The sequence below is a fragment of the Methylobacterium mesophilicum SR1.6/6 genome (genome assembly GCF_000364445.2).
GTDB lineage: Bacteria > Pseudomonadota > Alphaproteobacteria > Rhizobiales > Beijerinckiaceae > Methylobacterium > Methylobacterium mesophilicum_A.
The window spans coordinates 5,951,863-6,005,627 of the sequence record NZ_CP043538.1 but is presented as its reverse complement, the minus strand read 5'-3'; the positions used below and the strand labels follow the sequence as shown (position 1 = coordinate 6,005,627).

Genomic DNA, 53,765 nt, shown 5'->3' with positions numbered 1-53,765 from the left:
CGCGCCCGCACGGGCCGACGACCTCGACGCGATCCGCGCCGCCAGGACCCTGCGGATCGGCACCGAGGGCACCTACGCGCCCTTCACGTTTCACGACGCCTCCGGGCAGCTCGTCGGCTTCGACGTGGAGATCGGCCGCAAGGTCGCCGAGCAGCTCGGCGTCACCCCGCAATTCCTCGAGGGCAAGTGGGACGGCCTGATCGCCGGACTCGACGGCAAGCGCTACGACGTGGTGATCAACCAAGTGGGCATCACCAAGGAGCGCCAGGCGAAGTTCGACTTCTCCGAGCCCTACATCCGGGCGCGGGCCGTGCTGATCACCCGGGCCGACCGGGCCGACATCACGTCCTTCGCCGACCTGAAGGGCAAGAAGGCCGCCCAGAGCCTGACCAGCAACTTCGCGCGCCTCGCCGAGCAATCCGGGGCCGAACTCGTCGGCACGGACGGCTTCGACCAGTCGGTCCAGCTGGTCATCACCGGGCGGGCGGACGCGACCGTCAACGACAACCTGTCGTTTCTCGACTTCCACAAGAAGAAGCCGAATGCCCCCGTGAAGATCGCCGCGGAGCAGGCCGACGCGGACGCGTCAGGGATCATCCTGCGCAAGAACAACCCGGCGCTGAAGGCCGCCATCGACAGGGCGCTGGAGGCGATCAAGGCCGACGGCAGCTATGCGGCGATCGCCCAGAAATACTTCGGCAGCGACGTCTCGAAATAGCCCGGCTCGTTCCGAGGGGCCCCGGTCGCCCGAGGCGACCCTGGTCCGGGCCGCCGCCGATGGCGGAGCGCGACGCGCGCCCTCGCCCGTTCGGGCTCGCGTCGTCACACGTCTCAATCCAGCGCCAACATCCTGATTGGAAAACGCCGTTCCCCTCCCCCCATGGGAAGGAGCCCGGGGGTGGGGGTGGTGCAGGAGGCGCCGGAACGACCTATCCGGCACCACCCCCACCTCCAACGCCTCCCCACAAGGAGGAGGAGAGCGCGTCGCGGCCAGCACGATGTGAACATCGTAGCCTGCACGGGAGAGGCGGCCTGCGCCCCATCCTGCGCGGGGCGGAACTCGGTCCGGCCGCCGAACCCGTGTAGCCCGTAGACTCGATCGCCCGGAAGGAGACGCCGCCCCGTGCCGCACTGGCTCGACCTCATGCTCCAGTCGCTCGGGCCGCTGCTCGCGGCCGGCCTGCGCTTCACGGTACCCCTGACGCTCATCGCCTTCGCGCTGGGGTTGGCCCTCGGCCTCGCGACCGCCCTCGTGCGCCTGTTCGCACCCCGTCCGCTGGCGGCCCTGGCCCGGCTCTACGTCTGGATCTTCCGGGGCACCCCGCTCCTCGTGCAGCTCTTCGTGATCTTCTACGGCCTGCCGAGCGCCGGCATCCTGATCGACGCCTTCCCGGCCGCCGTGATCGGCTTCACGCTCAATGTCGGCGCCTACGCGTCGGAGATCGTCCGCGCCGCCATCGCGTCGATCCCGAAGGGCCAGTGGGAGGCCGCCTACGCGGTCGGCATGAACCCGGTTCAGGCCATGCGCCGCACGATCCTGCCGCAGGCGGCACGGGTGGCGGTGCCGTCGCTCTCCAACTCCTTCATCGCCCTCGTGAAGGACACCTCGCTGGCTGCCGCCATCACGGTTCCGGAGCTGTTCCAGGCGGCCCAGCGCATCGTCGCCGTCACCTACGAGCCCCTGATCCTCTACATCGAGGCTGCCCTGATCTACCTCGTCCTGTCCACGCTCCTGTCCTGGCTGCAGGCCCTCCTGGAGCAGCGCCTCGGGCGCTACGGCGGCTACCTGGAGGCGCGCGCGTGATCGCCCTGTCGGCCATCGAGAAGCGCTTCGGGGCCGTCCCCGTCCTGCGCGGCGTCGATCTCGGCATCCCGGAGGGACGCGTCACCGCCCTGATCGGCCCCTCGGGCTCGGGCAAGTCGACGCTCCTGCGCTGCGCGAACCTCCTCGAGATCCCACAGGCCGGAACGCTGACCCTCGGCGACATCCGCATCGCCTTCCGGTCCGACAGGCCGCCCGCCCGGCGGGCGGTGCTCGCCGTCCGCCGCCAGACCGGCATGGTGTTCCAGAACTTCCAGCTTTTCCCCCATCGCACCGTGCTGGAGAACGTCACGGAGGGGCTCGTCACCGTCGCCAAATGGCCGCCGCCCCGGGCGCGGGTCCGGGCCCTGGAGCTGCTGGATCGGGTCGGCCTCGCCCACCGGGCCGCGGACTGGCCCGCCAGCCTGTCGGGCGGCCAGCAGCAGCGCGTCGCGATCGCCCGCGCGCTCGCCCCCTCCCCGCGCCTGCTTCTGTGCGACGAGCCGACCTCGGCCCTCGATCCGGAACTCGCCGCCGAGGTGGTCGACGTGCTCGCCGGCCTCGCGGTCGGGGGCATGACCATGCTGATGGCGACGCACGACCTGCGGCTCGCGCGACGCGTCGCCGACACGGTGGTGTTCCTGGAGGGCGGCACGATCGTCGAGCAGGGACCGGCCGCAGACCTGTTCGCCCGGCCGGGCGATCCGCGGACCCGCCGGTTCGTGCGGACCCTGCTCGGCGCGGCGTCGGACGACATCTGAGCGGGCCTGCGCGTCAGCGCGGCAGGCAGCGCAGGCTGAGAAGGTCCTCGATCGTGAGCGCGGACCCGAAGACGAGTGGGCGCCAGGCGGGCACGGTGGCGAGGATCAGGCCGGCCGCCAGGACCAGCCAGGGCAGCGCCGGCCGGAGGGCGGTGCCGACGGCGCTCATGCCGGCATCCGCGCCACCGACGCCTCCTCCGCGCGGCCGACCTGCACGAGGCCCAGGCCCGCGGCCAGCATGGCCCCGCCCCAGATCAGGAAACCGACATCCCAGTAGAGCCACTGCGTCCGCGGCATCTGCTCGTTGACGTGGTGCACGCCGAGGATCTCGTGATCGATCACGCCCTCGACGAGGTTGAACAGGCCCCAGCCGATCAGGAGCGACCCGGCCAGGAGCTTGTTGGACCAGTAGAGGTGCGACCGGTGTGCCGTGCGCCAGAGGAGGAACAGTCCCAGGACGACGAAGACGTAGGTCGCGCTGTGGAAGATGCCGTCCCAGAGCGTGTTCAGCTCAAGATTCGCCATCGAGTCGATCGGGTACCAGCTGCTCAGCATGTGGTGCCATTGCAGCATCTGGTGAAGCACGATCCCGTCGAAGAAGCCGCCGAGCCCGAGCCCGAACAGGATGCCGGCGCTCAGCGGGAAGACGCGCCCTCGGGGTTCAGCCGCTGCCATGCGCAACTCCATCTCGGGGGATGGCCGGGGTGACCGGTGCTCGGGTCTCATCGGCGTCCATCCCCGTCATCGCGCGCAGCGAGGCGACCCGGCACAGCGCGCCGATGATGGGCGCGGGGATCGCCGGATCGCTTCGCTGCGCCCGCGGAGACGACGGCCTCACAAGGGGCAACCGCCCGCTGACCCGGCGGATCCGTCAGGATTCTCGCGGCGCCGCGGCCGGCGTCGAGACCAGCCGCAGGTAGACGGCGAGGCTCGCCAGGAAGACCGCGAGGCCGAGCCACGTCGCATAGGTCGCGAAATCCTTCCCGACGATCGCGATCGCCGAGCTGTGCCCCGCCAGGAGGTCGGTCCCGGCGAGCAGCACGCCGACGCAGCTCTCCCCGACGAGGAAACCGGAGGCGAGGAGCACGCCACGGCGGCGGGCGGCCCCGACCGCTTTGTCGGCCGTCCCGCCGTCGCTCTTGTGGTCCGTGCCGCCGAGCCGGGCACGCAGCCGGCGCTCGGCGATCCAGCCGAGCACGCCCCCGATGGCGATCGTCATCTCCACCGAGAGCGGCAGGTACATGCCGATGCCGACCGTCAGCGCTGGGAAGGTGAGCTTGCGCCGCTTCAGCCACGACTCCGCGGCCACCAGCACCACGCCGAGCCCGGCGCCGATCAGGACCATGCGCCAGGGCAGCTCGCTGTGGGTGATGCCGTTCGCGATCTGGGTCATCAGCGCGGCCTGGGGCGCCGGCATGGCGCTGCCCGGATCCTGCCCGTCGCGCGCCGGCGCGCCGACGAAGCCGTAGGCCTCGTAGAGCAGCGACAGGAGCGGGGCGATCACCACGGCGCCCACGGCCACGCCGATGATGAGCGCGACCTGCTGGTGCCAGGGCGTGGCGCCGAGGACCTGACCGGTCTTCAAATCCTGCAGGTTGTCGTTGGCGATCGACGACGTGGTGATGATGACGGCGGTCAGCAGCAGCGCCATGCCGGTGACGAACCGGTCGCCTTCCGGCCCGGCGGAATGCCCGAGGATGAACGGCAGGAGCAGCGCGGTCGCCATCGTGGTCAGGATCCCGATCCCCGAGATCGGGCTCGACGAGGAGCCGAGGAGACCCGCGAGGTAGCCGCAGGCCGCCGCCATCAGGAATCCGAACAGCACCGTGAGAAGGGTCGCGGCGACCGCCAGCACGATTGTCAGGTTGCCGAGTTCGGCCGGCTTCTCGAAGAACCCGAACAGGACGGCGAGCGGCACGCACAGGGCGAGCGTCGCGGCGGCGACCCAGAGGATCGGCAGGTCGCGCTCCTCGCGGGGCTGGTCCTCGCCGAGGCCGCCGCTTCCCGAGAGGGCCGCGCGGATGCTCCCGAGGATCGGGCGCGCCAGCGATCCGACCGTCCACAGCCCGCCCACCGCGATGATGCCGGCGCCCATCAGGCGCACCTGCCCGGACCAGACCGCCTCGGCGACCGCCTCCGCGGACGTCCCGGCCTCGGGCGCGAGGGCGGTGAGCAGCGGGACCGCGATCCCCCAGGCGATCACGACGCCGGTGAGCAGCGCGAGGCAGGCACCGATGCCCACGAGGTAGCCGACGCCGACAAGCGCCAGCGAGAAGCCGGTTCCGGTGCGGAAGACCGCACCGCCGAGGCTGACGGCGCCGTGCATGCCGTCGCCCAGGATCCGCAACCCGCTGGTGGCGAGCCCGATCGTTCCGGCGACCGCGGCGGCCCCGAGCAGGTCGCGCAGGCCCTGGCCACCCTCCTCCTCCTGGCCCGTCTTGAGCACCTCGGCGGCGGCGACGCCCTCCGGGTAGGGCAGGTCGCTGCCGGAAACGAGGGCACGGCGGAGCGGGATCGAGAAGGCGACGCCGAGCAGGCCGCCGAGCATGCAGACGGCCGTGGTCTGCCAGAACGGGAAGCCGTGCCAGTGTCCGATGAGAATCAGGCCCGGCAGCGCCAGGATGACGTTGCAGAGCGTGCCGGCGGCCGAGGCCTGCGTCTGCACGATGTTGTTCTCGAGGATGCCGGCGCCGCCCATCAGGCGGAACGCGCCCATGGAGATCATCGCGGCCGGAATCGACGATGAGAACGTCATCCCGGTCTTCAGGCCCATGTAGAGGTTGGCCGCCATGAACACGACCGTGATGGCCGCGCCGAGCGCGACACCCCGCAACGTCAGTTCCGCCTGACGGGCGTGGCCCGTCGGATGCGTCGTCGGGCTGCGGGCGTCCATCATCCACTCGGGTTACGGAGGCAAACGCCCCGAGGCGCGGAAACTTTCCCGACGCCCCAGCGCCCGATGACCCGGCAGCCGGCGCCCGCGCCCGGCCGGACCGCGCCCTGAGTCGATCTGTCCCGGGTCATGCCCTCGACGTGATGCAGTCGTCCGGCGTTACGGTGGGTTTGGCAGCAGACCATCCGCGTCGGGCCGGGCCCGGCGCGGCCTCTTCTCCGCCGGGATCCCCCGCCTTGTCCAAATGGTATCTCTACGGTCTCGCCCTGCTCGCCGGCATCGCCAACGCCGTCGAGCCGGGTCAGAACGCGACCCTCGCCAAGGTCACCGGGCAGCCGATGCTGGCCGGACTGTTCTGCTTCGCGCTGGCGATGGCCTGCATTTTCGGCGCCATGGCCATCCTCCGGTGGCGCGGCGCGGCGAGAGCCGGCGAAGCCACTCCGGTCCCCTGGTGGGCCTGGCCCGGCGGCATCCTGGGCGCCGGTGTCGTCCTGGCGCAGCTCTACGTCTCGGAAAAGGTCGGTGCCGCACCCTTCCTGGGCTGCGTCATCACGGCGGGCGTGATCGGCTCGATCGCCCTCGACCATTTCGGTCTCGTCGGCTTCGAGCGTCATCCCGCCAGCCGGTGGCGGGTCGTCGGGGGTGCCCTGATGATCGCGGGCGTCGCCCTCGTGGCGGTGTTCTGACCGGTCACGCCGCCGATTCCATACCCACCCATCGGGATGCGACCATGATCTTCCTCTACGGCGTCGCTCTGCTGGCGGGCCTCGCGAGCGCGGTCGAACCCGGACAGAACGCGGGCCTCGCCAAGTCCCTCGCGCGGCCGCTCCTGGCCGGCGTGGTGAGCCTCCTCGTCAGCATCGCGACCCTCGCGGTGATCATGATCGTGTCGGGACAGTTCGGCCTGCCGACCGCGGACCGCCTCGCAGAGGTGCCCTGGTGGGCGTGGCTGGGCGGCCTGATGTGTGCCGCCATCACGGCGGCGCAGCTCTACATCTCGAAGGCGATCGGAGCGGCCACGTTCCTCGGGCTGATCGTCACCGCCGGCGTCGTCACCTCGATCCTCCTCGACCATTTCGGCCTGGTGGGCTTCAAGGAACACCCGGCAGGCCTGTGGCGCGTCCTCGGTGGCGCCCTGATGATCGGCGGCGTCGGCCTCGTGGCACGCTTCTGAGGCCCGCCCGGGTGGAGACTGGTCGCCCCGCGCGCCGGCTTCCGGCCTCGGACGCCGGCGTTCCGAGCACCGCGAAGATCACCGGAGTGGTGCCGGACCTCTGCCGGACGGACGGCCCTGGCTCAGATCGTCCAGCCGCCGTCGATGGCGACGGCCTGACCGGTCGTGTAGGTCGCCCCGGCCAGGTAGACGGCGAGGTCGGCAATCTCCTCCGGCGTGCCCAGCCGCCCGATCGGCTGCCGGGCGATGAAGGCCGCGCGGGTCTGCTCGTAATCGCCCTGCGCCCGGATGCGCTCCTGCAGCGACGGGCTCTCCACGGTGCCCGGACAGATCGCGTTGCAGCGGACGTTGTCGGCGACGTAATCGGCCGCCACCGCCTTGGTCAGCCCGATCACCGCCGCCTTGGTGAGGCCGTAGGCGAAGCGGTTCGGCACGCCCTTCACCGAGGATGCCACCGAGGCCATGTTGATGATGGCGCCGTCCCGCCGCTCGATCATGCCGGGCAGCACGGCGCGGATCGTGCGGATCATCGCCTTGACGTTGAGGTCGAGGGCGAAGTCGAGATCGGCGTCGGGCATCTCCAGGATGGTCCCGCCGTGGACCACGCCGGCGCAGTTGAACAGCACGTCCACCGGTCCGATCCCCTCGACCAGGGCGGCGACCGCGCCGGCATCGCGCACATCGAGGATCGCGGTCCTGACGCCGTCGGCCCGCAGCTCGCCGAGCGCCGCCGCGTTGATGTCGGTGGCGTGGACCTGGGCTCCGGCGCGCGCGAAGGCGAGGGCGCTCGCGCGCCCGATGCCCTGCGCGGCCGCCGTGATCAGGACCGTCTTCCCGGATAGATCTGCCATGTCTCGCTCCCAGCGGGCTGTGTTTCGGTACGGAGACGGCCGCTCCAGTCGCGGTGGAACACCTCGTCCGGGGGCGCCCACCACTCGCCCGGCGACCGGGTCTCCAGAGGACGTTGGCACGGAACGGTGATCCGCCACCATGCGGCGTTGGTCGCGTCGGCCTCCATTCGGGCCATGACCTTGCTCACCGGCACCGCGCCCGTGTCGATGACTCCGGGCGGCCACCAGGGCAAGCGGCCACCAGGGCAAGCGGCCACATGGCGCCGGCCCGCATCCTGCGCTCTGCTGCCGGTACCGAGAAAGGATCACCTCATGGCCCATATCCTCGTCATCGGAGCCAGCCAGGGCATCGGCCTGGAGACGGTCAAGGCAGCCTCGGCCGCGGGCCATCGCGTGCGCGCCTTCGCCCGCTCGGCGAACGCGATCTCCGTGTCCGCGCCGAGCGTGGAGCGGTTTCCCGGTGATGCCTTGAACGCGCCCGACATCGCGGCCGCCCTCGACGGCGTGGATGTCGTGGTCCAGGCCCTGGGCGTTCCCGGCCGCGACCTGCTCGCCCCGGTCCGCCTGTTCTCCGACGCGACGAACCTCCTCGTTCCCGCCATGGAGAAGGCCGGGGTCCGGCGCCTGATCGCGGTCACGGGCTTCGGCGCGGGCGACAGCCGCGACGCCATCGGGCTGCTGCAGCGCCTGCCGTTCCGGCTGGTGTTCGGCCGCGCCTACGACGACAAGGACGCTCAGGAGATGCGCATCCGCCGGAGCAGCCTGGACTGGACGCTCGTCCGGCCCGGCGTGCTGACCGGAGGGGGAGCGACCGGCCGCTACCGCGTGCTCGACGTGCCGTCCGCGTGGCGCAACGGGCTGATCGCGCGGGCCGACGTGGCCCACTTCATCGTCCGGCAGATCGCGGACACGGATCAGATCCGCAAGGCGGTCGTGCTGATCAACCATGCCTTCCCGTTCTGACAGCCGCGGCGCCCGCGAGGGGAGGATCAGCGTGATGCCGGGATCCGATTCGATGCCAGACGCTCCGTGCGACCTGTGCCTGGCCAACGCCACCACCGCCGACGGCGGCACCATCGCCATCGACGTCGCGGCCGGGCGCGTGGCGGCACTGCGCGACGCCGACGCGCCCGCGCCGCCCGCGGGCTGCACCATCGACCTCGCCGGGGCCCTGGTGCTGCCGGGCCTGTCGGATGGGCATATCCACCTCGACAAGTGCATGCTCGGCCTGGACTGGCGGCCGCACCGGGCGCAGGGATCCGTCCGGGCGATCATCGAGGACGAGAAGGCCTTCCGCCGGGCCGCGCGCACACCCCTCGCCCGCCAGGGTGCCGAGGCGCTCCTCGACCGCATGATCCGCGGCGGAACCACGAGCCTGCGGACCCATGTCGACATCGACGACGTGACCGGGCTCGATCATCTCGCGCAGATCCTCGCGCTGCGCGCGCGCTGGTCGGACCGGATGCAGATCCAGATCGTCGCCTTCCCGCAGAGCGGAATCCTCCGCTGCCCGCCGGTGGCGGCGTACCTCGACGAAGCCCTGCGGATGGGGGCCGACCTCGTCGGCGGCCTCGATCCGGTGGGCATCGACGGGGATCGCGACGGGCCGCTCGACACCGTCTTCGCCCTGGCCGAGCGCCACGGGCGCGGGATCGACATCCACCTGCACGACGCGGGGGAGGCCGGCCTCGACGAGATCGACGCGATCGTGGCCCGCACGCGCGCCGCCGGGCTCGGCGGGCGGGTCACCGTCAGCCACGCCTTCGCCCTCGCGGACGCCGACGACCGGCGGCTCGGCCGGACCGCCGAGGCCCTGAACCGGGCGGGCGTCGCGATCCTCAGCAGCGTGCCGGGCGGGCGCCGCTGCCCACCGATCCCGCGTCTTCGGGACCTCGGCGTGGCGGTCTGCTTCGGCACCGACAACGTCCGCGATTGCTGGAACCCGTCCTCGGTCACCAGCATGGTCGCGCGGGCCCAGCTCGCCGCCTACCGGTTCGATCTCCGGAGCGACGCGGACCTGACGGCGCTCCTCGACCCGATCACCGCCGTGCCGGCGGAAGTCCTGGGGCTCGGCCCGGGCATTCTGGCGCCCGGCCTGCGGGCCGACCTCGTGGCCTTCGACGCCGCCTGCGCGCCGCAGGTGATCGTCGAGCGTCAGGAGCCGATCCTGGTCGTGGCTCAGGGCGTCGTCGCCGTCGACCGCCGCACCTTGGAGTCGCCGATCTCATCGGCGCGGTTCGGAACCGCGCCCCTGCCGCCTCATGGGCGGTGAGGCGCGCACGCGAAGGCCCGCTACTGCAAGCGCGCGGCGTTCGCGTCCGCACCCGGGCCGGCAAGTTCAATGCCGATCTCGAGCAACAGCAGATCGAGCAGCAGCTGCATTTTCGGCGTGCCGTGCCGCAGCAGGACGTCCCGCAACCCGAGGCAGCGATCCGCGACATCCGCGAGTGCGCTGGTGCCCGGGGGCAGCCGGTCCGTGATGTCGAGGAGGACGCCGTAGCCGGTGCGCGCGCCGTTGGGGCCTTCGACAACCTGCCCGCGGTCCAGCAGCGTCCGGACGCGCCCCTCCGGCGAGCGGACCCGATACGCCATCACGTTCGTTCCGCCGCGCCGCTCATGCTCATCGACCTGCGCCAGGACCCGCTCCCGGTCGTCCGGGTGCAGGCAGGCGAACGAGGTATCCAGATCCAAGACTTGACCGGCAAGATCGGCATTGCCGGTCAATAGCTCCGCCGAACCGTGATCCAGCACGACACCGTTGTCGGCGATCTGCCAGTACCACATGCCGACAACGCCGGCAGCGAACAGAGCCTGTCTCAGATGTAAACTGCTGTCGATCATCGTGCCGCCTGAAGGGCCGTCGTCCCCGATCCGTATATCTTGTGCTATCATAAGCCGGTACTGCAGCCCCAGTGCACGATTACCACGCTCCGCGGCGATGAGACTCCGTTCGCCGGGCGAGGCCGGACGCCTGCGGTTTACAGCGGCGGCCCGACGCATTGCCCGACAGACGTTTCGGCTTTGCCGAACCCGTCTTCGTGGTCCAATGTACGTCATCCGTCGCTCGAATCCTGCTCAGGACTGGATGAGCCAACGACCCGTCGAGAGTGAAGCCGTCCCGGTGTCCGCGGGGATCGACGGGCGCTCCCTTCCGGCGGCGGGTTCGACGTCGTGAAGAGGCTGATCCTCGCGGCGCTCGCGGGACCGACGGCGGCCCTGCTCGTCCCGGCCGCCGGCCGCGGACAGGATGCCCTCGGGCTGATCGGCCCGGACCTTCCGGGCTTCGAGGCCTCGGTGGAATCGGAGATGCGCGCCAAGGTCGCCGCCGCCTTCCCGGAGGCGTGGCTCGTCCGCTTCCGGAAGGTGCGGCCGATCCCGGCCGAGGCCGGCCAGGGGGTCGCGTATTGCGGGCAGGTCAGCGCGGCCGCTCCAGACCGGACCGAACAGAACTTCCACCTGTTCCTCTACGATCGGACCGACGGCGTCGAGACGGTCCGCATCCTCGGCGCCGAGTCGCTGAACGGATACCGCGTCGGCCGGAAGCTGATCGGAGCCTTGAGGCGTGTCGGCTGCCTGTAGCGGCAGGCCGGCGGGCGCGAAGGGCGGCCCGCGAGCCTTCTCCGGGACCTGTAACCGCGGGCGCAGATCCGGTCGTTCTCGACCCGGCGGGACCGTGCCATGCTGCCCGAAATGGAGGATGCCATGGACCGCCGCCCCACGATCGCCCACGCCCGCCTTTCCATCTGTCTCTGCACCTGCCTCTGGACCGCCGGCACCCTCCTCCTCGCCGGCGCGGCCACGGCCCAGGAGGTCAAGCGGACCGAACTCGGCCGCGCGCCGGTCTCCGGCGACGAAACCCGGGAGATCGTCATGCAGCTCGTCGAGATCCCGCCGGGCGCCACATCGCGGCGGCATTTCCACAACGGGGAGGAGGCCTACTACGTGCTCGAGGGCGCGCTGGCCCAGGTCCCGGGCCAGCAAGCCAAGGAGCGCCCGGCGGGCGAGCACGGCATCAACCGGCGCGGGGTGCCCCATGCCGGTTACACGGTCGCCGGCGACAGGACCCTGAAGATCCTGTCGGTCTACGTCGTCGACAAGGGCAAGCCGCTCCAGGAGGCCGCGGAGTGACCCGCCGCCCCCGCCGGGCCGCGGGCCATCCGGGCGCTCGGTTTGCCACATCCGTGGCGGAAACATGGCAGAAGCTTGACCATTCGGCCCGAATCGTATTATAGCTTGACCGTTGCGTTGCGGATACACCCCGGATTGTTCTGGAGGTTCGGATGTGCGCGCGGAAGACGTTCTACATCTTCGCCAAGGCTTCGGACGAACAGCAGTTCTGCGCTGTCCGTCAGGACCAGCCGATCCCGTCGATGATCGACGGCGTCCGGTGGACCTATGTGAGCTGCATCGACACGTCGCGGGACCGGCCTTTCGGCTTCGACATCGACCGGGCGCATGAGGCCATGCGCGAGGGCGGCATCTACTTCTATCGGCGCGAGCTGTTGTTCCGGCGCGCCAACTTCCTGCTCGAAGCCGCCTGACGGCACGGTGCCGCGCGCGGTGCAGGACCCGACAGGCTTGGGTCTCCATCCGGCTCCGGGAAGCGGATCCGGCGGCTCCGTGCCGCTGCGTCCCCGTTCGCCTCCGGCGGCGCGGGAGCGGCGACAGGTCCTCGGTCCGCGCGAAGCCTTCGCGGGGACAACGGCATTATCCCTGCGTGCGGCCCGTGGAACCGGGCCCCGGCTCAGGGGAGGACAGGCCGTGCCACGGAAGGCTCTCGCCGTGATCGTGCTGGCGACACTCGGACATGCTCCGTCTGCGGCCTGGGCATGGGGCATTCCTGGCTGCGCCAACCTGCCCGAATACAATCGCGCCCTGGGTGCCCTGCAGGGCATGACCAGCGCGTGCGACATGAGCATTGAGGAGGCGCGCCGGGTCATCGCCGCCCATGACGGCGTCGCGCCGGCACCGCCCGCCGCCACGCCAACACCGCCCGCCGCCATGCCAGCACCGCCCGCGCCGTCGCCTCGGCTTCACACGCCGCACCGCGGACAGCACCCGCACGGCGCGACACACCGCCGGAAGCGCCGGGCATCCTGAGCGGATCTTCATCGGCAGCCGCACGATGCACGGTCAGCCACCTCAGGATGCGGGGTTTGGATGGGATCCGTCCGAACACCGTCCTGCGGATCCTATCCTGGAGCTTGGACCAGCCGACCCGCCATCCGCGTGGATTCCTGGTCGGGTGCCGGCTTTCGTCGCGAGGTTGGCGGCCCCTTTTGCGAAACCTCCTCAGACGTCGTCGGTGGCCCCGACGACAAGGCCGGCGCGGGCCCGTGCCCAGTCCCGATCACGCTCGGCCTGCTTGGCCCGCTGCTCGGCCGCGTAGGCGTCCTGCTCCGCGCGCTCACGCCTGCGCCGACGCGCGTCAGCCGCCGCCGCCCGCTTGCGCCACGCCTCGGTCTGCGCCTTCTGGCGCTGGAGTTCCTCGACCGTGACGGGCTCGATCTCCGGCTTGGGCTCGGCCCAGGCGTAGGTCCGCCGCGGGGCCGGCCGGGACGCCGAGGACGCGACCCGCGGCGGCCGGATTGCGCGGGCCGCCGCGGCGAGCGTCAGGCCGGCGCCGGCGGCGATGCGGGCGGCGGCGGCGAGGCCGGCCTCACGCTCGCCCGCCGTGGCGCCGTGTTCGGCCAGAGCGAGACATTTCTCAAGCCGGGCTCGATCGACAGGTGTCATGGCCAGGGCTCATTACGCCGAGGTGGACCGCTCGTCTCGCCGAGCCACGTCCGGCCACGATATGCCGGAGCAGGTTTCGCGAGGGGCACCGGTTCCGCGACGAGCAACTGCGACCGATCCAGGATCTCAGCGGATGACGCGTTGGCTTGCCGATGCAAGTCTGCTCAAGCCTCCGGCCCCGCCTTGCCCGGGGTGCCCGACCCGCCCGCGTCGTTTCGCAATCCGCCCAGGACGAGGAGGATGTGCTCCAGCAGGGCCTTCGAGTGCCAGGCGGCACCCCGGCCGGTGTGATCGTCCGGCAGGCCGGAACTGGCGTCATAGGCCGCACGCAGCTCGGCGAGCTGGCGCATCCGCAGTTCGGGATCGCTGGAACCCACGGCCCATTCCCCCGGCTGGCGCTGGTCTGCGGTACGCCCCCGCAAACAAGCCTTCGACCATCCCGAGTCGGGGAGTTGGAAAACCGTGTCTGAACGGTCCCTGCGACCTTTAGCGCCGGGACGCCTGGACATACGCCGCAGGCTCCCCGACCGTATGGTCAAGGATGCGGTGCCGTTCTGGTCGGCCCCAACCATCAGACAGGGGATTCCACGCCCCAGGACCGCGCGTACGATCCTGCCCGACAGCTAGCCGATTCTAGGAAGGAAATCCAGCCCGTCGCGCGGCCCTGAGCTGCAGGTTCTGAAAGCCCGCATCGATCAGGATCGCCATTGCCGCAACGGTCAGGCCGCCCTGCAGGACGTAGGCTGTGTTTCCGGTGAGCAGGCCGGAGACGATGGCCTCGCCCAGCGTGCTGGCCGCCACGGTCGAGCCCAGGGTGGCGGTCGCGAGGCCGAAGACGGCCGAAACCCGGATCCCGGAGAGGATCATCGGAAGGGCGAGGGGCAACTCCACCGCGACGAGCCGCTGGCGATCAGTCATGCCGGTGCCGCGGGCTGCCTCCATCAGCGCCGGATCGAGGCCGCCGAGGCCGGTCAGCGCCGTCTCGAAGACGGGCAGCAGCCCATACAGGATGAGCGCGATCAGGGTCGGGACGGTGCCGAACCCTACGACCGGCACCGCCAGAGCCAGGACCGCCACCGGCGGGAAGGTCTGGCCGAGATTGGCCACCGCCCGGGCGAAGGGCAGGACGTCGCGCCCGGCGGGGCGGGTCGCCACGACGGCGAAGCCCACGCCGAGGAGGCTGGCCGCCGCGGTGGCGGCCGCGACCAGCAGGAGATGGTTGATCGCCAGCGTCAGGAGCGGCGTCTGCACGTAGATCGGCGGGGTGTCGCCGGGGGCGAAGGGCCGGAACAGACCCGCGAAGGCCTCCGGCGCGATCAGGAAGGCGCCGAGCAGGACGAGGAGCGCGAGCTTCAGGAGGACCGGCCCCCACCTCACGGCCCGGCACCCTGCGCTTCGAGGGCCGCGCGGGTGACCCGGCCCAGGACCACGCCGTCCCGACTGACCGGAAGGGCATCGCGCCGCGACCAGAGGCTCTCGGCCAGCGCCGCGCGCACCGAGGTCCCGGCCGGGATCGGCGCACCCGGTGCCGCGCCGGGCTCGACGAGAGCGTCCACCGCGCGCAGGCCCATGAGCTGGAACGCCCGGTCTCCGCCGCCGAGGAGCGCCCCGACGAACGGGGTCGCGGGCGCGCCGATCAGCGCCGCGGGGCTGGCCTCCTGCACGAGGCGCCCCGCATCCATGACGGCGATCCGGTCGCCGAGGCGCAGGGCCTCGTTCATGTCGTGGGTCACCAGCACGATGGTGGTGCGGAAGCGCCGCTGGAGCGCCAGCAGATCCTCCTGGGCCCGGCCGCGGATGATCGGGTCGAGGGCGCCGAAGGGCTCGTCCATCAGCAGGATCGGCGGTTCGGCCGCCAGCGCGCGGGCGACGCCGATCCGCTGCTGCTCGCCGCCCGAGAGCGCCCCCGGCAGGCGGTCCCGGTAGAGCGCCGGCTCAAGGCGGAACAGGCCCAGCAGTTCGTCCACCCGCGCGGCGATCCGCCCGCGGTCCCAGCCGAGCAGGCGCGGGACGGTGCCGATATTCTCCGCGACGGTGCGGTGTGGGAAGAGCCCGTGCCCCTGGATGGCGTAGCCGATCCCCCGCCGCAGGACGTGCGGCGGGACGGTCCGGACGTCGCGGCCGGCCACGCGGACGATGCCGGCGCTGGGCTCGACGAGGCGGTTGATCATCCGCAGCAGGGTCGTCTTGCCCGATCCCGAGGTGCCGACCACCGCCAGGATCGCGCCGGCCTCGACCCGGAGACTGACCTCCGCGACCACCGTGCGGGCGCCGAAGGTGCGGCTGACCTGCGCGAGCTCGATCACGGCCCCTCCCCCGCGGGCGGGCGAGATCGATGACGGCGTCGAGCAGGATCGCGGCCGCGCCCGCCATGGCGACCGTCGGGAGAGCCCCGAGCAGGACGAGGTCGCCCGCGTTCTGGCTGACGCCCTGGAAGACGAAAACGCCGAGCCCGCCGCCGCCGACGAGACCCGCGATCACCGCCAGGCCGATGTTCTGCACGAGCACGATTCGGATCCCGGTGAGGATCGCCGGGCGGGCGAGCGGCAGCTCCACCTGGAGGAGGCGTTGCCGCCCGGTCATGCCGACGCCCCGGGCCGCGTCGCTCACCGGCCCGGGCACGGCATCGAGGCCGGCCACGGTGGCGGCGGCCACCGGCAGGAGCGCGTAGGCGAACAGGGCCAGGAAGGCCGGCGCGAGGCCGATCCCCGCGATGCCGAGATCGCCCGCTCCCGGGATCGTCCGGCCGATCCAGGCCAGCGGGGCGATCAGCATCCCGAACAGCGCCATGGACGGGATGGTCTGCACGACGTTGAGGACCGCGAGCAGCGCGGTGCGCAGCGCCGGGACCGGCCGCGCCACGATGGCGGCGGGAATGCCGAACGCTGCGGCGGCTGCCACCGACGACAGGGCGAGGCCGGCATGGGTCCGGACCTCGCGGCCGAACGTGTCGGAGCGGCTCGCGTACTCCCGCAGGACCGAGAGCTGGTCCCAGAACCCGGAGCGCAGGGCGAGCCCCGCCAGGAGCGAAGCGGCCGCCAGCAGCGCGATCCGGATCACCGGCCCCGGCCGCTGGCGCGCCAGCCCGTCGCCCAGGGCGAGGCCGGCACACGCGAAGCCGAGCCACCAGCCCGCATCCGGCGAGACCCGGCCGTAGCGGTCGCCGGGCGCGGTCAGGTGATCGGCCGCCCAGCCGGCCGCGAGGCCAAGCATCAGGAGCGCGACGCCACCGGCCGCGGCGCGCAGGCGCGGGTCGATCCGCAGGGCGAGCAACGGTGCGGCGAACGCGAGGAGGATGCCGAAGGCGAGGGCCTGGCCGGACGGTAGGGCGGTCCACGGCATCAGGGACGTCCCCGCCGCGATCCGGTTCGGCCGGGCCGTCACGAAGGGCAGAACCAGGACGCTCAGGCCGATCACGACCGCGAAGACCGAGCCCAGCGGATCGAGGCCGGGCCGGAACAGGCCCAGCAGGGGTCCGCCCGGATCCGGGCGCTTCCACGTCACAGAGGTTCCGTCCATCCCCACGCTCCGATCACGGCCGCCCGCGCGGAGCGCGCCGTCCCCGTCCACACCTAGGGCACGAAGCCGTTGCGCCTGAGGAAATCCGCCGCGACGGAGGAGGCCGGCTCGCCGGCGAGCTGCACGCGGCCGTTGAGGTCCCGCAGCGTCGCCAGATCGAGCCTGCGGAAGATCGGGTCGAGAATGGTCGCGATCTCCGGATGCGCCCTGAGGATCGTCCCCCGGACCACCGGGGCGGGCTGGTAGACCGGCTGGACGCTCCGATCGTCGTCCATCACCACGAGCTTGGCGGCCGAGAGGCTGCCGTCGGTCCCGAACACCATGGCGGCGCTGGTCCCGGAGGTGCCGCGCGCCGCCGCCGCAATCGTGGCGGCGGTGTCCCCGCCCGCCAGGATGACGAGCTGATCCGGCCTGAGCGCGAAGCCGTAGGTCCTGCCGAAGGCCGGCAGGGCGGCCGGCGCGGCCACGAATTCCGAGGATGCCGCGAGCTTGATCGGCCCGCCACCGGCCACGTAGCGGCCGAGATCGGTCATGGTCTTCAGGCCGTTGGCCGCGGCGATGTCGGCGCGCACCGCGATTGCCCAGGTGTTGTTGGCCGAGGCCGGCGCCAGCCAGACGAGATCGTTGGCCTTCCGGTCCAGGGTTCTGGCGGTCTCGTAGGCCGCCGCCGGATCCCTCCAGACCGGCAGGGCCTGCTGGCCGAAGAAGAAGGCCGCGTTGCCGGTGTATTCCGGGTAGATGTCGATCTGGCCCTCGATCAGCGCCTGGCGCACGATCGCGGTGGCGCCGAGCTGGATCCTGTCGACCGTCGGAATGCCGTTCGCCCGCAAAGCCTGGAGGATGATGGACCCGAGGACGCCGCCCTCCGTGTCGATCTTGGAGGCGACCACGACGCCGCCTGCCCAGGCGCAGGGCACGGCGAGCCACAGCGCGACGAGGCCCGCGAGGATCCGCTTCACCATCGTCCCGGGATCTCCTGTGCGCGCGCAGGCCGCGGCCGCACGGATCGATAGCATGGTCGCCGTGTTGGCCGCTCCGGAGCCGTGACCGAACAGGCATCCGGCATCGGGGGATGGCGTCTCTCGGCCGAAGCGCCCCGCGACCCGCCTGACCTCGGGCCGGCGCCGGAAAGGACGGGGGCCGTGGTCCGAGCGCGATCTGTCGACGGCGGCCCGGCCTACCAGACATTCAAACAAATCGTCGAAATTCGATTAAAATCGATTAACCTTGATATTCATCAGAGATGAACGACAGCGATTGAAATGACATATGATGTAACATCAGTATTCATCTCGTTGGACGTGACGGATATGTCATATTCGATCCTCGTACGCGATCTCGCCGGAGCGGACGGAACGGCGCCGCAGCTCTTGGCCTACGACATCCCGGATTTCGCCGAGGCGGCGGCCCTCGTGTCGGGAATCGCCAGCTCCTACCGCGACCACGGATTCAACCCGGCGACCAGGGTCCATTGGTTCCGGTCCGCCGGCACCGTGCACGAGATCTACACCTGGCCCCAACCCTGAGGGCACCCGGCGGCGGTCGAGGCGCCGGGCGGGCATCAGGTGCCGCAGAACGTCCGGTAGCCGACACCGCCGCCCGCGGGCGCCTCTGCGTAGCGGGCGTGACCGGGCTGATCCGCGTAGGGACTCGACAGCACGGCCAGCATTTCCTCGAACGGCCCGAAGTCGCCGCGCTCGACGGCCGCCTCGATCATCGCCTCGACGCGGTGATTGCGCGGGATGAAGGCGGGGTTGACCGCCCGCATCGCGGCCGCCGTCGCGGCCGGGTCGGCTTGCGACAGCCGCGCGCGCCAGCGCCCGGCCCAGTCGTCGTACGCGGTGGGATCGACGAACAGGTCGCGCACCGCTCCGTCCGCCTCCGACCGCTCCGCGGCGGCGCATAGCTTGCGGAACGCCAGCGTGAAGTCGGCCTGGTTCTCGGCCATCCGCTTCAGGAGGTCGCCCGCCAGGGCGGCGTCGCCATCACGCGGCTCGGACAGGCCGATCTTGCGGGCGAGGCCGCCGTGATAGGCGGCCTCGAAGCGCGGCGCGTAGCCGGCGAGCGCCGCTTCGGCCTCGGCGACCGCAGCGGTCTCGTCGGACGCGAGCAGCGGCAGCAGGGTCTCCGCCAGGCGGGTCAGGTTCCAGAGCGCGATGCGTGGCTGCTCCCCGTAGGCGTAGCGGCCGTTGCGGTCGATGGAGCTGTAGACCGTTCGGGGATCGTAGGCGTCGAGGAAGGCGCAGGGCCCGTAATCGATCGTCTCGCCGGCCACCGACATGTTGTCGGTGTTCATCACCCCGTGGACGAAGCCGACGAGCAGCCAGCGCGCCACTAGCTCGGCCTGCGCGGCCACCACCGCCTCCAGCAGCGCCCGGTAGGGGTTCGGGGCCCGCGCGGCCTCCGGATAGTGCCGGGCCGCCACGTGATCGGCGAGCGCCCGCAGACCCTCGACGTCACCCCGGGCCGCGAAGAACTGGAAGGTGCCGACCCGGATGTGGCTGGCGGCGACGCGGGTCAGCACCGCACCGGGCAGCAGCGTCTCGCGCACCACGGGCTCGCCCGTCGCCACGGCGGCGAGCGCCCGGGTGGTCGGGATGCCGAGCGCCGCCATCGCCTCGCTGACGAGGTACTCGCGCAGCACCGGCCCGAGCGCCGCGCGGCCGTCGCCGCGCCGGGAGAACGGCGTCGGCCCCGAGCCCTTCAGCTGGATGTCGCGGCGGCGCCCGTTCCGGTCGACGACCTCGCCGAGGAGGAGTGCGCGGCCGTCGCCGAGCTGCGGCACGAACTGGCCGAACTGGTGCCCGGTATAGGCGGCGGCGAGGGGCTCGGCCCCCTCGGGGACGCCGTTCCCGCCCAGCGCCGCCACGCCCTCCGGCCCCGCGAGCCAGTCCGGATCGAGGCCGAGCTCCTCCGCGAGGGCGCGGTTCAGCCGGATCAGGCGGGGCGCCGCCACCGGGGTCGGCACATGGCGGGCGAAGAAGCGCTCCGGCAGGCGGGCGTAGCTGTTGTCGAAAGAAAGTGCCGTCATCGCGGGGATCTATGGAGGAGGATGCGGACGAGCAAGCCGGGCCGCGGCCCGGATGGCGGCCCGGAGGTCTGATCAGACGGTGCAGGCGATTCCGGTCAGGTCCTCCGACACGGACCAGAGCCGCTGCGCGACGGCCCTGTCCCGGGCATGCGCGGCGATGTCGGAGCGCGCCGGGTGGCCCTGGAGTTCCCAGATCCCGTCCGGGCCGTAATAGGCGCCGCCCTCCGCCTCCGGGGCCGTGGCGGCGTAGAGCAGCGGCAGCGCCCCCTGCGCGGCGGACTGGCCGATCACCGAGAAGATCAGGTGGCCCGCGAGCCGCTGGACCGGGCCGGCCCGGTCGCCGCGCCGGAACACGTCGGTGCGGGCCGCACCGGGATGGGCCGGGATCGCGCGGATCGGCACGCCGGCGGCCTTCATGCGCCGGTCGAGCTCAAGGCCGAACATCAGCATGGCGAGCTTCGACTGCCGATAGGCGCGCTGCGGACCGTAGGAGCGCTGGAGCTGCAAGTCGTCGAAGTGGATCCGGCCGGAACGGTGCGCGAGGCTGGCCACCGGGACGACCCGGGACGCGGCCTCGCGCCGGACGAAGGGCAGGAGCAGGCCCGCCAGGGCGAAATGGCCCAGGTAGTTGGTGCCGAGCTGGCGCTCGAAGCCGTCCTCCGTCTCCTCCCGGCGCGGCACGGCGGCGATGCCGGCATTGAGCAGGAGGATGTCGATCGGCCGTTCCTCGGAGCGCCACCGGTCGCCGAAGGCCCGCACGCTGGCGAGGCGGGCGGTGTCCAGCGCCTGGATCGCGATCCGCGCGTCCGGGCACTGGCGCCGGATCGAGACCCTGGCGCGCTCGGCCTTGGCCTCGTCCCGGGCGGCGAGGACGACCTCGGCTCCGGCCCTGGCCAGGGCGAACGCGGCCTCGTAGCCGAGCCCGCTCGTCGCGCCGGTGACGAGTGCGAGCCGTCCGGCCTGACTGGGTATGTCGCGGGTCGTCCATCGGCTCTGGGCCATCGTCGCGCGCACCTCCGCTGTCTGGGTAATCACCCGGACGCGGCGCGGTTCGCGACGCCGTTCGCGGCACAGTTCCCGAGTCCGCCGCGGTGCCTTCAGGCGTCCGCCGGACCGATCGTCGCGGGCGCCGGGGCCGCACAGACCGGATCGCCGAACGGCGCGCGGATGCGGCCCCGCGCCCGGACGGCCAGGGCCGCACCCGCCAGCAGCGCCCCCGCCAGCACGTCCGGCAGGTAATGGCCGCCCGCGCCGATGGTGGCGACGATCACGGCGGCGTTGAGGAGGAGCGCCAGGGGCCCGAGAACCGGAAGGGGTGCGAGCGCCCAGGCGGTCAGGATCGCGAGGCAGACGTGGAACGACGGGAAGGTGGCGAGCCCGCGGAGGTCGCCGAGCGCCAGCGTGTCCAGCGTGCCCGCGCGCAGCCGCGCCACCGGCTCCAGGTGCCAGAGCGCGCCGACCGTCTCCAGGGGCTCGGAGGGAATCCGGCGGGGCGCGTAGGTCGCGTAGGGCCCGAGGGCCGGCAGCAGCGCGGCGAGGACGATCACACATAGGAGCGTCGCGGAGAACAGGCGGACGAAGCTCCACAGCCGGCCGAGGCGCCGGGTCGCGCTCAGGGCGATCACCACGAGACCGACCTGGGGGCCGCTGGAATGGTAGGCCAGGGCCAGCCACCAGGACAGTGTGGGATGCTCCGCCAGGAAGGCCACATAGGCCGTCCAGTCGAAGCCGAGAGCGGCCTCGAGGCGGACGAGGGCGCCGTCCACGAACGGCAGCCCGAGCCCCGCGGCGAGGAAGTGCAGCACCGCCACCGGGACCGTGAAGACGATCAGGAACGCGGTCGCCAGAGCCATGCCGCGCAGGGGCGGATCGGACTTCACCGTGCTGAGGCAGGCGGCGGCGGCGAGGAGCACGAGCACGAGGGCGGCTGCGAGGGCGAAACCGGCGGGCTCGACCGAGACATGGGCGACGCGCAGCCAGACGGCGTCGACTGCGATGATCGCGAGGCTCAGCCCCCAGAGCCGCGGATCGGGCGCAGCGATCCCGGATATGTGACGGCGAAGGAGCCTCGGCCAGGGGCCGGACGCGGCTTCGCGGGGCAAGGCGTCTGGCGAGCGGGAGGCGGGTTCGCGGGGGCTCGGGGCGACCCGGTCTTGACGCATGGTCCCGCTCAACTCGCCTGACATAGCCACGGCTCGGCCGCGCTGAGGAGACTCGCGACGGCCGCTTTGGTTCGCCCGCGGACCCTGCGGGCCCACCCGGACATGCTGGGGTCTGTCGTAGGGACCCTACCGGTCGGACTTCGGCGGCGTATCGGCGGTCGGCGACTTGCCGGTGCCGACCGCGCCCTCCGTGGGCGGCACGGCGGCGGGGTTGGTCACGGCGTCGGTCGCGGTCTTCCCCGGCTCCTGCGTGTCGGCGGCCGGCTTGCCCGCCGTCTCGGCCTTCGGCGCCGTGCCGGGCGCGGACTCGTCCCGTGCCTGTGCCTGCGCCAGCGCGGGCGCGCCGGCCAGAGTGAGCGCAGCGAGGAGAAGGGTGGGGATCGACCGGTTCAAGCGTGGCTCCTGACGATGATGACGGGCCAACGGTCGGGCCGCCTGGGTCGTTCCGCGTGCCGGGAACACCGCCCGGCACCCGCGGTTCGCCAGGGATCCGCCGGGGCGCGTGAGCGCCAACCGCAAGCGCTATCGATGGCTGGCGACCAGACCCACGACCCTCGAGATCCGGAAAACCGGGCCCAGGGAGGGCCCTGACGTGCCGGCGGGCGGCGGATCCGAGACCCGAAACAGCCCGCCGCGCGAGGCGCGCAGCCGGTCTCCGCAGGAGGACCGCGATCACAACACGCACGACAACCCCGGCCAGGACAGCCACAAAAGGCAATCCCATCGCCCCGCCGAGGGGAAGCACTGTCCGGCGACACGGCCGCGACACCGGCCCGACCTCCCCCGTCAGCGCCGGGCCGGAATCTTCACTCGGCCGCTTCGGTCTTCTTGGTCCTGCGGCCCCTGCCCGCCTTCGCCGGCGCGGCGTCGCGGCCATCGGCCTCCGGGGCCGCCACGGATTCGGATGCGTCGGCGCGCTTCGCGGCCGGGCTCCGGCGCTTGTGACCCAGGCCGGCGTTGCGGGCGAACTCGGCCCGCATCGCCGAGTAGTTGGAGGCCGTGGTCGGATAGTCGGGCGGGAGGCCGTAGCGCTGCCGGTACTGCTCGATGGTCATGCCGTTCCCGGTGAGATGCCGCTTCAGCGTCTTGTACGGCTTGCCGTCGATGAAGCTGATGAGTGCGTCCGGCGTGACTGATTTCTTGATCTGCGCAGGCGTCGCCTTCTTGAAGTCCGGCTCGGCGGGCGTCGTAGACTGGCCGAGGCCGGTCAGCGCAGCATGGACGCCGGACAGAAGCGTCGGCAGATCAGGCACGGGAACGGAGTTGTTGGCCACATAAGCGGAAACGATATCGGCGGTCAGCTCGACGAAATCGATCTGGTCCTGATGCGGGACCGAAATGTTGTCTTCCATTGGCGCCTCTCACACGGGAGTCCGCCATGAACGTGACGTCTCCTCTCGCCAGTCAAGTCCTTATCTGCCAGAATATAACTGATTATCGTCGTTATCTACCATATCCGCTGCCAAATACCAACATAGATCAATTGGTCAATGCGGATGGATAAAGTGCGTTACACTGTGTCCCGACGTCCGACCCGGCGGCGCGCGCACGGCTGCCCGCGGCCGATTCAGGATGTGTTAACCTCGCCGTGGTCTGGTGTGGCGTCGCTCCGGCTTGGGGGCCTAGAAGCCGAACGGCAGGCGGGCCGAGCTTTGTTCCCAGCTCGGCCCGCGCCCTTCCCGGGCGACATTCAGGTGTTGGCGGCGTTCCCGATCGGCGTGGTGATGGCGCCCCGCTTCCCCGATGGAACCACGGCCTGCAGCACGCGCGCCGGTCCCGCCCCGAATTCCGCCCGGTAGGTGCGCTCCAGCGTCATCAGCGTGCGCATCGGCGCCTCCGCCAGGTCGAGGAGGCGGGCATCGCGCCAGTGAAGCTTGGTCAGGCCGTTGCGGCTGAACCAGCGTGGCTTCTCTTCTTCGACAAGCAGGATCAGCTTGCCCGACCAGGTCTTGCGAAACCAGAACCGTCCCGTGAGCTTGGCCGCGCCGAACATGCAGCACCTCGCGTGAGAGCCCCCTAAGGCAACGCTTGCGAAGCGCGGCGGTTTCCGGACGAAGCAGCCGCCGCCCGACTATCCGCGCCGCCGATCACCGGCGCGCGCCTCTGCGTGGAAGCGCAGTTGGAAGTGCGCTTGGAAACGCATGAGGAAGCCGACCCGGCATCGCCCACGTTCACCCGCGCGCCGGGCTGTTCTGGCGCCAGCGTGCCAGACCGTTGAGCACCAGGCCGGCGCCCGCCCCGGCCACTGCCGCACCGGCCTTCACCAGGAAATCGTCGAACCGACCGTGACGCGTGCTCGTCAGGGTCTGCGCCGCTTCGAGGCCGCCGGCTAAGAGGACGCTGCCGACCAGGATCACGAGCCAGTGCCGCGGGTAGGCCATCATCATGATCAAGCTCGCGAGCGCGTAGGCGGCGGTCCGCTCGATGCTGGGATTGGCGGTCACGACTGGCCGGAAGCCGATCGGCACCAGCGTGACGACCACGAGGAGGGCGACCAGGGCCCAAGCCGCCAATTGCACCCAGGCGAGCCGCTGCATATCCGATTTCGGCATCGAAGCCCCGTAAGCGCACGTTGTCTGTTCGGGCACCCGGTGATGCCCAACCCGGCCTGTAGCATAAGGACGTTTCTTCTCCGGAAATCCTTCCCGGCGCCGGATGAGGGCCCGCGTCGCGGCCGCCCGATCCGACGGCTACGGCACCAAGGCCGCGCAGTGTTGCCGATCCGTTCTATCAGGCCGGGCTCCGGATGGGGCATAGAGGAGGCATGCGCATGCCGGTGCTCAGCCTGTCCGCGACACTCGTCCTGATTTCCCCTGCCGCCGTATCGGCCCCAGCGGCGCCTCAGGGCGATCCGCGAGCGCTGGAGCTGGCGTGGCACCGCTGCCTGCGCGAGGCCTACACGCGCCAGCCGCCCGGGCAGAGCCGCGCGGGCGACGAGCGCAATGCCCTCGACGAGTGCAGGCCCCGCGAGGATGCCCTGGTGGCGGCCCTGATGTCCGGCCGCCGCGCCGATGACGGCCGACCCGGGACGATCTGGACCCGGACCTGGGCCGCCTTCGTCGAACCGCTGACGGCTTGGTTCGGCGCGCTGCGGCGCTGACGCGAAGCGGGTGTCGGCTCAGGAGGTCGACCACTCGCGCTTCACCTCCTCGGCCGGCCGGTCGAGATGCACCCTGCCGTCGGAGACGGACTGCACGAAGTCGAGGGGGATGTAGTGGTGGAGGCCGCCCGCGGCGGCGTCGGTCTTGGTCAGTTTGATCTCGCCCTTGTCGACATGGTCGACCGTGCCAACATGCGCCCCATCCGAGCCGATCACCTCGGCGTGCTCCTGGATCTGCGCGACATCGACCATCGAGAACCTCCGGTTTTCTCGACGACAACCGCGCCGGTCCGGCACCGTTCCTGCCCGGGGCCGCGCCGCGACGATCGGTCGAGCGCCGTCCTCGGGCCGGCGCTTCGCGTCAGGCGCCGCCGATACCGGTCGTGACCTTGCCGGTACCTTGACAGTCCGGACAGGTCTTGGCCTCGACCTTGCCCGTGCCGCCGCAGGCCCGACAGAGGTTCTCGCCGGTGCCGGGCGCGCTCGGCGGCGCCTCATCGCCGGGTTTTCTGGGATCCGTGTCGGCCATCGCGCGCTCCTGACGGAAACGACTTCCTGCGGGAGGCAAACCGGGGCGGAACGATGCTGTTCCGGGCCGTGATGGTACCGGCGCCGGGCCCCGTCTCCGCGGCGTCGCACCGCGCCGGCCGCGCAGAACCGGACCGGCAGAGGATCGTTGCGCCTCCATGACAGAGCCGCATCCCACCCCGCACCTGGATCCGATCGTCGAGGCCCGCCGCCGGGAGATGGCGACCGAGCACCTGCTCTTCGGGACGATCCGCTTCCTTGCCCAACGCCATCCGGAACTGCTGGACGAACTCGAGGGCAGTCTCGACCACCTGTGGGACAGGGCCGAGGGGGAGGCGCGGGATGATGCGGCCGTGCGCAAGATCGCCAGCCGCATCATCCACAGCCTGCGGGCTGAGCGGTGAGGGGCCCCTAGCGCTGGGGCGTATCGGTCAACCGGATGGTCGGGATCATCTCGACGGCCTTCGCGGTGACGCGGTCGAAGGTCTCGCCGGTCAGGCCGCGTTCCGCCGCCAGCTTCCGGATCCGCTCGGAATGTTGTGAAAGGGTAAGGCCGAAATAGGTCTTCTCTGTCGCCTGATCGACAGCCTCGTTCGCCACGCGTCAACTCCTGTTCGCGATGTGGGTGGGACCGCAGATCTGGTCGAGCACGCGCCGATGTTCAAGGGCGGACTGCGTCCGGCCGGCCCGCATACGGCGGCCGGCCGGACATCCGACTATCGGGCGCAACCGATGCAGATGCCCCGGGTAATCGCGTCGTTGCGCTGCTCGACGGGATCGCGCCGCTCGATGCTGCCGGTCTCGTTCGCGTTGAGGGCGCTCGGGTTCGGAACGGTCTGGCCGGTCGCGGCGGTGTGGGGCGCCTTGGCGGCCGTGGCCGGGCCGCCGCCGGTGCCCGTCTGGCTGACGGGGTCGGCCCAGGCGGGGACGGCCCCCAGGCCGAGGGCGGTGGCGAGCGTGAGGATCGGGGATCTGCGCATGTGAAGCTCCCGGAACGGCATGCATCTGCCTGTGCGAAACCGACGCACCCGAGCCGCCGAAGTTCCCGCCCGCCGGACCGACGGCCGTGCCGATCCCGGCATCGGTGCCCGCTGACGCCACAGCAACCATGGCCTATGAGGATCTCCGAGGATCCGAAGGGGATGACGGATGGGCAACGGCGACGGCGGCAGCGCGCCCAACGCGAAGATCGCGGAGGTCCAGCGGCTCGCGACGGCGCTCGCGGCCCGCGTGCGCTACGCGCAGCTCGTGGGGCGGCCGGTCTACGACGAGCAGATCTCTGCCTTAGTGAACGCCGCCCGCCTCATGGACGAGCAGAACGCGCCCTGGCCGCCCATGGTCGAGGAGGTGCTGACCGAACTCGCGAAATCCCTCGAGGGCGCTGAAGCGGTGGACGGCACGGCGCAGGCGGCGACGGAAGCGAACTGAGATCGCGCGAGCGGCATTCCCCTCGTATCGCGGCGCATGCCCGCCCGGTCATGCGCGCGCGACCGAAGACGCAGGTGAATGATGGAGCAGGATACACCCGAAATTGATCGGGCGGCCCGCACGATCGCCGAGAACGTGTATGCCGCCTACTGGCGCCACGCCACCGGCGCGGACCATCCGCAGATCGAGCAGACGGTCCTCGCCCGTCTTGCCGAGGCCATCCGACCCGAGATCCCGGGCGGTTCGCCGGGCGTCATCATCGCCGCGGCCAACGCGGTGCTGGACGCGTTCGAGCAGCAGAACCCGGGCCTTCGCGGACCGCGGGTGAGCGCCCTCAACCGGGCGGACGGTTCGGTGGGGATGGGCCCGGCCTGAGCTCGAGGCGGGAACAGTGCCGCCTCAGGCGGCCACCTCGGCGATGGAGCGCGGCTCCCGGTTCGGCCGGCCGCCCGCCTCGCGCCGGAGACGCGCCAGTTCGGGATAGGCGTGCACGTGGATCTTACCGTGCGAAGCGCGCACCGGGCGGCCAAAGGTCTCCCGGTTGCGGGCCTGGAGCCGCTTCTGCGAATTCAGGATCTGCGCGATCGTCGCGGCCTCGTCGGGCGCGATCATCGCGACGTCGGCCTAGTCGCGGAGGTCGGCGCGGCTGCGCGGGAGACGCCGCGGGCTGTTCCGGGCCTTCAGCCAGTAGACGGTGTCCAGGATGACCACCGGCGCCACCGCCAGCGCAGCCGCGAGCGTGCGGCCCCGCCGCGGGTTGGACGGCGCCGAGCGGGCCGCCAGCAATCCGCCATCGAGCATGTCGCCGGCCACCCGCAGGCCGAGTTGCCGCTCCGGCTCATCGGCCGCCAGGATCGCGACCCCGGAGGCGATCTCGCGCAGCCCGTAGAGCTGGATGAGGGTCTCGTGTCCCTCCAGCCCCGTGGCTCCGGCGACGCGCCGCGGCGCGAAGGTCTCGGCGAGACCGAGGCCGATCCCGAACCAGGCCAGCCCGCGGGCCATCGTCCGATCATCCATGGAAAACCCTGCTCCGCGCCGCCGAACCATGATCGGCCAACCGGGCGGCCTCGGTCGTGTTCCTGCCGGGTGGGACCGGCGTGGGGCCGGCGATCAGCCGGGTGGTCCGAGCCAGCGCAGGGCGTGGCGCAGCCGCGCGGTCGCATCCCCCGCGAACCATAGCCCGTGGGCGAAGACGACCCGCTCAGGCTTCAGCGCGATCAGGGATGCGGCGGCCCGCGCCGCCGCGCGCCGGTGCAGCCGGATCACGAGGCGCAGGTAGGGCGGCGGCTGCCCGTGCGGCGGCGTCATCCGGGCGACGCGCAGGAACGGCCGCAGGAGAGCCGGCATCTTCGCCGGCTCGAGGTTGAGGACCAGATCGGTCAGGATCAGCGTGCCACTCGCGCCGTGAAAGAACGCAACCTCCCGGAACGAGAAGCCGCCGGGGACAACGACCTGGCGCAGGTCCGCCGCCCAGTCCGGAGGCGCCGCGTCGTCCAGCACACGGTCGATGCGCAGGCCGGAGCGGCGGACCTGCCCGCGCTGGCGCAGGTTCGGCGCCGCCCAGGTCAGCGCCTCAGGGCACTGCGTCTGCCAGTCCTTCAGGTAGGTCCAGTGAGCGATGTTCGGCGCGACCAAGTGGCGGATCGGCCCCAGCGCCGCGATATCCCGGTGGAGCCGCGCGTCGTAGCGCGTCGGCGAGTGCAGCCAGAGGCCGCCGTCACGGAGCCGGACGACCGTCATCCGGACGGGCAGCGGAATGCCCAGGGCCCGCAACGGACCGCTGTCCACGATCCACACGCCGTCGGCTACGGGCTTGAGCACGTCGAGCGGGGGGTAGGTCGCCTCGGGCAAGGTCGGGAACCTCCAGATGCTACCGGGGGCGACGCATGCCCCCGGCTCGACCGAGCAACCTGACCAAGGGCGCGAGATTTCCCGAATGGATCGACGCAGGCGCCTGTCCTGCGGCCGCAGGCGCCCGGCCGGCACCTGACCTATGCCTGGACGCAGTCCGAACCCGCCGGTGCCACCGCCCGCACTTGGAAGGCCCGCAGAAGCGCGATCACCAATCCAAGGATCGTCAGCACGTCGCAGGTCAGGCCGAAGACCGAACCGACCAGGAGGTTGTGTCCGGCCCAGCACAGGGAGGCGCCCAGGAACAGCAGGCGCATGGACTGGGGCGCCTCGCGCAGGCGCGCGGTCGTGGCGAGCAGCGTGCCGGCCGCCGCGCAGGCGGACGGCCAGCCGTTCCAGGTGGCGATCGTCAGGCCGGCCGCCGCGAGCGTGCTCGCGGCGAACAGCGGCCGGACCCAGTGGCTGCGCCCGGATGCCCCCACGCAGCGCAGCGAGACGAGGCTCTGCATCACCGAGATCGCGCACATCGCCATCCCGGTGAGCGCCCCGAGCGTCAGGTAATGGGCGCCGAAACAGGCCGCGCAGGCCGCCGAGGCCAGGAGAATCCGGTCGCGGCGCGGCATGATGCCTGCAGTAAAGCCCAGGAAGAGACCCAGCGATCCGAACAGATCGAGATGTGCCGCGGCCGAGGCGTACCAGGAAGACAGAAAATCGACGGCGTTCATCGTCAGCGCCCAGCCGGCGCGGAGGCGCCGTTTCTGCCGGTTGCGCTAGGTTTGCATGGTAATCAGTTGGTTAACGGCGCTCCGCCGTCCGTTCATGGGCGCGTGAGCGTGGCTACCGCGCCGCAGCAGGAAAGCCGGCGGCGCCTTCCGTCCCCCGAGCAGGACAGAAACGCGCGTGCCTCAGTCCGTGCGAAGATGACCTTACGCCGGCCCGGCGTCCGGTGCGAAGCGCGCGACCATCGAGGCGGCCGCAAGTATTCGACCAGTTCCTGCCACCCAATGACCCGATTAACATAGGTCAATTCCAGGATTGTCGCTGCTGAGCGGGGGAACAATGCATCCGGCGACCGGTTTCCCGGGCATTCCACTCGGGACAACACCGCAGCCGGGCGGGCGGCGGTGCAAGCGACTGTGCCCGATATCGGTGGCGTGATTCCCTTTCCCTATGCAGCTTCCCACGAATGACGATGGCCATCCCCTCGCTCAGCGCTTCCGGGAGTTCATCCAGCACGCGCCGTTCCCGTGCGTGGGTGCGAAATCTGCCCTGTCGCGCGGCCAGATGAAGATCGTCGTTGCCCGCGACATCACATCCGGGGGCGACGACACCCGCATCTACCCGGCGCTGCTCGCCTTCATCTGCCGCTACCGCGCGCAGCCGACCCTGTTCCAGAGCTTCGCGGTGCTGTTCGAAGGTCCCTGCACACTGTCCGAGGAGGCCTTCGAGACGGCCCTCTGGGCACGGGTTCAGTCACTGTCCGACCAGGACCAGTGCCTCGGCCAAACCTACGATCCGCGTGTCGCCTCCGATCCGGAGGATCCGCACTTCTCGCTGAGCCTCGGCGGCGAGGGCTTCTTCCTGGTCGGGCTTCACCCGCGGGCGAGCCGCCGCGCCCGGTGCTTCGAGACGCCGGCCCTCGTGTTCAACCTCCACGATCAGTTCGAGCGCCTGCGTGCCGAGGGACGCTACGAGCGCCTGCGCAGCGCGATCGTCGACCGGGACGTCGCCTGGACCGGCTCGGTCAATCCGATGCTGGCCCAGCACGGCGAGCACTCGGCCGCCCGGCAATTCAGCGGGCGGGCGGTCCCCGAGGCGTGGGCCTGCCCGTTCCGGCGCGGCGAGGCCGCGCCCTCCTGGGACGCGCAGCAGGTGGCCGAGGATCTCTCGTTCGGCGCCTTCGTGGCGCGCCAGATGGACAGCTGAGGACCGGCCAGTGACGCGATCCGAACCGTTTCCGCAGGACGAGGATGCCGTGCTCGCTCTGGCCCGCGCCCTGCGCGACACGGGCTACACCTTCACCACAGTGACGCCCGCGACCCACGCCCACGTCAATGCCCGCCCCCGGAACGCCGAGGCGCGGAGCCTGCGCGACGTGTTCGGCTGGAGCCGGCCGTTCCGCCCCGAGGTGCTGCCCGAGCCGATCCTGCACCTGATGCGGGCGGCCGGCGCCGTCGTGGAGGACGGACCGCTCCTGCGATCCACGATACGCTTCTCAAGCCTCGACGGCGAGTTGTTCGCCCATTCCGCCTACCCGCCGAGTGCCGCCGACGCGGTGTTCTTCGGACCCGACACGACGCGCTTCGCGAGCGCGGTGATCGCCCATCTCGAGAGCCGGACGAAGCCGGTGCGCCGCGCGGTCGATATCGGCTGCGGATCCGGCGCCGCGGGGATCTGCGTCGCCAAGCGCGCGTCGGGGGCCGAGGTCGTGCTCGTCGACATCAATCCGGCGGCCATGCGGGCGGCGCGCATCAACGGCCGGCTCGCCGGAACCGGGGGCGTGAAGGTTCTCCGCAGCGACATGCTGCGCGACGTCGCGGGCAGGTTCGACCTCATCGTGTCGAATCCGCCCTTCATGATCGACTCCGCCGCGCGGGCCTATCGGCACGGCGGCGGACCGCTCGGCGCCGGCCTGTCGCTCGCCGTGACCGAGCAGGCGATCGAGCGCCTCAACCCCGGCGGCAGCCTCGTCCTGTTCACGGGCGCGGCGATCGTGGAGGGCGAGGATCCATTCCGCGAGGCGGTGGCCGAGCGCTGCACCCGCGACGGCCTGGACTGGACCTATCGGGAGTTCGATCCCGATGAGTACGGCGAGGAACTCGCCAACGCCGTCTACGATGAGGTGGAGCGCCTCGCCCTGGTCATCCTCACGGTCACGCAGCCATGAACGACGAGTTCCTCCGGGACGCCCTCGCGGGCCTGACGGCCGAGCCGAAGACGCTGCCGGGCAAGTACCTCTGGGACGAGACCGGCTCCGACTTGTTCGACCGGATCTGCCATAACGCCGACTACTACCCGACCGCCCAGGAGATGGCGCTGCTGCCGCGGGCCGCCGCGGACGTGGCCCGCCGGGTTGCGCCGGGCGTGACCGTGGTTGAGTTCGGCAGCGGGGCCAGCCGGAAGATCCGCACGCTCCTCGACGCGCTGCCCGACCCGTCCAACTACGTGGCCATCGACATCTCGGGCGATTACCTGGAGGCCGCGATCCGGCGGCTCGCGCCGGACTACCCGGGCATCGCGATGGTGCCAGTTTGCGCCGACTACTCGCGGCCGGTGCAGTTGCCGGTGGCTGCGGGACCGGGGGGGATCCTGGGCTTCTACCCGGGCACCAGCATCGGCAACTTCGAGCCGCGGGAGGCTGGCCGGTTCCTGGAGCGCGCCCGCGCGACCCTTGGGCCGAGCCTGTTCCTCGTCGGCGCGGACGGTACACATAACCCCGAGCGCCTGCAGCGCGCCTATGGCGGCGCCGATGGGCTGATGGCGGCCTTCCACGGCAACATCCTCACCCGGCTCAACCGGGAACTCGGCGCCGACTTCGACCGCGACAACTTCCGCCACGCGGTTTGCGTATGCCTCGATCCCCTGCGCGTGGAGGCCCAGCTCGTCGCGATCCGGCCGGCCCGCTACCGGCTGGGCGACCGGACCATCACGGTGGCGGCCTCCGAGGGGATCCGGACCGACACGTCGCACAAGTACACCGCGGACGCGTTCCGGGCGCTGGCGTCCGCGAGCGGCTGGACACCCCGGGCCCTCTGGCAGGCCGAGGGCGGCAGCTTCAACCTGCACCTGCTCGAGGCCGAGGCCTGACCCGAGCGCGTCCGGGTCCCGGCGTCACGATCCCGGCGTCACACGACTTCGATGGGCGCGTGCTTGCCGTCGTGGGCGGTGCCCGCCTCGAGGCTCTGAGTCTCCGACGCGCGCCCCTGATCCCGCTGCGGCGGCGGATAGTCTGTCAGCGGGCGCCAGGGCGTGGCATCGGCGCCCAGCCGGACGCCCTTGGGCCGCTGCGACATCCAGATCGCGACGGCCATCCAGGGAACGACGAAGAAAACGAAGGCGGCAAGCCCCACGGCGATCCTCCACAGACGCGTTGACGCGAGGGAACGTCCGAGCGGCCCCGCGGGATCCGGGCCGCCGCGCGGCGGCGTAACGCTGCGCGCATGGAACGGGCCATGTGCTTCTGCGAGCCCGGATCGTAGCGTCCGCAGAGGATCGTCAACAGGAACGGGGAGGTGGCCGACGGCTCCTTCAGCCACAGCGGCAGCATGGCATCCAGCAGCGCGCCGGGGCTTGGGTTGGTGAGACGCCCCCACCCTCGACCGGATGTCCTCCGCGAAGTGGGCTGGCACCAAATTCGGCCGCCCCGGATCGCAACCTTCATCCGTTGGCACGGGTAAAGGCCACCGCGGCGATCACGTCATCCTCGCGCGGCCTGGACGACCGTCCGCGGCGCCCGCTCGGAGATCCATCTGTTCCACAGCTCTCCGTGGAGCGCCTCCAGGATCTCCGGATTGCCCGGACCGATCACCGGGCCGCTGCGTGTGCCCGCCAGAGATCGAATCTCCCTCGGTCGCACCACGCAGGCGAGAATCCCGCCCGGGCGGGATCGCCAGCGCGCTTCCGGCCGGCGGCCATGTCGCGGGCGCTCCTCTCAGTAGGGGACGCGATCCGCCTTCTGCGCGTACTTCTTCCAGACCTCGACGGCCTCTTCGCGCATGATCTGCTGAGTCGAGATCGAACGCTCCCCGACATCCTTCTTGAGCTCGGCGTAGATCATGCTGTCATCGAAGCCGCCGTATTCCAGAGCATCTTCGACCTGCGCGGCGTAGTAAATCCGCTTGATCCCGGCCCAGTATGCCGCGGCCATGCACATGGGGCACGGCTCCGCGCTGGTGTAGAGCGTCGCATCGCGGAGCTTGAAGCTGCCCTGCGCCTTGCAGGCCTTGCGGATCGCCTCGATCTCCCCGTGCCAGGTCGGGTCGTTTTCCGCCACCACCCGGTTGGCGCCTTCCGCGATGATCTGTCCGTCCTGCACGATCACGCAGCCGAACACGCCGCCGGCACTGTCCACCAGGGAGGTCCGCTCGGACAGGGCGATCGCCCGAGCCATGAATTCTTCGTGCTTGTCAGCCATGTGACCCTCTACGCGGCAGGCCCAGTCGATCGAATGTATTCAAGAGCCGCACACAGTCGATCGTCGACCTTGCGCTGCACGCGCATCCCGTCAGCCGGATGAGATTTCACACACCTTGACCAGCGACTGCATGTCTGCACGTCCACATCAGGAAGAGATTGGACCGGGACGCCTCGCGACGAGATAGGCATGGCCATAGAACGCTCGTCAACACCCCCTCCGCCATGACTGAAACCGGAAAATAAAAATACCACCGACAGCAATATCTCCGAGCCAACCAGCGAGTTTAACCCGGCGGAAGGTCGAATCCGCGACGGACCTATCAGACATCACCGCCGAAACGGTGGTTGCACACGGCCGGTCCGGAGGTCTTCGACACGCAGGAACAGGAAAGATTCTTTCCCGCCGACACGGGTGACAGCGCCGGCATCCGCCCTTGCGGCCGAGGCGGCTGGTCGCACCGTGGATCGTGACGCGGACCGGGGACTCATTGATTTGGTTGTCGCCTTGTCTCATGGCACCGGCGTACAAACCGGTTCACGGCGAAACATCCACCCATCTCGATTGTAGAGTTCGGCATTGCCGGCTTCCGCCCGCGATCACCTCACGGAGCGATATGCTTGGCGCGGCGATGAGCATTCACACTTTCATCAATCGCGCCACTCGATAATCTCTTGACCGACATTCGACGTCCCAGGCTTACAGACTCGGACGCAGCCGCGTCGCCGGTCGAACGGCGGAGGGATCATGCACCTGCAGTCCTCGATGTCTCCGCTGCGCACGGACGGAGATGTTGCGCCCTTCGAAGCTCGTCGATGTCCCGGCACCCGCCCCGCTGGACCGAGGCTGCAGGTCCGCGGGGATCGCGATCGCCGGAGCGGGGGGATGGGCGGGCACGACGTCGATGACGGCCCGTCGACCGCTCCGTCCTGGCAGGCACCCCGAGTCGCGCGACGGACGCGCCTCCGTCCATGAACGGGACAACGACGTCGGTCAGTATCGTGACCCAGACGACCATCCACCCGGAGAGCGCCGACGCCTTCGCCCGGTGGCAGGCCGGGACCCACGCGGTCGTCGCGTCGTTCCCGGGCTTCATCGAGCAGCAGCTGATGCCGCCGCGGCCGCCCCTGCAGGCGGATTGGGTGATCCTCCAGCGCTTCGCCACCCTGGAGCACGCCAAGGCGTGGCTCGCCTCTCCCGAGCGGCAGGCCCGCATCGCCGGGACTGCGCCGATGCTGGTGGGCCGCGACGACGTCCACATCGTCAACGACAGGGCCAGCGCGGCCCGGACCGTGCCGGTCAGCGCTGTGATCAGCACCCGCGTGAAGCCCGGGATGGAAGCGGCCTATCTGGGATGGGAGCAGAAGATGGCCGCCGCGCAATCGAAGGCGCGCGGCCTGCAGGGCTACCGGTTCGAACCGGCCGTTCCGGGCGTGCAGGAGGATTTCGTCGCGATCCTGCGGTTCGACAGCGACGCCAATCTCCAGGCTTGGCTCGCCTCCCCCCAGCGCCGCGCGCTGATCGCGGAGGCGGCGCCGCTCACCGCGGAGTTCCACACCCGGACGGTCCAGAGCGGCTTCGAGCAGTGGTTCCGCGAGGTCGCACCGGCCGGCGCCGCGCCGGCCGCGTGGAAGATGAACATGATCGTCGTGCTGACGCTCTACCCGACCGTGTTCCTGTGGGGGCTCCTCGTCGGCACGCCGATTCTCGCCCAAACCCTGAAGCTGGATTTTCCGATCGCGCTGTTCGTCGGCAACGTCTTCAGCGTGCTCCTCACCTCCCGAATGGTGCCCTGGGCCGCGAAGCGACTCAGCTGGTGGCTCTCCCCGGATCCGGAGCGACGCGCCCGAATCGACCTGCAGGGGGCGCTCCTTCTGGCCGCGGCCTACGCGATCATGATCCTGATCTTCTGGACGCTGCCGTGACCCTGCGAGGCGACGCCTGCGGGCTGGGCGTCCCGCGGTGCCGTCATGCGTGGCCGACCACCTGTGCTGAGAGCGAGCCCTATGGCTTGGATCAGTCTCGCTCGGCCCACAGATCGCACCGCGACAGGCCGAGGCGTCGGCGGAACCCGCGGTTGAACGTCAGGACATCGGTGAAGCCGCAGGCCTACGCGATCGGAGCGATCTTCAGCTTGCCGTCCCGTGGTGCTCTGAGACGCATCCGCACGCGATCGGGGCGCGATCTGCATTCCGTTCGCGTCGGCGACGCAGATGGCGCTTGGACCGACCCGCACACGCGGTCGTCATTCAGCCGGGCGATTGATCTATGTTAAGCGTCAAGCGCCGAGGCAGTCGATGGCGGCCTCGACGCGCCACGCCCGCCCGACGCTTCCTCCAGATGGTCTGGGCGGGCGTGGATGCCGTCTGACAAGACATCCCGCCCAGACGCGAAGACGGTGCCTGTGGGCAACAGCTCCGCGCGATCACGCATCGCTTTCCGATCGTGATTGTACGAAACTCGACACTTGCGCTCTATCCTGTCCCGCCGGGACGCTTCGAGGGGGAGCGACCGGCCTTCTGCGCCCGCCCGCTCGGCACCCAGCGATCGCGGGCGGGCGTGGATGCTGGCGAAGTCGTGAGATCTCATCTCTTCGCGCCCAGGTTAACCTCAGGCACCAGCTTCGCGCTGGCTCTCCACGCCCCTTCGGCGACTCTTCCCCCTCAGAGCGACGAGGGGGCGTGGATGCCCTGGCCGACGCAGCGCCGTGATCGACGAGTCCGTCGCAGGGACGTGCCGCGGGGCTTGAACGGACCGGCCGATTCGCATCGGATGGAGCCGCGCTGGTCGTTCCTGCAGGCCCCGGGAGATCTTCCCGAACGGCAGCGGGGCGGGCGCTGCTGGTCCGGACGGATCTCGTAACGGCCCACGGTTCAGGGCTCGACACGGCGGTGCGGGCAGCGGCAGTTGCCAAGACGCGCGCCCCTGCATCATCGTGGGTTGAATGCGCCCGCCCGTCCCGCTCTCCGCCGTCCGCACGTTCGAGGCCGCCGCGCGGCGGCGTTCGTTCAAGGATGCGGCGGGCGAGTTGAACCTGACGGCGAGTGCCGTCAGCCACGCCGTGCGCAAACTGGAACAGGCGCTCGGGGTGCTGCTGTTCGAGCGGGACAGCCACGGCATCGCCCTGACGGCGGCGGGCGAAGCGCTCCTCGACCACGTCAGCCGTGCCCTCGAGGAGATGAACCGCGGCTTCGACCTCGTGGCGACCCGCGCGCCGCAGCTGCTGCGCCTGCACTGCGCCCCGAGCTTCGCCGCGCAATGGCTGACGCCGCGGCTCGCCCGCTTCATGGCCGGACATCCCGATTTCGAGGTCCGGCTCGCCGCCGGCATGGACTATGCCCGCTTCATCACGGACGAGTTCGACGCCGACATCGTGTACGGGCCGCCGCGCGGCGAAGGGCTCGTCGTCATGCCGCTCGGCCAGGAGACGGTGACGCCTCTGTGCGATCCGACGCGGGCTGCCGGCATCCGCGAGCCGGCCGACCTCCTCCGCCAGCCGCTGATCCAGAGCGACAACAAGCGCGTGCGCTGGCCGGTCTGGTTCGAGCGCAACGACCTGCGCGCGCCCCCGCCCTCCGGGCTGCGGTTCGACCGCAGCTTCCTGGCCATCACGGCCGCCGCCGACGGCCTGGGGGTGGCGCTCGAATCGACGTTGCTGGCCGAGCGGGAACTCGCGAGCGGGCGCCTCGTGGCTCCCCTCGCCGAGAACGCCACCAATGTCCGCTACAACGGGCACCATCTCGTGTTCCCGAGCGTGACGCGGCGGCGGACGCCGTTGCGCGTCTTCGCGCGCTGGCTCGCCGACGAACTCGGCGTCGCGCTGCCGCCCGAGATCCGCTGACGACGCGCCGGCGCGCCGCCGGATGAATTCTGTTCATGCCGGGCTGAAATCTGCGCGTTTGCCGCATCGGCCCGTCTGCGGCACCGTCAGCGCAACGAGATGAGAGGAAACGATCCGGAGCCGGCCGAACCCGTCGCGGGTCGCAGCCAGGTGAACGGGCCTCATGCCGGGCCGGTCGTGCCGCCCGCGCAGAGCGCTTCGATCTCCCGTCTCGGAACAGGCCGAGCGCCGGAACGGCTTCAGCCTCCGGCGCACGAGGGAGACGACCATGCTTCTGAAGGACAAAGTCTGCGTGATCACCGGCGCCGCCTCGGCGCGCGGCATCGGCAAGGCCACCGCCCGGGTGTTCGCGGCGCAAGGCGGCCGCGTGGTCATCCTCGACCTCGAGGCCGGTCAGGCCGAGGCGGCGGCCCGCGAGATCGGCCCCGGGCATCTCGGCCTCGCCTGCGACGTCACCGACCGGAAAGCCTGCCAGGCGGCCGCCGACGAGGTGGTCGCGCAGACCGGCCGCATCGACGTCCTCGTCAACAATGCCGGCATCACCCAGCCCCTGAAGCTGATGGAGATCGCGGCGGCCGACTACGAGGCCGTCACCGACGTGAACCTGCGCGGCACCCTCTACATGAGCCAGGCGGTGATCCCGGCCATGCGGACCCAGCGCGCAGGCTCGATCGTCTGCATGTCCTCGGTCTCGGCCCAGCGCGGCGGCGGCATCTTCGGCGGCCCGCACTACAGCGCCGCCAAGGCGGGCGTGCTCGGCCTCGCCAAGGCGATGGCGCGGGAATGCGGGGCGGACGGGATCCGGGTGAATTCGGTGACGCCCGGCCTGATTCAGACCGACATCACCGGCGGCAAGCTCACCGACGACCTGCGCGCCGAGATCATCAAGGCGATTCCGCTGGGCCGTCTCGGCGTCGCGGAGGACGTCGCGAATGCCTGCCTGTTCCTCGCCAGCGACCTGTCGGCCTACCTCACCGGCACGGTCATCGACGTCAACGGCGGCATGCTGATCCACTGAGCGGAGAGATCGGACCCATGGACACCCTCGTCGATACGCGACCCCGCGAGCGCGCGAACGTGTCGCTCGCCGACCGCGCCTACCGCATCCGCCGCAACGCCCTTCTGATGGGCGAGGTCCAGGGCCAGGGCTACATCGCCCAGGCGCTCGGCATCTCCGACGTGCTGGCGGTGAGCTACTTCCACGCCCTGACCTACCGTCCGGAGGATCCGGAATGGGAGGGCCGCGACCGCTTCCTGCTCTCGATCGGCCACTACGCCATCGCCCTCTACGCGGCGCTGATCGAGGCCGGCATCCTCCCCGAGGACGAACTGACGAGCTACGGCGGCGACGACAGCCGCCTGCCGATGTCCGGCATGGCCGCCTACACGCCCGGCATGGAGATCACCGGCGGCTCGCTCGGCCACGGTCTCGGCATCGCCGTCGGGATGGCGCTCGGCCTCAAGCGGAAGGCGTCCAAGAGCTTCGTCTACAACCTGTTCTCCGACGGCGAACTCGACGAAGGTTCGACCTGGGAGGCGGCCATGTCGGCGTCGAGCTTCGGCCTCGACAACCTGATCGGCCTCGTCGACGTCAACGGCATGCAGGCCGACGGGCCGTCCCGCGGCGTCCTGAACTTCGAGCCGCTGGCGCCGAAATTCGAGGCGTTCGGCTGGTTCGTCCAGCGCGTCGACGGCAACAACATCGACGCGCTCGTGCGGGCCTTCGACACCGCCCGCGCCCATGACGGCCGCTGCCCGCGCCTCGTGGTCTGCGACACGAAGATGGCCAAGGGCGTGCCCTTCCTGGAGGAGCGCGAGCGCAATCACTTCCTGCGGGTCGAGCCGAGCGAATGGCGTCAGGCCCTGGCGGTTCTGGACGAGGGGAGGCTCCAGTGAGACGTTCGAAGTACGAGAAGCCCGCGCCGCGCGCGGGCGGCGGCGCCAAGACCTCGGCGATGATCGCCTCGCTGGCCGCCCCCGGCCAGCGGACCAAGCCGGCGCCCTTCGGGAACGCCCTGGTCGAACTGGCGAAGACGCGCCCCGACATCGTCGGACTGTCGGCGGACTTGGCCAAGTACACCGACCTGCACATCTTCGCGCAGGCCTATCCGGACCGGTTCTACCAGATGGGCATGGCCGAGCAGCTCCTGATGAGCGCGGCGGCCGGCCTCGCCCGCGAGGGGTTCACCCCCATCGCCACCACCTACGCGGTGTTCGCGGCGCGGCGGGCCTACGACTTCATCTGCCTCGCGATCGCCGAGGAGAACCTCAACGTCAAGATCGCCTGCGCCCTGCCGGGCCTGACCACCGGCTACGGCCCGAGCCACCAGGCCACCGAGGATCTCGCGATCTTCCGCGGCATGCCGAACCTGACGATCCTCGATCCCTGCGACGCCCACGAGTTGGAGCAGGTGGTGCCCGCCATGGTCGCGCATCACGGGCCGGTCTACCTGCGGCTGCTGCGCGGCAACGTTCCCCTCGTGCTGGACGAGTACGGCTACAGCTTCACGTGGGGCAAGGCCAAGACCATCCGCGACGGGCGCGACGTGCTGATCATTGCCTCGGGGCTGATGACCATGCGGGCGCTGGAGGTCGCGCAGGATCTGGAGCGCGACCGCGTCGACGTGGCGGTCCTGCACGTCCCGACCATCAAGCCGCTGGACGAGGAGACCATCCTGCGCGAGGTCGGTCGCGGCGGCCGGCTCGTCGTGGTGGCCGAGAACCACTCCGTGGTCGGCGGGCTCGGCGAGGCCGTGGCGGGGCTGCTCCTGCGCACGGGCACCGTGCCGCCGGGCTACCGCCAGGTCGGCCTGCCCGACGCGTTCCTCGACGCGGGCGCCCTGCCCACCCTGCACGACCGCTACGGGATCTCCAGCGAGGCCATGGCCCGCAGCATCCGCGGCTGGCTCTGAGCCACCCTGAAGCGGGACGTGCCTTCGGCCTGTCCCGTCGTCCAGCCCCATCCCACGAGCGCCACGGGCGGCGCACCATCCATCCGGCGAGGTCATCCGGCGAGACCGGGTGACGATCCCGACTGACCGCGAACGGCGGCGACCGGACGGCATGCCCGAACCACCAGGGAGTGAAACATGCCAGAGGCCTTCCTCAGCCGCCGCGGCCTCATCGCGGGCGCGGCCGCCCTTCCGCTGTTCGGCATCCTGACCCGGCGCGCCGAGGCCGCGGAGTTCGTCTACAAGCTCGCCACCGGCCAGGACCCGACCCATCCGGTCAACATCCGCGCGCAGCAGGCCGCCGAGCGCATCCGCGAGGCGACGAGCGGGCGCTTGGAGATCCGGCTGTTCCCCGCCAACCAGCTCGGAGGCGACACGGATCTGCTGGCCCAGGTCCGCAGCGGCGCCGTCGAGTTCCTGAACCTCGCCTCGTCGGTGCTGGCGACCTTTCTGCCGGTCGCGACCCTGCCGAATCTCGGCTTCGTCTTCCGGGACTATCCCAGCGTCTGGGCCGCCATGGACGGGCCGCTCGGCACCTACGTCCGCGAGCAGATCGGACACACGCCGGTCCTGACCGTGTCGAAGGTCTGGGACAACGGCTTCCGCCACATCACCGCCTCCACCCGCGAGATCCGCAGCCCGGACGATCTCCGCGGCTTCAAGATCCGCGTGCCGCAGGCGCCGATGCAGACCTCGCTGTTCCGGGCGCTGAGCGCGGGCGCCACACCGATCAACTTCAACGAACTCTACTCGGCCCTGCAGACCAAGGTGGTCGAGGGTCAGGAGAACCCGCTTCCGATCACCGCGACGACGCGGCTCTACGAGGTCCAGAAGAGCTGCAGCCTGACCGGCCACATCTGGGACGGCTACTGGATCCTCGGCAACAAGCGCGCCTGGCTGCGCCTGCCCGAGGCGCTGCGCGCCGTCGTCTCCCGCGAACTCGACCGATCGGCCGACGACGAGCGGGCCGACATCGTGGCGCTCAACGCCAACCTGCGCACGAGGCTCGCCGCCAAGGGCCTGAGCTTCATCGATCCCGACCGGGAGGCGTTCCGCGACGCCCTCGGGCAGACCGACTTCTACAGGGACTGGAAGGCCAAGCTCGGGGACGAGGCCTGGGCCCAGCTCGAAAGCGTCTCCGGAAAGCTCGTGTGAGGGGCCCGCCATGCAGCTCGATGCGCAACTTGACCTGACCCTTCCGTCCGCATCCCTGGAGACAGCGGCCGGTCCGTCCCGGCTCCGCGCCTTCGATCGCGCCCTCGGCCGGATGATCGAGATCCCGGCGGCGATCCTGGTCGGCCTGGAGATCGTGGTCCTGCTGGCCGGCGTCGTCAGCCGCTACCTTCTGCACCGGCCTCTGGTCTGGTCTGACGAATTGGCTTCGATCCTGTTCCTGTGGCTCGCCATGCTCGGCACGGTCATCGCCTACCGGCGCGGCGAGCACATGCGCATGACCGCCTTCGTCGGCATGGCCTCGCCCCGCGCCCGGGCCTTCCTCGAGACCCTGGCGATCGTCTCGGGCCTCGTCCTGGTCGGGCTGCTGCTCGAGCCGGCCGTCGAGTTCGCGATCGAGGAATCCTGGGTCCACACGCCGGCTCTCGATCTCGCCAACACCTGGCGCGCCGCCGCCCTGCCGGTCGGGTTCGCGCTGATGCTCGCGACGGCCGTCGTGCGGCTCGTGCAGGAGAGCGACTGGCGCCTGACCGGGGCGGCCCTCCTCCTCGGGGCCTGCGCCGCCGCCGGGCTCGCCGTCCTGTCGCCCACGCTCATCGGTCTGGGCAACCTGAACCTGATGGTCTTCTTCGTCCTCGGCGTCGGCGGCCTGGTGTTCTCCGGCGTGCCGATCGCCTTCGCCTTCGGCCTCTCGACCTTCGCCTACATCGCGCTGACCACCGACGCCCCGTCGATGGTGGTGGTCGGCCGCATGGACGAGGGCATGAGCCACCTGATCCTGCTGGCCGTGCCGCTGTTCGTGTTCCTCGGCCTGCTGATCGAGATGACCGGCATGGCCCGCGCCATGGTGGGCTTCCTGGCCAGCCTGCTCGGCCATGTCCGCGGCGGCCTGCACTACGTGCTGGTCGGCGCCATGTACCTCGTCTCCGGCATCTCCGGCTCCAAGGCCGCCGACATGGCCGCCGTCGCCCCCGTGCTGTTCCCCGAGATGAAGGCGCGGGGCGCCAAGGAGGGCGACCTCGTCGCTCTGCTCGCCACCACCGGCGCCCAGACCGAGACGATCCCGCCCTCGATCGTGCTGATCACCATCGGGTCGGTCACCGGCGTGTCGATCACCGCCCTGTTCACCGGCGGCCTCCTGCCCGGCCTCGTGCTCGCCCTCACCCTCTGCGCCCTGGTCTGGTGGCGCTACCGCCGCGAGGACCTGCGCCACGTGGCACGACCGTCGGGGCGGGTCATCGGCCGCGCCTTCCTGGTGGCGATCCCGGCGCTGGCGCTGCCCTTCGTGATCCGCTTCGCCGTGGTCGAGGGCATCGCCACCGCCACCGAGGTCTCCACCATCGGCATCGTCTACGCCGCGCTGGCCGGCCTGCTGATCTACCGCCAGTTCGACTGGCGGCGGCTCTACCCGATGCTGGTGACCACCGCGACCCTGTCGGGGGCGATCCTGCTGATCATCGGCGCGGCCACCGGCATGGCCTGGGCGCTGACCCAGTCCGGCTTCTCGCAGACGCTGGCCGAGGTCATGAAGGGCCTGCCCGGCGGCGCGCTCGGCTTCCTGTTCGTCTCGGCCGCCGCCTTCATCGTGCTGGGCTCGGTGCTGGAGGGCATCCCGGCCATCGTGCTGTTCGGCCCGCTGCTGTTCCCGATCGCCCGGGCGGTGGGCGTGCACGAGGTCCACTACGCCATGGTGGTGATCCTCGCCATGGGCATCGGCCTGTTCGCCCCGCCCTTCGGCGTCGGCTACTACGCCGCCTGCGCCATCAGCCGCATCCACCCCGACGCCGGCATGCGCCCCATCGTCGGCTACATCCTCGCCCTGCTGGTCGGACTGCTCGTCATCATCCTCGTCCCCTGGTTCTCCATCGGCTTTTTCTGAGGCGAGGCCTGCCGCGTCGCGACCCCGAGGCGGGCTCCGCCCGGGCTCAGGCCCCGCGCCACGCCCGGGCGACCTCGGCCGCGAAGTCGCGGTAGCCGCGCGGTCGGTGTCCGAGCAGGGCCGCGAAGCGCTCCACCTCGGCGGCCGTCGCCACGGCGCCGTCCTCCTGGTAGCGGCGCATCATGACCTTCAGGTCGTAGGCGAGCCATGCGGGGGCGAAGGCCCGCAGGCGCTCCTCCAGGGCGTCGAGGTCGTCGCCGCCGTAGCCCACCGGGCGCCCGAGAGTCTCGGCCCAGATCTCGGCCAGGGCCGGACCCGTCAGGGCGTCCGGCCCGACGAGGTCGTAGGTCTCGGCGGGCAGCGAGCCAGGCGCCCGCTCCCGGCGCAGGAGTTCGAGGGCCGCCGCCTCGGCGATGTCGCGGGTGTCGACCATCGAGACCCCGGCGGTCCCGAGCGGGACCCCGTAGACGCCAGCGCCGAGCAGAGGCTCCTTCTGGGCGAAGTCGTTCTGCATGAAATAGGCGGGGCGCAGCACCGTGGCCGGCAGGCGCAGGTCGGCGATCATCCGCTCGACCGCGTGCTTCCCGGTGAAATGCGGGGCATCGACATAGGCCTCTGCCTTGTAGACCGAGAGGTAGACGATCCCGCGCACGCCCGCCTCGCGGGCGAGGCTCAGGGTTGTGATCGCCTGGGTCAGTTCGTCCGGCACGTTGGCCACGAGCAGGAACAGGGTGTCGATGCCGGAGAGCGCCGCCCGCATGGCGTCGATATCGGCGGGATCACCGCGCACCGCATCGACACCGGTAGGGAACCGGGCCTTCTCGGGCGCGCGGGTCAGGGCGCGTACGGAGGCGCCGGCCAGTGCGAGGTGCTCGATGACCGCGGAGCCGATGCGGCCGGTGCTGCCCGTGACGAGGATGGTCATGTCGGTTCTCCTGAAGGGCGGTCCGGAGCGGGCCGCCGATGAACCGAAGATGCGCCGTTCCCTTCGCGAGCCATAGACGCCAAGATCGGGACTGGGTGTCTCGACTATGGAACGATGGATGGACCTCTCGGCGCTCACCGCCTTCAATCTCGTCGCCGCTCACGGCGGCTTCGGCCGGGCGGCGCGAGCCAGCGGCCGGCCGAAGGCGACGCTGTCGCGGCGCGTGGCCGAGCTCGAGGCGAGTCTCGGCACGCGGCTGATCGAGCGCGGCGCGCGCAGCCTGCGCCTCACCGAGGCGGGTGCCCTCCTGCATGCCCGCACCGGGCCGCTGCTCGCGGAGATCGCCGAGGTGGGCGCGGCGCTCGGCGGCGGCCTCGACCGGCCGCGCGGCCGCCTGCGGGTGAGCGCGCCGCTGCTTCTCTCAGACACGCAGCTGGGCCGCGTGGCCGCCACCTTCCTGCGGGCCTACCCCGAGGTGGACCTGGAGATCTGCGCCGAGGACCGCTTCGTCGATCCGGTCGAGGAGGATTTCGACGTCATCATCCGCGTGAACCCGAAGCCGGACGACCGCCTGGTCGGACGGTGCGTCCTGCGCGACGAACTCTGGCTGGTCGCCGCCCCCGATGCCCCGCGCCCCGCTCCGGCAGCGGAGGGCAAGCCGACGCCGCTGCCGGCGGTCGTGCGGTCGCTGCCGCGGCCGGGAGAGGCTTGGCATGTCCACGACGGACGCTCGCGCAGGTCCTACGTGCCGGCACCGGTCCTGCGCCTGACATCGCTGCCGACCGTGCGCGACGCCGTCGTGGCGGGCGCCGGGACGGCCCTGCTGCCGCGCTCCCTCGTCGGAGGGGACGTCGCGGCGGGCCGGCTGACCTGCTGGGGCTGGCGCGAGGGACCGCCGACGGAATTGTGGGCGCTGCACACGTCCCGACGGCTGGTCAGTCCGAAGGTGAAGGCCTTCGTGGCGCATCTCGCGGCTGAGTTGCAGGACGCCGCCGCGGCGCCGCCCCGATGATGGGAAGCCGTGGCCGCGCGCGATGCCCGTACGGATCGGCCTTCGCCTCGGGGCAGCCGCTCGCGCCTCGGGGCAGCCGCTCGAAAGCACCGCTTCCGTGACGCGCTTCGGACCCGCGGACCCGTCACTTGCGCAGCGGCACGCCCTTCGTGGTGAAGCGCTGGCCGCCGCCCGGACGGTACACCGGTCGCGGCTGGCCGCCCCCCCGGCCCGCCCCTGCGCCGGTCCCCGGCGGCTGCGAGAACGGCACGAGCTGGTCCGGCCGCGGCCCGATGAGGTCGGCGCGGCCCATCTCCCGCAGCGCCTCGCGCAGCAGGGGCCAGTTCTCGGGGTCGTGGTAGCGCAGGAACGCCTTGTGCAGCCGCCGCTGGCGCAGCCCTTTGATCGCCTCGACCGGCTCGCTGCCGCCGCGGCGCACGCCCCGCAGGGGGTTGATCTCGGTGTGGTACATCGCCGTGGCGGTCGCCATCGGCGAGGGCAGGAACGTCTGGACCTGGTCGGCGCGGTAGTTGTTCTTTTTCAGCCAGAGCGCGAGGTGCATCATGTCGGCGTCGGTCGTGCCCGGATGCGCCGCGATGAAGTACGGGATCAGGTAGTACTTCTTGCCCGCCTCCTTGGCGGCGGCGTCGAACATCTCCTTGAAGCGGTCGTAGGTGCCGATCCCCGGCTTCATCATCTTGTCGAGAGGGCCGCGCTCGGTGTGCTCGGGCGCGATCTTCAGGCGGCCGCCGACATGGTGGGTGACGAGCTCCTTGACGTATTCGGGGCTTCTCACCGCGAGGTCGTAGCGGACGCCCGAGGCGACCATCACCTTCTTGACGCCCTTCACCTCGCGGACCTTGCGGTAGAGCCGGATCAGGTCATCGTGCGAAGTGTTCAGGTTCGGGCAGATATCCGGGAAGACGCAGGAGGGCAGCCGGCACGCCGCCTCGATCTTCGGGTCCTTGCAGGCCATCCGGTACATGTTGGCGGTCGGCCCGCCGACATCGGAGATCACGCCCGTGAAGCCCGGGGTCTTGTCGCGGATCCGCTCGATCTCGCGCAGGATCGAGCCCTCCGAGCGGTTCTGGATGACGCGACCCTCGTGCTCCGTGATGGAGCAGAAGGTGCAGCCGCCGAAGCAGCCGCGCATGATCGTCACCGAGAACTTGATCATGTCCCAGGCGGGGATCTTCGCGTCGCCGTAGGACGGGTGGGGTGCGCGGGCGTAGGGCAGGTCGTAGACCGCGTCCATCTCGTCGCTGGTCAGCGGGATCGGCGGCGGGTTGAGCCACAGGTCGCGGTCGCCGTGGCGCTGGACGAGCGGGCGCGCGTTGCCGGGATTGGCCTCGCGGTGCAGGACGCGCGAGGCCCGGGCATAGGCCTCCTTGTCGTCCTTGACCTCGTCGTAGGCCGGCAGCCGGATCACGGTCTCGCCGGGCCGGCGGGTGGCGGCCTCGTCCGTCGAGTCGAGGTCGTCAGCGGGCAGCTCGGTGTAGTGTTCGGGCACGCGGCGGAACAGGGCGACGCCTCGGATCGCGTCGAGCTGGTGCGGCGCTTCGCCGGCCGCGAGGCGGTTCGCCACCTCGACCACGGCGCGCTCGGCGTTGCCGTAGATGAGGAGGTCCGCCTTGGCGTCTGCCAGGATCGAGCGGCGCACCTTGTCGGACCAGTAATCGTAGTGGGCGATCCGGCGCAGCGACGCCTCGATGCCGCCGAGCACGATGGGCACGTCCTTGAAGGCTTCGCGGCAGCGCTGCGTGTAGACGATGGTGCAGCGGTCGGGGCGCCGCCCGCCCTCGCCGCCGGCCGTGTAGGCGTCGTCGTGGCGCAGCCGCCGGTCCGCCGTGTAGCGGTTGACCATCGAATCGAGGTTGCCGCCGGTGACGCCGAAGAACAGCCTCGGCCTGCCGAGCGCCTTGAACGGCTCCGCCGAATGCCAGTCGGGCTGCGCGATGATGCCGACCCGGAAGCCCTGCGACTCGAGCAGCCGGCCGATGATGGCCATGCCGAAGCTCGGGTGGTCCACGTAGGCGTCACCCGTCACCAGCACGATGTCGCAGACCTCCCATCCGAGCGCCGCCATCTCGGCGCGACTCATCGGCAGGAACGGCGCCGCGCGTCCGGTGGACGGCGGCCTGCAGGCCAAGGGGGCCACGGTCTGTTCGGCGTAAGCTCGGGATTCCATGGATCCCTGCATAGGCCGCCGAGACCGCGATCTCAACGAATGGCAGGGTGGCGACGGGGTGGCGAGGCGCGAGCGCGTCTCGGAGCGGCCGTGCCTTGCCTCCGGCCTGCACCGGGCGCGGGCGCGCCGCCCCGGCCGCGGGACGGGACGCGGGCGCCGTTCCCGCCGGAAGACAGTTCATTCAGGGATCGCCCAGACCGAGCTGCGCCTTGTCGGTGAGCCGATCGTTGCGGAACGTCAGCGTGACGTTGGCGCCGTACGTGCCGCGCCCGGGCCAGGAATAGGTCGCGCGCGAGACCCGGCCGACGATCAGGTGCGACACGCGACGGCCGTCGCAGCCCAGACGCGCCCGCACCTGCCGGTGGGTCATCCCGGTCCTGAGGGCCGCGTAGCGCGCGGAATCGACGCGGCAGCCCGCCTTCGAGGCGGCCGCGTCGGTAGTCGGTGCGCCGAGGAGCGCCAGGACGAGCGCCAGGACGAGCGCGAGCGGGAGCGTGCGCCGCATCGGTCAGCCCGGCTCGCCCGCACCGCGGCCATCCGCGTTCGCCGGGGACTTGGATTTGGAATTGGACGGTCCGTCGGCCTCTGCGGACCGGATCTCCACCTTGAGATCCTGCCGCATGTCCTGAAGGTGATCCGTCACCACCCGCTCGCCGGCCTTGAGCCCGGCCAGGATCGCGGTGTCCTCGCCGAAGCTGTCGCCCGTCGTCACCGGCTTCTGGCGCACGACGCCCTGATCGTCGACCACGTAGACGATCTGCTGGGCGAGCCGGGCCGACAACGCGACCGTGGGGACGAGGAGCTTCTCCTCTGTGCCGGTCTTCACCCGTGCGCGGACGAACTGACCGGGCAGGAAGCGCTCGTCGGTGTTCGGCAGCAGCGCGCGCACGAGGCGTCGGGCGGTGCGGGGGTCGAACCGGTTGTCGAGCTGATAGACCTTGGCGTCACGCACGGGCTTGCCGGCTTCGTCCATTACCTCCACGGCCACGGGCCCGCTCTGCATCGCCTCGCGCAAAGCCTCGGAATCCTCGGAGGAGAGGGCCATCTGCACGTCGATCGGGTCGAGCTGCACCACGGTGACCAGCTCCGTCTGGTTCTCGATGACGAGGTCGCCGGGATTGATGATCGACAGGCTCGCCCGCCCGTCGAAGGGCGCGTTGACCACCGCGTAGTCGAGGTTGAGGTTCTGCCGGGCGATGGCGGCCTCGGCTCCTTGGACCTGCGCGGAGGCCGAGGCCGCGTTCGACTGGAGCTGCTGAAGGCGCTGCTCCGAGGCGTAGCCCTTGTCGGCCAGCGTGTCGGTGCGGCTCACCTCGGCCTGCGCGAACTGGAGCTGCGCCTTGGCCTGCGCCTCCTGCGCCTGGGCCTGGGCGAGCGCCACCTGGAACGGGCGGGGGTCGATCCGGAACAGCACCTGCCCCTTCTTCACGTGGCCGCCCGGCTCGAAGGGGCGCTCGGTGACGTTGCCGGTCACCCGCGCCTGCAGGGCCGCGTCCTGCTGCGCGATGATCGTCCCCGTGTAGGTGAAGCTGATCGGCACGGCCTCGGTCCGCGCCGCCGTTACCGTGACGGCGATCGGCGGCTCAGTCTCGGCGGTCTCCGACGGCCGGTCCGACCAGGGCAGCGCGCCCAACAGGGCGGACGGTTCCGGCCGGCCCATCGCGAACCAGCCGCCCGCGGCCAGGACCAGCGCGGCGCCACAACCGAGAAATCCGTACCGCACTCCCGCCCGCACGCCGACCGCTCCCCCGCTGCGGCGCACCGGGCGCCGGACCGGACGGGGAACACGCCAAACGCCGTCGCGTTGCACGCCCGGTCGTCGCGACCACCGATCCACCGTCGAGGTCCGATGTTCGCCCGCTTTGTCGACCGACCGGTCCTGGCGGCCGTCATCTCGGTTCTGATCACGCTGATCGGCGCCGTGGCCGGCCTGACCCTGCCGATCGCGCAGTTTCCCGAGATCGCGCCGCCGATCATCAACATCCAGGCGACCTATCCGGGCGCCAGCGCGCAGCAGGCCTACGACGCGGTCACGACCCCTCTCGAGCAGGAGATCAACGGCGCCCAGCACCTGCTCTACATCGCCTCGACCAGCAACACCGACGGCAGCGTCAACCTCGACGCGACCTTCGAGATCGGCTCCGACCTCGATGCCGCCGCCGCGGAGGTGCTGACCCGGGCGAACCGCGCGGAGGCGAAGCTCCCGGCCTCGGTGCGCGCGCAGGGACTGGAGATCCAGAAGAGCTCCCGCCAGCGGCTCGGCAACATCGTGCTCTACGCCGATCCGGGCGCCCCCTACGACGAGCTGTTCCTGGCCAACTGGGCCGAGACCCAGGTGATCAAGCCGCTCCGCCGCGTCGACGGCATGGGCCGGATCCAGAACTTCTCCCAGAAGCGCTACGCCATGCGCCTATGGCTCGACCCGGTGAAGATGGAGGCGCTCGCGATCAGCCCCGACGCGGTGATCCGCGCGGTGAGCCAGCAGAACGAGCAGATCACCACCGGCTCGCTGGGCAAGCCGCCGACCGACGGCAAGCCCACCGCCTTCGAACTCCAGGTCGTGACCCAGGGACGGCTGAGCCAGCCCCAGGAATTCGCCAACATCCTGCTGCGGGCCAATCCGGACGGTTCCGTGGTCCGGGTCCGGGACGTGGCGCGGGTGGAGCTCGGCTCGGAGCAGTACGGCGTGCGCTCCAGCTTCGACGGGCAGCCCTCGGCGACGCTCGGCCTCTACCAGACGCCCGGCGCCAACGCCGTCCACGTCATGGACGGGGTGAAGAGCACCATGGCCGAACTGGCGCAGCGCTTCCCGCCCGGGCTCAAGTACAAGATCGCCCTCGACCGGACCGAGTTCGTCCGGGAGGCGATCCGCGAGGTGGTTCACACCCTGTTCGAGGCGCTGATCCTCGTGGTCGTGGTCACCTACCTGTTCCTGCAGAACTGGCGGGCGACGCTGATCCCCTCCATCGCCGTGCCGGTGGCGCTGGTCGGGACCTTCGGGCCGATGGCGCTGCTCGGCTTCTCCTTCAACACCCTGAGCCTGCTCGGCATGGTGCTGGCGGTCGGCCTCGTGGTCGACGACGCGATCATCGTGGTCGAGAACACCGAGCGGCTGATGGACGAGGGCATGGAGCCGCGCCCGGCCGCCCGCGAGGCGGTGAACGAGGTCGCCGGCCCGGTGATCGCCACCACCCTGGTGCTGGCGGCCCTGTTCGTGCCGGTGGCCTTCATCCCGGGCCTCACCGGCCAGCTCTACAACCAGTTCGCCCTGACCATCGCGATCTCGGTGCTGATCTCCGCCGTCGTATCGCTCACCCTGACGCCGGCTCTGTGCGGCCTGATCCTCAAGCACCGTCCGGAGGGGGCCGGGGCGCACCGGAGCCGGTGGAAGGCGCCGCTGCGCTGGTTCAACCGGACGCTGGAGCGGGCCGCGGGCCTGCTCACCGCGATGATCGGGCGGCTCACCCGCCACATCGTGCTCGTCGGCCTCGCCTTCGCGGCCTTCGCGGCACTCACGGTGCTCCTCGTGATGCAGCGCCCGACCGGCTTCGTCCCCAACGAGGACCAGGGCTACTTCTTTGCCGACGTCGCCCTGCCGAAGGGGGCCGCGGTGGCGCGCACCGACCGGATGGTCGAGCGGCTCGGCCGGAGCCTGCGGGACATGCCGGAGGTCGATCACACGATCGGCGTCGTCGGGCGCAGCATCCTCGCCGACGCGGTTGCGCCGTTCTACGGGTTCCAGATCCCGGTCCTGAAGCCCTGGGGCGAGCGGGCGGCCTCGGCCGACGCCATCATCGCCCGCGTGCAGAAGGAATTCCGGCACGATCCGGACGGGAAGGTGCGGGTGGTCAACCCGTCGCCGCTGCCGGGGCTCGGCACCCGCAGCGGCCTGACGCTCGAGATCCAGGACCGCAGCGGCACCGGGGGCCTCAAGCTCGCCGAGGCGGCCCAGCGCTTCATCGACGAGCTGGAGAAGAGCCCCAACATCGCCCAGGCGCTGCCGACGACGAGCTACGGCGTCCCGCAGATCCGCCTGGAGATCGACCGGGCCAAGGCCGAGCAGCTCGGCGTGCCGCTTCAGAACCTGTTCGACGCGCTCGGGACCTATGTCGGGTCGAGCTTCGTCAATCTCTTCAACCGCTTCGGCTTCGTCTATCAGGTCTACGTGCAGAGCGAGGCCACGGGGCGGCGCACGATCCAGGATCTGGAGGCCCTGCCGGTCCTCAACAGCCGGGGCGAGCCAGTGCGGATCGGCTCCCTGGTGCGGGCGGAGTTCACCACCGGCCCCACCGCGGTCCTGTCCTACAACACCTATCCGGCCATCGAGGTGGCGATCGAGGTGGCCGCGAGCGCGAGTTCCGGAACGGTGCTCAAGCAGGTCGAGGCGCTGGCCAAGAGCCGCCTGCCCTCGGACTATGCCGTCGAATGGACCGACGTCGCCTACCAGGAGAAGGTCGCGGGCGGCTACGCGCCTCTGATCTTCGGCCTCGGCGTGCTGATGATCTTCCTGCTGCTCGCCGGGCAGTACGAGTCGCTGCGCCTGCCCTTCGTGATCCTGCTGGCGACGCCGATCGCGATCTTCGGGGCGATCGGCTTCCTGGCTTTGCGCGGGCTCGAACTCGACATCTTCGGCCAGATCGGGCTGCTGCTGCTCGTCGGGCTCGCCGCCAAGAACTCGATCCTGCTCGTCTCCTTCGCGGAGGATCTGCGCCGACAGGGCGAGGACGTCCTCAAGGCGGCCCAGGACGCGGCGCGCCTGCGCATGCGCCCGATCCTCATGACCTCCTTCGCGTTCATCACCGGCTCGATCCCGCTCGCCATCGCGAGCGGCGCCGGGGCGCATGCCCGCGTCTCCATGGGGACGGTGGTGATCGGCGGCCTCGTGGTGGCGACCTTCATCACCCTGTTCATCACCCCGACCTTCTACGTCGCCTTCGAGCGGCTGCTCGGACGCCGCGACGCTGCCGGTGAGACGCGATCCGGGCCGGAAGGCGCCGCGCAGCCGGCCGAGTAGCGGCGTTGGTCCGTCAGGAAGACGGCCGCGCCGGCCCCGGGATCGACGGCGAGGGGGAGCCGGTGCGGCCATGAAGACCGTCACGCCGCGCTGGCGGCTGATCCTGTCCCGAACCCTTCGCCAGGCCTGGGTCCGCGCCGCCCTCTACTGCGTCGGCGGCGTCCTGGCGGCCCTGGTGGCGTGGCGCTTCCAGTTTCACGTCGAGGAGAACTTCGCCCTCAGCGTCGGCGCCGACGCCGTCGGCAACGTCCTGAGCATCCTGGCCTCCTCGATGCTGACGGTGACGACCTTCTCGCTGACCGTGCTGGTGAGCGCCCTCGGTTCCGCCTCGTCGGGCGTGACCCCGCGCGCCACGACCCTGTGGAGCGAGGACCGGCGGGCCCACGACGCGCTCGCCACGTTCCTCGGCGCGTTCATGTTCTCGGTGGTCGGGATCATCGCCCTGTCGACCCGCCTCTACGGGCCGGGCGGTCGCCTCGTGCTGCTGGGTGCGACCGTGGTGGTCATCGGCCTGATCGTCGTCACGCTCCTGCGCTGGATGCAGCAGCTCACCCGCTTCGGACGGGTCGGCGAGACGATCCGGCTGGTCGAGCACGCGGCGGCGCAGGCCCTGCGCGCCCGGCGCGACCGGCCACATCTCGGCGGGATCCCCCCGGATCCGGCGCATCGCCACGCGCGGCCGGTCCTCTCGGACCGGATCGGCTACATCCAGCACGTCGACCTTTCGTCGCTGACGCGGGCGCTGGATGGCCGCGACGTGATGCTGGACGTGGCCGTGCTGCCCGGCGCCTTCGTCCACAAGGCCACGCCGCTCGCCTTCGTGGATCCGGATAT

General features: G+C 71.0%; 60 protein-coding genes and 1 pseudogene (2 of these 61 only partly in view). 28 read left to right on the top strand and 33 right to left on the bottom strand.

From position 1 onward, the window contains the following. From MMSR116_RS28400 to MMSR116_RS28390, 3 genes are all read left to right on the top strand, one after another. Positions 1-718: the 3' portion of an amino acid ABC transporter substrate-binding protein gene (locus MMSR116_RS28400; RefSeq protein ID WP_039893341.1), read on the top strand. The gene continues 59 nt to the left of window position 1, outside the view; only the last 718 of its 777 coding nucleotides appear in the window; its start codon lies off the left edge, out of view; its stop codon occupies positions 716-718. Between the two features lie 405 nt (positions 719-1,123). Continuing rightward, complete coding sequence (locus MMSR116_RS28395) at positions 1,124-1,804, top strand: amino acid ABC transporter permease (protein WP_010684272.1); 681 nt, start codon at positions 1,124-1,126, stop codon at positions 1,802-1,804. Further along, complete coding sequence (locus MMSR116_RS28390) at positions 1,801-2,562, top strand: amino acid ABC transporter ATP-binding protein (RefSeq protein ID WP_010684271.1); 762 nt, start codon at positions 1,801-1,803, stop codon at positions 2,560-2,562. The genes MMSR116_RS28395 and MMSR116_RS28390 overlap by 4 nt, the downstream gene beginning before the upstream one ends. Before the next feature lie 13 nt (positions 2,563-2,575). On the opposite strand, the gene MMSR116_RS31515 is transcribed toward MMSR116_RS28390, so the two are convergent. The 3 genes from MMSR116_RS31515 to MMSR116_RS28380 form a co-directional block, all read right to left on the bottom strand. Continuing rightward, positions 2,576-2,731 carry a hypothetical protein gene (locus MMSR116_RS31515; protein WP_010684270.1) on the bottom strand — a complete coding sequence of 52 codons (156 nt, stop codon included), beginning with the start codon at positions 2,729-2,731 and terminating at the stop codon, positions 2,576-2,578. Next, the gene (locus MMSR116_RS28385; RefSeq protein WP_010684269.1) at positions 2,728-3,237 is read right to left on the bottom strand and encodes a DUF2243 domain-containing protein; all 510 of its coding nucleotides are present in this window, start codon (positions 3,235-3,237) and stop codon (positions 2,728-2,730) included. Before MMSR116_RS28385 ends, MMSR116_RS31515 begins: the two co-directional genes overlap by 4 nt. Positions 3,238-3,433: 196 nt before the next feature. Continuing rightward, positions 3,434-5,455 (bottom strand): OPT family oligopeptide transporter, encoded by a 2,022-nt coding sequence (locus MMSR116_RS28380; RefSeq protein ID WP_039893340.1) that lies wholly within the window; start codon positions 5,453-5,455, stop codon positions 3,434-3,436. A 236-nt stretch (positions 5,456-5,691) separates the two neighbouring features. Here MMSR116_RS28380 and MMSR116_RS28375 point away from each other — a divergent pair, with 236 nt between their 5' ends. Continuing rightward, the gene (locus MMSR116_RS28375) at positions 5,692-6,141 is read left to right on the top strand and encodes a DMT family transporter (protein WP_010684267.1); all 450 of its coding nucleotides are present in this window, start codon (positions 5,692-5,694) and stop codon (positions 6,139-6,141) included. A gap of 44 nt (positions 6,142-6,185) precedes the next feature. Beyond that, positions 6,186-6,629 (top strand): DMT family transporter, encoded by a 444-nt coding sequence (locus MMSR116_RS28370; protein ID WP_010684266.1) that lies wholly within the window; start codon positions 6,186-6,188, stop codon positions 6,627-6,629. A gap of 122 nt (positions 6,630-6,751) precedes the next feature. Here the strand turns inward: MMSR116_RS28370 and MMSR116_RS28365 are convergent, their stop codons facing one another. Together MMSR116_RS28365 and MMSR116_RS28360 are read right to left on the bottom strand one after the other, a co-directional pair. Continuing rightward, complete coding sequence (locus MMSR116_RS28365; RefSeq protein WP_010684265.1) at positions 6,752-7,480, bottom strand: SDR family oxidoreductase; 729 nt, start codon at positions 7,478-7,480, stop codon at positions 6,752-6,754. Next, the gene (locus MMSR116_RS28360) at positions 7,450-7,656 is read right to left on the bottom strand and encodes an L-rhamnose mutarotase (protein ID WP_083920237.1); all 207 of its coding nucleotides are present in this window, start codon (positions 7,654-7,656) and stop codon (positions 7,450-7,452) included. Before MMSR116_RS28360 ends, MMSR116_RS28365 begins: the two co-directional genes overlap by 31 nt. Before the next feature lie 136 nt (positions 7,657-7,792). Here MMSR116_RS28360 and MMSR116_RS28355 point away from each other — a divergent pair, with 136 nt between their 5' ends. Both MMSR116_RS28355 and MMSR116_RS28350 read left to right on the top strand, forming a co-directional pair. After that, on the top strand, positions 7,793-8,443 hold the full coding sequence (locus MMSR116_RS28355) for an NAD(P)-dependent oxidoreductase (protein ID WP_010684264.1): 651 nt from the start codon (positions 7,793-7,795) through the stop codon (positions 8,441-8,443). A 52-nt stretch (positions 8,444-8,495) separates the two neighbouring features. Further along, positions 8,496-9,752, top strand: coding sequence for an amidohydrolase (locus MMSR116_RS28350; protein ID WP_106428266.1), 1,257 nt, complete (start codon positions 8,496-8,498; stop codon positions 9,750-9,752). A gap of 20 nt (positions 9,753-9,772) precedes the next feature. Here MMSR116_RS28350 and MMSR116_RS28345 read toward each other — a convergent pair whose 3' ends face one another. Further along, entirely contained in the window at positions 9,773-10,321 is a 549-nt protein-coding gene (locus tag MMSR116_RS28345; RefSeq protein ID WP_158169204.1) for a PAS domain-containing protein, read from the bottom strand. A 330-nt stretch (positions 10,322-10,651) separates the two neighbouring features. On the opposite strand from MMSR116_RS28345, the gene MMSR116_RS28340 reads away from it, so the two are divergent. The 3 genes from MMSR116_RS28340 to MMSR116_RS28330 all read left to right on the top strand — a co-directional run bounded on the left by MMSR116_RS28340 (position 10,652) and on the right by MMSR116_RS28330 (position 12,021). Further along, the gene (locus MMSR116_RS28340; RefSeq protein ID WP_010684261.1) at positions 10,652-11,059 is read left to right on the top strand and encodes a hypothetical protein; all 408 of its coding nucleotides are present in this window, start codon (positions 10,652-10,654) and stop codon (positions 11,057-11,059) included. A gap of 99 nt (positions 11,060-11,158) precedes the next feature. Beyond that, positions 11,159-11,608 (top strand): cupin domain-containing protein, encoded by a 450-nt coding sequence (locus MMSR116_RS28335; protein WP_010684260.1) that lies wholly within the window; start codon positions 11,159-11,161, stop codon positions 11,606-11,608. Between the two features lie 152 nt (positions 11,609-11,760). Continuing rightward, complete coding sequence (locus tag MMSR116_RS28330) at positions 11,761-12,021, top strand: hypothetical protein (RefSeq protein ID WP_010684259.1); 261 nt, start codon at positions 11,761-11,763, stop codon at positions 12,019-12,021. A 751-nt stretch (positions 12,022-12,772) separates the two neighbouring features. On the opposite strand, the gene MMSR116_RS28325 is transcribed toward MMSR116_RS28330, so the two are convergent. The 6 genes and pseudogenes from MMSR116_RS28325 to osmF form a co-directional block, all read right to left on the bottom strand. Then, entirely contained in the window at positions 12,773-13,216 is a 444-nt protein-coding gene (locus MMSR116_RS28325) for a hypothetical protein (RefSeq protein ID WP_010684257.1), read from the bottom strand. Positions 13,217-13,380: 164 nt separating this feature from the next. After that, complete coding sequence (locus tag MMSR116_RS28320) at positions 13,381-13,593, bottom strand: hypothetical protein (RefSeq protein ID WP_039893338.1); 213 nt, start codon at positions 13,591-13,593, stop codon at positions 13,381-13,383. A gap of 256 nt (positions 13,594-13,849) precedes the next feature. Further along, positions 13,850-14,593 (bottom strand): ABC transporter permease, encoded by a 744-nt coding sequence (locus tag MMSR116_RS28315; protein ID WP_010684255.1) that lies wholly within the window; start codon positions 14,591-14,593, stop codon positions 13,850-13,852. Continuing rightward, positions 14,590-15,522, bottom strand: coding sequence for an ABC transporter ATP-binding protein (locus MMSR116_RS28310; protein ID WP_010684254.1), 933 nt, complete (start codon positions 15,520-15,522; stop codon positions 14,590-14,592). The genes MMSR116_RS28315 and MMSR116_RS28310 overlap by 4 nt, the downstream gene beginning before the upstream one ends. A 1-nt stretch (position 15,523) precedes the next feature. Further along, positions 15,524-16,735, bottom strand: a pseudogene (locus MMSR116_RS28305) (ABC transporter permease); the annotation flags it as partial. Between the two features lie 53 nt (positions 16,736-16,788). After that, positions 16,789-17,697, bottom strand: a complete 909-nt coding sequence (osmF, locus tag MMSR116_RS28300) for a glycine betaine ABC transporter substrate-binding protein OsmF (protein WP_010684252.1) — start codon at positions 17,695-17,697, stop codon at positions 16,789-16,791. A 348-nt stretch (positions 17,698-18,045) separates the two neighbouring features. Between osmF and MMSR116_RS28295 the strand changes: the two genes are divergently transcribed. Further along, positions 18,046-18,261, top strand: a complete 216-nt coding sequence (locus MMSR116_RS28295; protein ID WP_010684251.1) for a hypothetical protein — start codon at positions 18,046-18,048, stop codon at positions 18,259-18,261. A 35-nt stretch (positions 18,262-18,296) separates the two neighbouring features. On the opposite strand, the gene MMSR116_RS28290 is transcribed toward MMSR116_RS28295, so the two are convergent. The 7 genes from MMSR116_RS28290 to MMSR116_RS28260 all read right to left on the bottom strand — a co-directional run bounded on the left by MMSR116_RS28290 (position 18,297) and on the right by MMSR116_RS28260 (position 24,480). After that, positions 18,297-19,766, bottom strand: a complete 1,470-nt coding sequence (locus MMSR116_RS28290) for a protein adenylyltransferase SelO (RefSeq protein WP_010684250.1) — start codon at positions 19,764-19,766, stop codon at positions 18,297-18,299. Positions 19,767-19,838: 72 nt separating this feature from the next. Next, positions 19,839-20,768: an oxidoreductase gene (locus MMSR116_RS28285; RefSeq protein WP_010684249.1), complete on the bottom strand. Its 930-nt coding sequence runs from the start codon at positions 20,766-20,768 to the stop codon at positions 19,839-19,841. A gap of 95 nt (positions 20,769-20,863) precedes the next feature. After that, positions 20,864-21,928 carry a phosphatase PAP2 family protein gene (locus MMSR116_RS28280; RefSeq protein ID WP_010684248.1) on the bottom strand — a complete coding sequence of 355 codons (1,065 nt, stop codon included), beginning with the start codon at positions 21,926-21,928 and terminating at the stop codon, positions 20,864-20,866. A gap of 126 nt (positions 21,929-22,054) precedes the next feature. Next, positions 22,055-22,321: a hypothetical protein gene (locus MMSR116_RS28275; RefSeq protein WP_010684247.1), complete on the bottom strand. Its 267-nt coding sequence runs from the start codon at positions 22,319-22,321 to the stop codon at positions 22,055-22,057. Between the two features lie 413 nt (positions 22,322-22,734). Beyond that, positions 22,735-23,280 carry a MucR family transcriptional regulator gene (locus MMSR116_RS28270; protein WP_010684246.1) on the bottom strand — a complete coding sequence of 182 codons (546 nt, stop codon included), beginning with the start codon at positions 23,278-23,280 and terminating at the stop codon, positions 22,735-22,737. A gap of 338 nt (positions 23,281-23,618) precedes the next feature. Beyond that, positions 23,619-23,921, bottom strand: coding sequence for a hypothetical protein (locus MMSR116_RS28265; RefSeq protein ID WP_010684245.1), 303 nt, complete (start codon positions 23,919-23,921; stop codon positions 23,619-23,621). A 178-nt stretch (positions 23,922-24,099) separates the two neighbouring features. Then, positions 24,100-24,480: a hypothetical protein gene (locus MMSR116_RS28260; protein WP_244625553.1), complete on the bottom strand. Its 381-nt coding sequence runs from the start codon at positions 24,478-24,480 to the stop codon at positions 24,100-24,102. A 218-nt stretch (positions 24,481-24,698) separates the two neighbouring features. On the opposite strand from MMSR116_RS28260, the gene MMSR116_RS28255 reads away from it, so the two are divergent. Continuing rightward, positions 24,699-25,028 (top strand): hypothetical protein, encoded by a 330-nt coding sequence (locus MMSR116_RS28255; RefSeq protein WP_010684243.1) that lies wholly within the window; start codon positions 24,699-24,701, stop codon positions 25,026-25,028. Positions 25,029-25,046: 18 nt separating this feature from the next. Here MMSR116_RS28255 and MMSR116_RS28250 read toward each other — a convergent pair whose 3' ends face one another. Next, on the bottom strand, positions 25,047-25,280 hold the full coding sequence (locus tag MMSR116_RS28250; RefSeq protein WP_010684242.1) for a DUF2171 domain-containing protein: 234 nt from the start codon (positions 25,278-25,280) through the stop codon (positions 25,047-25,049). Positions 25,281-25,389: 109 nt separating this feature from the next. Then, entirely contained in the window at positions 25,390-25,557 is a 168-nt protein-coding gene (locus tag MMSR116_RS31510) for a hypothetical protein (protein ID WP_010684241.1), read from the bottom strand. A gap of 157 nt (positions 25,558-25,714) precedes the next feature. On the opposite strand from MMSR116_RS31510, the gene MMSR116_RS28245 reads away from it, so the two are divergent. Beyond that, complete coding sequence (locus MMSR116_RS28245; protein ID WP_010684240.1) at positions 25,715-25,960, top strand: hypothetical protein; 246 nt, start codon at positions 25,715-25,717, stop codon at positions 25,958-25,960. A gap of 7 nt (positions 25,961-25,967) precedes the next feature. Here the strand turns inward: MMSR116_RS28245 and MMSR116_RS28240 are convergent, their stop codons facing one another. Together MMSR116_RS28240 and MMSR116_RS28235 are read right to left on the bottom strand one after the other, a co-directional pair. Then, complete coding sequence (locus MMSR116_RS28240; RefSeq protein ID WP_010684239.1) at positions 25,968-26,156, bottom strand: hypothetical protein; 189 nt, start codon at positions 26,154-26,156, stop codon at positions 25,968-25,970. Positions 26,157-26,272: 116 nt separating this feature from the next. Further along, positions 26,273-26,536 (bottom strand): hypothetical protein, encoded by a 264-nt coding sequence (locus tag MMSR116_RS28235; protein WP_010684238.1) that lies wholly within the window; start codon positions 26,534-26,536, stop codon positions 26,273-26,275. A gap of 169 nt (positions 26,537-26,705) precedes the next feature. Here MMSR116_RS28235 and MMSR116_RS28230 point away from each other — a divergent pair, with 169 nt between their 5' ends. Together MMSR116_RS28230 and MMSR116_RS28225 are read left to right on the top strand one after the other, a co-directional pair. After that, the gene (locus tag MMSR116_RS28230; protein WP_010684237.1) at positions 26,706-26,984 is read left to right on the top strand and encodes a hypothetical protein; all 279 of its coding nucleotides are present in this window, start codon (positions 26,706-26,708) and stop codon (positions 26,982-26,984) included. Positions 26,985-27,062: 78 nt separating this feature from the next. Further along, positions 27,063-27,359 (top strand): hypothetical protein, encoded by a 297-nt coding sequence (locus MMSR116_RS28225; protein ID WP_244625552.1) that lies wholly within the window; start codon positions 27,063-27,065, stop codon positions 27,357-27,359. A 24-nt stretch (positions 27,360-27,383) separates the two neighbouring features. Here MMSR116_RS28225 and MMSR116_RS28220 read toward each other — a convergent pair whose 3' ends face one another. The 4 genes from MMSR116_RS28220 to MMSR116_RS28205 all read right to left on the bottom strand — a co-directional run bounded on the left by MMSR116_RS28220 (position 27,384) and on the right by MMSR116_RS28205 (position 29,560). Beyond that, positions 27,384-27,596 (bottom strand): hypothetical protein, encoded by a 213-nt coding sequence (locus tag MMSR116_RS28220; protein WP_010684235.1) that lies wholly within the window; start codon positions 27,594-27,596, stop codon positions 27,384-27,386. A gap of 12 nt (positions 27,597-27,608) precedes the next feature. Then, positions 27,609-28,001 carry a hypothetical protein gene (locus MMSR116_RS28215; protein ID WP_010684234.1) on the bottom strand — a complete coding sequence of 131 codons (393 nt, stop codon included), beginning with the start codon at positions 27,999-28,001 and terminating at the stop codon, positions 27,609-27,611. Between the two features lie 93 nt (positions 28,002-28,094). Next, positions 28,095-28,835 (bottom strand): DUF4336 domain-containing protein, encoded by a 741-nt coding sequence (locus MMSR116_RS28210; protein ID WP_010684233.1) that lies wholly within the window; start codon positions 28,833-28,835, stop codon positions 28,095-28,097. Positions 28,836-28,975: 140 nt separating this feature from the next. Then, positions 28,976-29,560, bottom strand: a complete 585-nt coding sequence (locus MMSR116_RS28205; protein WP_010684232.1) for a YgjV family protein — start codon at positions 29,558-29,560, stop codon at positions 28,976-28,978. A 445-nt stretch (positions 29,561-30,005) separates the two neighbouring features. On the opposite strand from MMSR116_RS28205, the gene gntA reads away from it, so the two are divergent. From gntA to egtD, 3 genes are read left to right on the top strand one after another with little or no spacing between them, the layout of a single operon-like run. Further along, a complete protein-coding gene (gene gntA, locus MMSR116_RS28200; protein WP_010684231.1) occupies positions 30,006-30,761 on the top strand; it encodes a guanitoxin biosynthesis heme-dependent pre-guanitoxin N-hydroxylase GntA in 756 nt (251 codons plus the stop codon). Between the two features lie 10 nt (positions 30,762-30,771). Next, positions 30,772-31,722 carry a methyltransferase gene (locus MMSR116_RS28195; protein WP_010684230.1) on the top strand — a complete coding sequence of 317 codons (951 nt, stop codon included), beginning with the start codon at positions 30,772-30,774 and terminating at the stop codon, positions 31,720-31,722. Continuing rightward, complete coding sequence (egtD, locus tag MMSR116_RS28190; protein WP_010684229.1) at positions 31,719-32,642, top strand: L-histidine N(alpha)-methyltransferase; 924 nt, start codon at positions 31,719-31,721, stop codon at positions 32,640-32,642. Before MMSR116_RS28195 ends, egtD begins: the two co-directional genes overlap by 4 nt. 38 nt (positions 32,643-32,680) lie before the next feature. On the opposite strand, the gene MMSR116_RS28185 is transcribed toward egtD, so the two are convergent. Beyond that, entirely contained in the window at positions 32,681-32,905 is a 225-nt protein-coding gene (locus MMSR116_RS28185) for a hypothetical protein (RefSeq protein WP_010684228.1), read from the bottom strand. A 581-nt stretch (positions 32,906-33,486) separates the two neighbouring features. Further along, positions 33,487-33,969 (bottom strand): nucleoside deaminase, encoded by a 483-nt coding sequence (locus MMSR116_RS28180; RefSeq protein ID WP_010684227.1) that lies wholly within the window; start codon positions 33,967-33,969, stop codon positions 33,487-33,489. A 1,001-nt stretch (positions 33,970-34,970) separates the two neighbouring features. Between MMSR116_RS28180 and MMSR116_RS28175 the strand changes: the two genes are divergently transcribed. The 7 genes from MMSR116_RS28175 to MMSR116_RS28145 all read left to right on the top strand — a co-directional run bounded on the left by MMSR116_RS28175 (position 34,971) and on the right by MMSR116_RS28145 (position 43,813). Then, complete coding sequence (locus MMSR116_RS28175; RefSeq protein ID WP_244625551.1) at positions 34,971-35,894, top strand: antibiotic biosynthesis monooxygenase; 924 nt, start codon at positions 34,971-34,973, stop codon at positions 35,892-35,894. 1,019 nt (positions 35,895-36,913) lie between these two features. Beyond that, on the top strand, positions 36,914-37,810 hold the full coding sequence (locus tag MMSR116_RS28170) for a LysR substrate-binding domain-containing protein (protein ID WP_010684225.1): 897 nt from the start codon (positions 36,914-36,916) through the stop codon (positions 37,808-37,810). Positions 37,811-38,078: 268 nt separating this feature from the next. After that, positions 38,079-38,828, top strand: coding sequence for an SDR family NAD(P)-dependent oxidoreductase (locus tag MMSR116_RS28165; RefSeq protein ID WP_010684224.1), 750 nt, complete (start codon positions 38,079-38,081; stop codon positions 38,826-38,828). A gap of 17 nt (positions 38,829-38,845) precedes the next feature. Continuing rightward, positions 38,846-39,706 (top strand): transketolase, encoded by an 861-nt coding sequence (locus MMSR116_RS28160; protein WP_010684223.1) that lies wholly within the window; start codon positions 38,846-38,848, stop codon positions 39,704-39,706. Next, positions 39,703-40,722, top strand: a complete 1,020-nt coding sequence (locus MMSR116_RS28155; protein ID WP_010684222.1) for a transketolase family protein — start codon at positions 39,703-39,705, stop codon at positions 40,720-40,722. The genes MMSR116_RS28160 and MMSR116_RS28155 overlap by 4 nt, the downstream gene beginning before the upstream one ends. 177 nt (positions 40,723-40,899) lie before the next feature. Then, a complete protein-coding gene (locus MMSR116_RS28150) occupies positions 40,900-41,916 on the top strand; it encodes a TRAP transporter substrate-binding protein (RefSeq protein ID WP_010684221.1) in 1,017 nt (338 codons plus the stop codon). A 10-nt stretch (positions 41,917-41,926) separates the two neighbouring features. Continuing rightward, complete coding sequence (locus MMSR116_RS28145) at positions 41,927-43,813, top strand: TRAP transporter large permease subunit (RefSeq protein ID WP_010684220.1); 1,887 nt, start codon at positions 41,927-41,929, stop codon at positions 43,811-43,813. 46 nt (positions 43,814-43,859) lie between these two features. On the opposite strand, the gene MMSR116_RS28140 is transcribed toward MMSR116_RS28145, so the two are convergent. Further along, a complete protein-coding gene (locus MMSR116_RS28140) occupies positions 43,860-44,738 on the bottom strand; it encodes an SDR family oxidoreductase (protein WP_010684219.1) in 879 nt (292 codons plus the stop codon). A 118-nt stretch (positions 44,739-44,856) separates the two neighbouring features. Here MMSR116_RS28140 and MMSR116_RS28135 point away from each other — a divergent pair, with 118 nt between their 5' ends. Further along, complete coding sequence (locus MMSR116_RS28135; protein ID WP_039893329.1) at positions 44,857-45,750, top strand: LysR family transcriptional regulator; 894 nt, start codon at positions 44,857-44,859, stop codon at positions 45,748-45,750. 124 nt (positions 45,751-45,874) lie between these two features. On the opposite strand, the gene MMSR116_RS28130 is transcribed toward MMSR116_RS28135, so the two are convergent. From MMSR116_RS28130 to MMSR116_RS28120, 3 genes are all read right to left on the bottom strand, one after another. Continuing rightward, positions 45,875-47,917, bottom strand: a complete 2,043-nt coding sequence (locus MMSR116_RS28130) for a YgiQ family radical SAM protein (RefSeq protein WP_039893328.1) — start codon at positions 47,915-47,917, stop codon at positions 45,875-45,877. A 181-nt stretch (positions 47,918-48,098) separates the two neighbouring features. After that, the gene (locus MMSR116_RS28125) at positions 48,099-48,422 is read right to left on the bottom strand and encodes a hypothetical protein (RefSeq protein ID WP_039893325.1); all 324 of its coding nucleotides are present in this window, start codon (positions 48,420-48,422) and stop codon (positions 48,099-48,101) included. Between the two features lie 3 nt (positions 48,423-48,425). After that, complete coding sequence (locus MMSR116_RS28120) at positions 48,426-49,652, bottom strand: efflux RND transporter periplasmic adaptor subunit (protein ID WP_039893324.1); 1,227 nt, start codon at positions 49,650-49,652, stop codon at positions 48,426-48,428. Positions 49,653-49,766: 114 nt separating this feature from the next. Here MMSR116_RS28120 and MMSR116_RS28115 point away from each other — a divergent pair, with 114 nt between their 5' ends. After that, positions 49,767-52,931 (top strand): efflux RND transporter permease subunit, encoded by a 3,165-nt coding sequence (locus MMSR116_RS28115; protein WP_039893321.1) that lies wholly within the window; start codon positions 49,767-49,769, stop codon positions 52,929-52,931. 70 nt (positions 52,932-53,001) lie between these two features. Further along, on the top strand, positions 53,002-53,765 hold the 5' portion of the coding sequence (locus tag MMSR116_RS28110; protein ID WP_010684215.1) for a DUF2254 domain-containing protein. 484 nt of this gene lie beyond the right edge of the window; the window shows 764 of its 1,248 coding nt (coding positions 1-764); the start codon lies at positions 53,002-53,004; its stop codon lies beyond the right edge, outside the window.

What these genes read in the sequence shown, in the direction of transcription:
- MMSR116_RS31515 (WP_010684270.1), bottom strand. Translation starts at nt 2,731, where the DNA reads ATGAGCGCCGTCGGCACCGCCCTCCGGCCGGCGCTGCCCTGGCTGGTC.
- MMSR116_RS28385 (WP_010684269.1), bottom strand. Translation starts at nt 3,237, where the DNA reads ATGGCAGCGGCTGAACCCCGAGGGCGCGTCTTCCCGCTGAGCGCCGGC.
- MMSR116_RS28380 (WP_039893340.1), bottom strand. Translation starts at nt 5,455, where the DNA reads ATGGACGCCCGCAGCCCGACGACGCATCCGACGGGCCACGCCCGTCAG.
- MMSR116_RS28370 (WP_010684266.1), top strand. Translation starts at nt 6,186, where the DNA reads ATGATCTTCCTCTACGGCGTCGCTCTGCTGGCGGGCCTCGCGAGCGCG.
- MMSR116_RS28365 (WP_010684265.1), bottom strand. Translation starts at nt 7,480, where the DNA reads ATGGCAGATCTATCCGGGAAGACGGTCCTGATCACGGCGGCCGCGCAG.
- MMSR116_RS28360 (WP_083920237.1), bottom strand. Translation starts at nt 7,656, where the DNA reads ATGGCCCGAATGGAGGCCGACGCGACCAACGCCGCATGGTGGCGGATC.
- MMSR116_RS28355 (WP_010684264.1), top strand. Translation starts at nt 7,793, where the DNA reads ATGGCCCATATCCTCGTCATCGGAGCCAGCCAGGGCATCGGCCTGGAG.
- MMSR116_RS28350 (WP_106428266.1), top strand. Translation starts at nt 8,496, where the DNA reads ATGCCAGACGCTCCGTGCGACCTGTGCCTGGCCAACGCCACCACCGCC.
- MMSR116_RS28345 (WP_158169204.1), bottom strand. Translation starts at nt 10,321, where the DNA reads ATGATCGACAGCAGTTTACATCTGAGACAGGCTCTGTTCGCTGCCGGC.
- MMSR116_RS28335 (WP_010684260.1), top strand. Translation starts at nt 11,159, where the DNA reads ATGCTGCCCGAAATGGAGGATGCCATGGACCGCCGCCCCACGATCGCC.
- MMSR116_RS28330 (WP_010684259.1), top strand. Translation starts at nt 11,761, where the DNA reads ATGTGCGCGCGGAAGACGTTCTACATCTTCGCCAAGGCTTCGGACGAA.
- MMSR116_RS28325 (WP_010684257.1), bottom strand. Translation starts at nt 13,216, where the DNA reads ATGACACCTGTCGATCGAGCCCGGCTTGAGAAATGTCTCGCTCTGGCC.
- osmF (WP_010684252.1), bottom strand. Translation starts at nt 17,697, where the DNA reads ATGGTGAAGCGGATCCTCGCGGGCCTCGTCGCGCTGTGGCTCGCCGTG.
- MMSR116_RS28295 (WP_010684251.1), top strand. Translation starts at nt 18,046, where the DNA reads ATGTCATATTCGATCCTCGTACGCGATCTCGCCGGAGCGGACGGAACG.
- MMSR116_RS28290 (WP_010684250.1), bottom strand. Translation starts at nt 19,766, where the DNA reads ATGACGGCACTTTCTTTCGACAACAGCTACGCCCGCCTGCCGGAGCGC.
- MMSR116_RS28285 (WP_010684249.1), bottom strand. Translation starts at nt 20,768, where the DNA reads ATGGCCCAGAGCCGATGGACGACCCGCGACATACCCAGTCAGGCCGGA.
- MMSR116_RS28280 (WP_010684248.1), bottom strand. Translation starts at nt 21,928, where the DNA reads ATGCGTCAAGACCGGGTCGCCCCGAGCCCCCGCGAACCCGCCTCCCGC.
- MMSR116_RS28270 (WP_010684246.1), bottom strand. Translation starts at nt 23,280, where the DNA reads ATGGAAGACAACATTTCGGTCCCGCATCAGGACCAGATCGATTTCGTC.
- MMSR116_RS28265 (WP_010684245.1), bottom strand. Translation starts at nt 23,921, where the DNA reads ATGTTCGGCGCGGCCAAGCTCACGGGACGGTTCTGGTTTCGCAAGACC.
- MMSR116_RS28260 (WP_244625553.1), bottom strand. Translation starts at nt 24,480, where the DNA reads ATGCCGAAATCGGATATGCAGCGGCTCGCCTGGGTGCAATTGGCGGCT.
- MMSR116_RS28255 (WP_010684243.1), top strand. Translation starts at nt 24,699, where the DNA reads ATGCCGGTGCTCAGCCTGTCCGCGACACTCGTCCTGATTTCCCCTGCC.
- MMSR116_RS28250 (WP_010684242.1), bottom strand. Translation starts at nt 25,280, where the DNA reads ATGGTCGATGTCGCGCAGATCCAGGAGCACGCCGAGGTGATCGGCTCG.
- MMSR116_RS31510 (WP_010684241.1), bottom strand. Translation starts at nt 25,557, where the DNA reads ATGGCCGACACGGATCCCAGAAAACCCGGCGATGAGGCGCCGCCGAGC.
- MMSR116_RS28245 (WP_010684240.1), top strand. Translation starts at nt 25,715, where the DNA reads ATGACAGAGCCGCATCCCACCCCGCACCTGGATCCGATCGTCGAGGCC.
- MMSR116_RS28235 (WP_010684238.1), bottom strand. Translation starts at nt 26,536, where the DNA reads ATGCGCAGATCCCCGATCCTCACGCTCGCCACCGCCCTCGGCCTGGGG.
- MMSR116_RS28230 (WP_010684237.1), top strand. Translation starts at nt 26,706, where the DNA reads ATGGGCAACGGCGACGGCGGCAGCGCGCCCAACGCGAAGATCGCGGAG.
- MMSR116_RS28225 (WP_244625552.1), top strand. Translation starts at nt 27,063, where the DNA reads ATGATGGAGCAGGATACACCCGAAATTGATCGGGCGGCCCGCACGATC.
- MMSR116_RS28220 (WP_010684235.1), bottom strand. Translation starts at nt 27,596, where the DNA reads ATGATCGCGCCCGACGAGGCCGCGACGATCGCGCAGATCCTGAATTCG.
- MMSR116_RS28215 (WP_010684234.1), bottom strand. Translation starts at nt 28,001, where the DNA reads ATGGATGATCGGACGATGGCCCGCGGGCTGGCCTGGTTCGGGATCGGC.
- MMSR116_RS28205 (WP_010684232.1), bottom strand. Translation starts at nt 29,560, where the DNA reads ATGAACGCCGTCGATTTTCTGTCTTCCTGGTACGCCTCGGCCGCGGCA.
- gntA (WP_010684231.1), top strand. Translation starts at nt 30,006, where the DNA reads ATGCAGCTTCCCACGAATGACGATGGCCATCCCCTCGCTCAGCGCTTC.
- egtD (WP_010684229.1), top strand. Translation starts at nt 31,719, where the DNA reads ATGAACGACGAGTTCCTCCGGGACGCCCTCGCGGGCCTGACGGCCGAG.
- MMSR116_RS28180 (WP_010684227.1), bottom strand. Translation starts at nt 33,969, where the DNA reads ATGGCTGACAAGCACGAAGAATTCATGGCTCGGGCGATCGCCCTGTCC.
- MMSR116_RS28170 (WP_010684225.1), top strand. Translation starts at nt 36,914, where the DNA reads ATGCGCCCGCCCGTCCCGCTCTCCGCCGTCCGCACGTTCGAGGCCGCC.
- MMSR116_RS28165 (WP_010684224.1), top strand. Translation starts at nt 38,079, where the DNA reads ATGCTTCTGAAGGACAAAGTCTGCGTGATCACCGGCGCCGCCTCGGCG.
- MMSR116_RS28160 (WP_010684223.1), top strand. Translation starts at nt 38,846, where the DNA reads ATGGACACCCTCGTCGATACGCGACCCCGCGAGCGCGCGAACGTGTCG.
- MMSR116_RS28150 (WP_010684221.1), top strand. Translation starts at nt 40,900, where the DNA reads ATGCCAGAGGCCTTCCTCAGCCGCCGCGGCCTCATCGCGGGCGCGGCC.
- MMSR116_RS28145 (WP_010684220.1), top strand. Translation starts at nt 41,927, where the DNA reads ATGCAGCTCGATGCGCAACTTGACCTGACCCTTCCGTCCGCATCCCTG.
- MMSR116_RS28140 (WP_010684219.1), bottom strand. Translation starts at nt 44,738, where the DNA reads ATGACCATCCTCGTCACGGGCAGCACCGGCCGCATCGGCTCCGCGGTC.
- MMSR116_RS28135 (WP_039893329.1), top strand. Translation starts at nt 44,857, where the DNA reads ATGGACCTCTCGGCGCTCACCGCCTTCAATCTCGTCGCCGCTCACGGC.
- MMSR116_RS28130 (WP_039893328.1), bottom strand. Translation starts at nt 47,917, where the DNA reads ATGGAATCCCGAGCTTACGCCGAACAGACCGTGGCCCCCTTGGCCTGC.
- MMSR116_RS28125 (WP_039893325.1), bottom strand. Translation starts at nt 48,422, where the DNA reads ATGCGGCGCACGCTCCCGCTCGCGCTCGTCCTGGCGCTCGTCCTGGCG.
- MMSR116_RS28115 (WP_039893321.1), top strand. Translation starts at nt 49,767, where the DNA reads ATGTTCGCCCGCTTTGTCGACCGACCGGTCCTGGCGGCCGTCATCTCG.